The sequence below is a fragment of the Rhodococcus rhodnii NBRC 100604 genome, from assembly GCF_001894925.1.
GTDB classification, from domain to species: Bacteria; Actinomycetota; Actinomycetes; order Mycobacteriales; family Mycobacteriaceae; genus Rhodococcus_F; species Rhodococcus_F rhodnii.
The window spans coordinates 1-40,568 of the sequence record NZ_BCXD01000033.1; the positions used below are offsets into that span (position 1 = coordinate 1).

Below are 40,568 nucleotides of genomic sequence, written 5' to 3' on the forward strand. Positions count from 1 at the left end.
CCGTCAGACTGTGCCCCCGAACCGGATTCCGGTTCGGGGGCACAGTCGTCTCTGTATCCGGAGGTCGAGACCGTGGTTTCCCGGTCGTCCTCGGGTACGAATCGTGCGACTTTTTCGTGCCGATCACCTGCGGAAATCGCGAACTTTCGGAGATCGTTACCCAGCGATGCGTCGCGCGCCACAGTAACGTGACTCTTCGCGGATCCGTCAGGATCGTGCCTGCGAGGTGCGCATCCTCCTGGATCGTCTCGAGATGACGAAGGGGACACGACAGTGACGTCTACGACGATCGGACGAAATAGGGCTGCGAAGGCCGTGGCCGTGATGATGGGGGCGGTGGTGGCGGCGGGCTTCGCTGCCGGCTGTACCCGAACCGACAGCGCGAGCGACGAACCCACGCTCGAGAAGCTCCAGAGCGACGGCAAGGTGACCGTCGGCTTCGCGGGCGAAGCCCCGTACAGCTTCGAGGAGAACGGTGAGCTGACCGGCGCCACCGTGGCACTGCATCGCGAGATCTTCGGGGAACTCGACGTTCCCGAGGTCGAAGGCGTCAACGCGGACTTCGGCGCCCTCATTCCGGGCCTGCAGGCCGGCCGATTCGACGTCGTGAGTGCCGGCATGTCGATCCTCCCCGAGAGGTGCGAGCAGGCACTCTTTTCCGAGCCGGAGTTCAACTACACGACCGCACTCATGGTGCCGACCGGCAATCCGGCGAATCTCTCGGACATGCAGTCGATCCAGGAGTCCGGCGTGCGCATGGCGGCGATGACCGGCGCCATCGAGTCCGACTACGCGCGCGAACTCGGCATCGACACGCTCGAGGTCTCGACGCCGCAGGACGGCATGGACGCCGTCGTCAACGGCCGCGCCGACGTCTTCGCGCTGACCGGCATCTCGTTGAACTGGATGAAACAGAACAATCCCGATGTCCCGGTCGACGTGACGCCGTCGTTCGTCGCCGAGATCGACGGGGTCCCGCAGGTCGGTGCCGGTGGAACGGTCTTCCGCCAGGGTGACGAGGAACTGCGCGACGCCTACAACGAGAAGCTGCGCGAGATCACCTCCGATCCCGAGCGTTACCTCGAGATCGTGGGGCCGTTCGGCTTCACCGAGGCGGAGCTGCCGGATCCGAATCTGACGACGGCGCAGCTCTGCGAAGGCGTTCCGAGCTGATCGGGAGCTGACGCTTGAACGAGAACTTCGAGGCCTTCCTGGATGCGTGGCCGCGCATCCAGGAGGGAATCCTCGTCACCCTCGAGCTCACGCTCGGTGGAGCATTCTTCGCCCTCGTCGTCGCGCTGGTACTCGGCCTCTCGGCGCGTGCACACAACATCGTCGTGCGCGGAGCGGCTCGCGTCGTCATCGAGTTTTTCCGCGGTACTTCGCTTCTGGTGCAGCTGTTCTGGCTGTTCTACGTCGTGCCGCTCATGGGATTCATCATCGACCCGTTGGTGTGCGGAATCGCGGCCCTCGCACTGAACTACGGCGCGTACGGCGCCGAAGTGGTTCGAGGAGCGATCAATTCGGTTCCGCAGCCGCAGTGGGAGGCAGCGACCGCGCTGAACTTCAGTCCGTGGCAGAAGATGCGCCGCGTCGTCTTCCCGCAGGCGTGGGCGGAGATGATCCCGCCGCTGACGAATCTGCTCATCCAGTTGCTCAAGGGCACCGCACTCGCGAGTTACATCCTGTTGCAGGACCTCACCTTCCAGATCGACAACCTCCGAAGGACCACAGGTGACACGCTGTTCGCATTCGGCGTCGGGCTCGTCATCTACTTCGTCATCGGATACGTGCTGACGCTCGTGATGAACCTCGTGGAGGTTCGTGCGAAGAACCGGATCGGTGCAGGACCGACGCTGCGGGAAGTGTTCCGGCTCGCGCCGTCCGATCCACGCGGCAAGGTCGGTGATCCGGCATGAACGTCCAGTGGAGTTGGGAACGGGCGGCCGACGCGCTCCCCGTTCTCCTCGAAGGTTTCCGGATCACGCTCATCGCGACGGTCCTGGGCTTCCTGATCGCGGCCGTGCTCGGTCTCGTGATCGCGATCATCCGTCATTCGTTCCCGAAGTGGATCAGCGCGCCCGTGCGCGCGGTCACCGAGTTCATCCGCCTCACACCGCTCGTCGTGCAGCTGCTGTTCGTGTACTACACGTTCTCGAGTTTCTCGGCGTTGCAGATCGGTGTCGTGGTCATCGGTATCCACTACTCGACGTACATGGCCGAGGTCTATCGCGCCGGTATCGAGGCGGTCCCGCGCGGACAGTGGGAAGCCGCCCGGGCGTTGTCGCTCCCGCCCGCCAGGACGTGGCGCGCGATCATCCTGCCGCAGGCGATTCGCCGCGTCGTCCCCGCACTGGGCAACTACGCGGTCTCGCTGTTCAAGGACACGCCCTTCCTCTTCGCGATCAGCGTCGTGGAGATGGTCACGGCAGCCCAGCAGTTCGGCGCACGCAACTTCCAGTACCTGGAACCGTTGACGCTCGCCGGCATCATCTTCCTGGTGGCGAGCTACCCGACGTCACTGCTCATCAGACGATTGGAGAAGCGTCTTGCCGCCTGAGACACCGATGATCCGGTTCGACAAGGTCGTCAAGCAGTTCGGTGATCACGTCGTTCTCGATCATCTCGACTTCGAGGTCGCGCGGGGTGACCGCGTGACGTTGATCGGGCCGAGTGGGTCGGGGAAGACGACGATTCTGAGACTGCTCATGACGCTCGAAAAGGTGAACGACGGCGTCGTGTGGGTCGAGGGTGAGCCGCTGTCGCACCAGCGCAAGGGTGAGCGGCTCGTTCCCGCTTCGGAGAAGTACCTGCGGACGATGCGCAAGCGCATCGGCATGGTGTTCCAGCAGTTCAATCTGTTTCCGAACATGACCGTCGTGGAGAACATCACCGAGGCGCCGATCCACGTGCTCGGGCAGAGCAAGGAGAGCGCGGTTCGTCGCGCACGCGAGTTGCTCGAGCTCGTGGGCCTCGCCGAGAAGGAGAACGCCCATCCGAATCAGCTGTCGGGTGGCCAGCAGCAGCGCGTCGCGATCGCGCGTGCCCTTGCGATGGACCCGGACATCCTGCTGCTCGACGAGGTGACCTCCGCGCTCGACCCCGAACTCGTCGCCGACGTGCTCGACGTGCTGCGGCAGATCGCGCGCGACACCGACATCACGATGCTCATCGTGACGCACGAGATGAAGTTCGCGAAGGACGTCTCCAATCGCGTCCTGATGTTCGACAAGGGCAAGATCGTCGAGGAGGGAACGCCGGAACAGATCTTCACGGCCCCCGAGCACGAGCGGACCAGCAGGTTCCTCAAGGCGGTCCTCGCGGCCGAATAGAAGACGATCTTCACGGCCACCAGCGGCCCCGAACCACCCGGTTCGGGGCCGCTGCTCGTCGGGCCGGTGTGCCCGGACGACACGGGCGAGCGTATAAATACATCTTGTGTCTATGTTGCATTCCGACCGCGGATCGGCCGCCGAGTAGGTGTACGGCGACGTCAAGGAGCGCATCCTCGTGGGCGACCTGCCGGGCGGCGAACTCATCAGCGAAGGCGAGGTGGCGACCCGAATCGGCGTCAGCCGCACGCCCGTGCGCGAGGCGTTCCTGCGGCTCGAGGCCGAGGGATGGATGCGGCTCTACCCCAAGCGCGGCGCGCTCGTCGTCCCGATCCCGGAGGGCGAGGCCGCGAACATCGTGGACGCGCGCCGGCTCGTCGAGTCGCACGCCGTCACCACGCTCGCCGGCGATCCGCAGCTGCGCGCGCACGTGCTCGCGCAGCTGCACGAGAACTTGGAGCGTCAGCACGAACTCGCCCGTCACGGCGACGTCGCGGCCTTCAGCGCGGCGGACGCCGACTTCCACACCGCCATCGTCGGCGGCTCCAACCCGCTGCTGCGCGCCTTCTACATTGGACTTCGGGAGCGGCAGCGGCGGATGACGGCGCGTTCGCTCGCGCGTGATCCCGAGCAGCTCCCGCGCATCATCGACGATCACACCCGGCTGTTCACGCTGGTCGAGACGGCCGACGCCGACGGTTTCGACGACGCACTGCGGATCCACATGGAGCAGGTGCACGCACTGCGTCCGCCCGCGCGCGGCGTCCAGGACGGGGGTGCGCGATGAGCACGACGACCTCGCGGCAGGGCCCCGATGCACCGGCAGCCCCTGTGGGCACGCGGGCGTGGCTCGCGGTCGCGGCGACGATGTTCGTCGTCGCGTGGGGCGGCAACGAGTTCACGCCGCTGCTCGTGATGTACCGCGAGGACCACGGCTTCTCGCCCGTCGTGGTGGACGTCTTCCTGTTCGCCTACGTCCTCGGCATCGTGCCCGGTCTGCTGCTGGGCGGCCCGCTGTCCGATCGGATCGGGCGCAGGCCCGTCCTGATCCCCGCGCCGTTCCTCACGATCGCCGGATCGATCGTCCTCGCGGCGGGCGCCGATTCGGCCGCGCTCATCGTCGCCGGCCGCATTCTGTGCGGTGTGGCGCTGGGCCTCGGCATGGCGGTGGGCGGCAGCTGGATCGCCGAACTCTCCCGCATGGACCCGACGATCCCGCCGGGCGCCCCGGCCCGCCGGGCCGCGATGAGCCTCACCGCGGGTTTCGCGCTCGGAGCCGGCGTCGCGGGCGTTCTCGCGCAGTGGGCGCCGTGGCCGAGCGGACTCTCGTACAGCGTGCACATCCTGCTGTCGGTCGCGGCGGTCGCCGCTGTCACCCGTGTTCCGGAGACCCGGGCCGCGCGACGCGACCGTGGTCCGCTGCGTGACGACCTGCGCATCCCCGCGGCGGGCCACCGCCGGTTCGTGTTCGTCGTCGCCCCGCTCGCACCGTGGGTGTTCGGGTCGGCCGCTGCGGCGTACGCGGTGCTGCCCGCCGTCATGACGTCGCGCACCGAGCTGCCGCTCGCGTTCTCCGCACTCATGTGCGTCGTCGGGCTCGGTGCGGGCTTCCTCATCCAGTCCCTCGGCCGGCGTATCGACGATCCGCGCAACTCACGCGGTGTGCTCGTCGCGTTGCTCTTCGTGATCGCCGGAATGGTCGCCGCGGCGATCGCGGCGACCGTCCTCACCGTCCCGGTCGCGATCGTGGCGTCGATCGTGCTGGGCTGCGGGTACGGCATGGCGCTCGTGTCGGGACTGCAGGAGGTGCAGCGCATAGCCGGACCGGACGACCTCGCGGGCCTCACCGCCGTCTTCTACTCGCTGACGTACCTCGGCTTCGCGACGCCCGCGATCATGGCGTCGCTGTCGGAGACGTTCGCGCCCGTCACCTACCCGGTGATGTTCGGGTTCGGTGCGATCGCCGCAGCGGTGTGCCTCGTGCTCGTCGTCGTGAAGTGGACGGCGCACCTGCCGCAGCGCGGCGATCAGGCGAAGCGGGTCTCGGGCAGCGGCGCGGCGTAGAGCCACCGGTCGAACAGGCCTCGCAGCGACGCGTCGCCCGCGCGGACCGCGAGGTCGACGAACTGCTCGGTCGTCACGAGGCCGTAGCGGTGCTCGTCGGTCCATCGGCGCAACAGGGCGAAGAACGCGTCGTCGCCGAGTTCGCGGCGCAGTGCGTGCAGTGTGAGCGCCCCACGCTTGTAGACGCGGTCGTCGAACATCGACGCGGGACCGGGGTCGCCGACGACGATCGTGCGCGGTGTGCGTTCGAGTCCTTCGTACGCGCGTTGCGCGTGGATCGCGGCGTCCGCGCGGCCCGAGTTCTCGGACCACAACCACTCGGCGTAGCAGGCGAAACCCTCGTGCAGCCAGATGTCGCGCCAGCGTCGCGCGGTGAGGCTGTTGCCGAACCACTGGTGCGCGAGTTCGTGCGCGACGAGCCGCTCGGACCTGCCGGAACCGTCGCAGTGATTGGCGCCGAAGACCGACAGCGTCTGCGCCTCGACGGGAATCTCGAGGTCGTCGTCCGTCACGACGACGGAGTACAGCGGGAACGGGTAGGGCCCGAAGAGCGTCTCGAACACCTGCATCATCTCGCGCTGGCGCGCGAAGTCGTGCTCGAAGCCCGCGCGCAACCGCGCCGGGACGTACGCGTCGATCGGGACCGGCTTGGTCGCGACACCGATGCGGTCGTAGTAGCCGATCTGCAGCGTCGCGAGATAGGTCGACATCGGTTCGGGCTGGTCGTACACCCACGTCGTGCGGCTCGCGCGCGTCCGTCGCTCGGTGAGGGTGCCGTTCGCGACGGCGGTGTAGGGCGAGTCGGTCGTGATCGCGATCCGGTAGGCGGCCTTCGCGCTCGGGTGGTCGTCGCACGGGAACCACGACGCCGCGCCGTTGGGCTGGCTCGCGACGATCACGCCTTCGGTGAGTTCCTCGAATCCGACCTGCCCCCAATCGGATCGGAGCGGAGCCGGGGATCCGCCGTACCGCACGACGAACACGACGGCGGCGCCGGACGCGAACTCGCGACCGGCGGTGAGGGTGAGCTTGCCGCCGCGGTGGGTGTACTTGACCTTGCCCGCGCCGGCGATCGAGACCTTCGTGACGTCGAGTCGGTCGGCGAGGTCGAGCGAGAAACTGTTGCGCGCCTGCGTCGTCACGGCCGTGACGGTCGCGGTGGCCTCGAGCCGGTTGCTCGACACCTTGTACGTCAGGTCGAGGTCGTAGCGCGAGACGCGGTAGCCGCGGTTGCCGTTCTGCGGCAGGTACGAGTCGATCGGCTCGTCGGCGGTTTTCTTCACGACGCGCCACCCCAGGGAGCGATGGGATTGCCCTGCCATCGGGTCGACGGGGGCACCGCGTCGCCGCGCATCACGAGCGATGCGGGACCCACCGTCGCGCCGTCGCCGAGGCTCGATGCGGGCAGTGCGACGCAGTGCGGCCCGAGGGTCGCACCGGCGCCGACGGTGACGGTGTCCATGGCCATGATCCGATCATGAAACAGGTGGGTCTGCACGACGCATCCGCGTTCGACGGTCGCGCCGTCGCCGAGCGTCACGAGGTCGGCTTCGGGCAGCCAGTACGACTCGCACCACACGCCGCGTCCGATGCGGGCGCCGAGGCAGCGCAGCCACACCGACAGGGCGGGCGTGCCGGCCGCGAACCGGGCGAACCAGGGAGCCGCGACCGTCTCGACGAAGGCGTCGGCGACCTCGTTGCGCCACACGAACGAACTCCACAGCGCGTGTTCCTCGGTACCGATACGGCCGACGAGCAGCCACTTCGCGGCGGCCGACACCGCGGCAGCGACGACCCCCGCGAGCAGCAGCACGACACCGCCAGTGACGACCGCGAACCAGACGCCGACGGCGAGAGCACGCGCGAGCGTCAGGACGACGGCGAGGCCGATGCCGAAGGTCGCGAACGCAGCGAACAGGCGGCACGTCTCGACGGCACCGCGCGCGACCGCGAGCCGGCGCGGCGGCTCGTACGTGCGTGAGACGTCGGCGGATTCGGGGGCGCGCCGCAAGCGCACCGGTGGGCTGCCGAGCCACGACGAGCCCGACTTCGCCTTGGACGGCGCGGCGGAGAGGACGGCGACGAGGCCGTACTTGGGGACGCGGCGGCCCGGCGCCGTCATCCCGGAGTTGCCGAGGAAGGCGCGCTTGCCGACCTTCGCGCGCTCGATCCGCAGCCATCCGCCGCCGAGTTCGTAGCCGGCGATCATCGTGTCGTCGGCGAGGAACGCGCCGTCGGCGACCGTCGTGAACTTCGGCAGCAGTAGCACCGTCGACGCCTCCACACCGCGACCGACCTTCGCGCCGAGCAACCGGAGCCAGACGGGCGTGAGCAGTCCCGCGTACAACGGGAACAGGAAGGTGCGTGCCGAGTCCATGAGACGTTCGGTCGCCCACACCTGCCATCCGACGCGGCTGCGGACGGGGTGGAAGCCCTCGCTCAGCCTGAGCGAGAGTGCGCGTACGCACACGAGTGTCGCGAGCGCGAACACCGCGAGCGCGAGCAGGGAGCCGGGGATCAGTGCCGCGAACGCGCGGCCGAGGGCGGCGGGGAAGGTCTCGGCGCCGCTCATCGCCCAGGCGACCACGGCGAAGCCGCTCGCGAGCGCGAGGACGGGCAGGCCCGCGAGTGCGATCGCGCTCGCCCCGTACACCGCGACCCACCAGCGGGCACGCGGCGGCGGATCGGACGGCCAGGCCCTGCTCGCCTTGCCCACCTTCGCCGCGGGCGAACCGGCCCAGTGCTGCTCCGCCTTGACCTTGCCGAACACCGCCGAGCCCGCCGCGACGTGCGCGCGCTTGCCGATCCGTGCGCCCGGCGCGAGCGTCGATCGCGCACCGACCGTCGCGCCCGCACCGATCCTGATCGGGCCGATGTGCACGACGTCGCCGTCGATCCAGTGCCCGGACAGGTCGACCTCGGGCTCGACGGAGCATCCGCGGCCGAGTTCGAGCATTCCCGTCACGGGCGGGAGGCTGTGCAGGTCGACCCCGCCCTCCACGCGTGCTCCGAGCGCCCGCGCGAAGTAGACCATCCACGGCGCACCCGAGAGATTCGTCGCGCCGCTCGCGTCGACGACGTTCTGCGCGGCCCACAGCCGAAGGTGAACGCTGCCGCCACGCGGGTAGGTCCCGGGTTTCAGGCCACGCAGGAGCGTGCGGGCCGCGAGCGCGGCCACGGCCATGCGCCCGGGTGGTGCCACGAAGACGAGGAAGCCGATCGCCACGATCCACCACGACACCGGCTCGACCCACGGGACGTCGGTGAACCACGAGAGGACACCGACGCCCGCGGCGACCCACGTCGTCCACTGCAGCGCCGCGAGCGTCGCGATGGGGATCCCCGCGAGGAGCTGGACGATCTGTGCGCGGCGCGGGGTCGGCACGACGGTGCGTTCCTCGACCTGCGCCGTGGGTGCGAGGTCGTCGAGGAAACGCGCGAGGGCGCCGAGCCGGGGGTGCTCGTAGAGATCGGCGACCGTGATCTGCGGGTGGCGGGTGCGCAGTGTGGCGACGAGTTGTGCCGCCGCGAGCGAGCCGCCGCCGAGTTCGAAGAAGTCGTCGCGTTCGCCGGTGACCTGCGCGCCGAGGACGTCGGACCATTGCCGCGCAACCCATTCCGCGGTGTCCGACAGACCGAGCTGCTCGACGGACGAGTCGTCGCTACCGGGAAGCGGCCACGGCAGGGCGTCACGATCGACCTTGCCCGACGTGCGCGTCGGGAGTTCCTCGACGACGGCGATCCTCGGGACGAGCGCTGCGGGAAGACGCTCGGCGAGTCGGCGATGCGCGGCGTGCAGGTCGACGGTGCCGTCCGCGCTCACGACGTACCCGACGAGGACACGGCTGCCCGTCGCGGTGCGACGGACGGCGACGGCACCGCCGCTGACTCCCGGCAGGTGCTGGAGCGCGGCGTCGATCTCGCCGAGTTCGATGCGCCTGCCGCCGAGCTTGATCTGGTCGTCCGCACGGCCCTGGAAGATCAGGCCGGTGGTCTCGAGGCGCACGAGGTCGCCGCTGCGGTACGCGCGGTCCCAGCCGAGAGTGGGCATGGGAGCGTACTTCTCGGCATCCTTCGCGGGGTCGAGATACCGCGCGAGACCGACACCGCCGATGACGAGTTCGCCGACCTCGCCGACGGCCACCGGGGTGTCGTCGGGCGCGACGACCGCGAGATCCCAGCCGTCGAGGGGGAGTCCGATCGAGACCGGTGAGACGCCGTCGAGCCGCGCCCCGCACGCGACGACGGTGGCCTCGGTGGGGCCGTACGTGTTCCACACCTCGCGGTCGGGAGTCACGAGCCGCTCGCCGAGCTCGGGCGGGCACGCCTCGCCGCCGAAGATCAGCAGTCGTACGCCGTCCAGCGCGTCGACGGGCCACAGCGACGCGAGCGTCGGGACGGTGGAGACCGCCGTGATGTCGCGGGCGACGAGCCACGGCCCGAGATCGACCCCGCTGCGGACGAGCGACCGCGGCGCGGGGACGAGGCACGCGCCCGAACGCCAGGCGAGCCACATCTCTTCGCACGACGCGTCGAACGCGACGGAGAGGCCGGCGAGGACCCGGTCACCGGGGCCGAGCGGGGCATCGGCGAGAAACATGCGCGCCTCGGCGTCGACGAAGGCTGCGGCGTTGCGATGCGTCACCGCAACACCTTTCGGCAGTCCGGTGGATCCCGACGTGAAGATGATCCACGCGTCGTCGCCGGGTTCGGGTGCCCGCGTGGCGGAACCGGACGCCGTGACGGCGGCAGTGGGTGCGATGCCGTCGGCCGTCGCGATCGCGGCGACGCCGGCCTCGCCGAAGACGGTGCGCGCGCGCTCGTCCGGATCGTCGGCGTCGACGGGAACGTACGCGGCTCCCGCCGAGAGCACCGAGAGGATCGTGACGTAGAGCCGGTACGAGCCGGAGGGCATGCGCACGCCGACACGATCGCCCGCGCCGACGCCTGCGGCTTCGAGCGAGCGCACCCCGAGTTCGATCTCGTCGAGCAGTTCGGAGTAGGTGAGCGTGACGGCGCCGTCGTCGATCGCCGTCGTGTCGGGGAACCGTGCGGCGGTCTCGGCGAGGATGTCGACGAGTGTCCGCGGGGGCGGTGCTGCGCTCGACCGCAGCATCGTCTCGGGAATCGGCGGCGACGGTGATGCCGGGGTGTTCCCCGACGGGGTGTCGTGCGGCTCGTTGTCGACGCTCACGTGCAGTTCTGTCCTTCACTCGGTGTGTCTCCCCGGTCATTGTTCCCCGGCCGGGGCACGGAATCGCGATGGTGTGGCGAATTCGTGGCACGCGTCGTGGGTGTTGACACCGGGCGAGACGTCTGTCAGTCTCGATCGCAGGTCACGAGTACCAGCATCAAGCCCCGGCTCGCTGGTCGGCAACCCTCCTCCGCGGTGGGGTGCTCCGGGTGACGACCTGGCCGTAGTCCGACCGGACACGGCAAGCGCGGACTCCTCACGGAATCCCGGCACCACACGATCGTCGCGTGCGCGTCCCGCCGCGCCCCGGTGGTCCGCTGTTGCCGGGTCCTCCCGGAGTCCCCCGGCTGGAGGGATTCTCCGATGACGACACTGCTCGATCACACCAGGCTCGATGGCGCCGGACTCGATCACACCGCCCATCGCTCGGAATGCGCACGGCACGAGACGATTCCGCCGCTCGCCGAGGTGGTGCGCGCCTGCGCCCCGGTTCCCGGCGGGGAGCGGCCCTACGTCGACTTCGACTGCGCGGCCAGTGCTCCTGCGACGGTCGCGGTCACGCGGCGCATCACCGAACTGCTGCCCACCTACGCGAGCGTCCACCGCGGCGCCGGCCACCCCTCTGCGGTCTCGACCGAGGCGTACGAATCCGCACGGCGGACGGTCGCGGAGTTCGTGGGAGCGAGGCCCGGCGACGTCGTCGTGTTCACCCGCAACACGACGGACGCGCTGAACCTGCTCGCCGGGTGCGTCCCCGGTGAGGTCGTCCTGCTCGACATCGAGCATCACGCGAACCTGCTGGCATGGCGGAACTCTCGCGTCGTGCCGGCGGCGGACACCGTCGACGAGACCGTACGCCGCGTGGTGGCGGAGCTGTGCTCGCGTCCCACGGCGTTGCTCGCGGTGACCGGCGCGTCCAACGTCACGGGCGAGACGGTGCCCATCGAACGACTGGCCGACGTCGCGCACCGGCTCGGCGCTCGGATCGCCGTCGACGCGGCACAACTCGCGCCGCATCGCGCACTCGACATCGCCGCGAGCGGCGTCGACTACGTCGCCTTCTCGGGGCACAAGCTGTACGCGCCGTTCGGTGCGGGTGCGCTCGTCGGGCGGCGGGACTGGCTCGACGCCGCGCCGCCGCATCTCGCCGGCGGGGGAGCGACGCGAGATGTGCAGGTGGACGGCACGTCCGGTGCGCCCTCGATCCGTACGACCTGGCAGCCCTCACCGGCACGCCACGAGGGTGGGACGCCGAACCTGCTGGGCTCGGCCGCACTCGCCGCCGCATGCGAGGAACTGTCCGGCATCGGGTTCGACGCGATCCGCGAGCACGAGACGAGGCTGTGCGAACGGTTGCTCCACGGGCTGCGCCGCATCGACGGCGTCCGGGTGCACCGGCTGTGGCACGACGCCCCCGACACCGTGGGAATCGCGACGTTCACCGTCGACGGCGCGGCCCCGCGCGCTGTCGCGGAACACCTTTCGGAGCAGCACGCGGTGGGGGTGCGCGACGGCCGATTCTGCGCGCACCCGCTGCTCGACCGGCTCGGTCTGCAGGGCGGCGCTGTCCGCGCGAGCCTCGGCCTGGGCACGTCCTCCGACGACGTCGACGCCCTCCTCGACGCGGTGGCCGATTTCGTCGCCACCCGTCGAGGTCGGCGAGGCTAGTATGTCCGGCATGGCGACACCGCACCTCGACGCACGCAGCCGTTGGTACTGGCTGCACGTCGACCTGTGCCGCACCTCCTCGGGGTGCTGTCGGCGCTGACCGCCCGTTCGGTCCCTTCCCCTCACGCGCCCGCTGTCCTGCGCGTGAGTGGCCCCCGTACACCCGAGGAGTCTCCCCATGTCCCCGACATCTCTGCAGCGCCGTACCGCAACGACCGTCCGGCGACGATCGACCGTTCACCTCGCCGTCCACGTGCGCGGCGACGGCCACCATCCCGGTGCGCCGGCGTCGGCCCGGGCCGGCGCACTGGACACGTGGGTCGATCTCACGTCCCCCGCCGACGATCCGCTCGACCCGACCGCACAGCCGCCGCACCTCGTCCGGGTGCGGGCGACCGACCTGCGCGACGCGCGGGAGCAGTACGTGCGGCTGCGATCCGACGGGTCCGCCGCGGCGTTGCTCGACGTCGAGGTGCTGCTGGCGGACGACGCTCGCAGTGCCCGGGCACGACTGGCCGAGCTCGAGGGCATCGTGGCGACGCGGCCGACGACGGTGCGTTACGTCGGGACGCCCCTCGGGCTCGCGGGCCTGATCTCGGACATCGGATCCGCGGGCGTCGCGGACGGCGTGACGCTCCAGCCGCTCGCGGCGGAGGGTTCGCTCACCCGCATCGCACGCGGCACCGTGCCCTGGCTGGCCGCACACGGGCTCGTGGCCGATCACGGCGCCGTGGCGCGCGCCGCCGCGCTCGCCGGCATCGATCCGGCGGTCGCGGCGGTGTGATCCGGCCGGGCTACAGCTCTTCGGGCCGGTGGTAGGCGCCGCGGTGATAGAGCAGCGGCGCGGTGTCGTCGGCGTCCGGCTCGGCGTGGATGCTCAGCACTCGCGCGATCACGAGCGTGTGATCACCGATGTCGATCCGCTGATCGATCCGGACCCGCATCCACGTCGGCGCACCGAGGACGTGCGGCTCGCCCGAGTCGAGCGTCTCCCACATCGCGGTGTCGGCGAACCGTTCGCTCGCGGCCCGCGAGAACCGCGTCGCGACGGCCCGCTGGTGCTCGCCCAGCAGGTGGACGACCATCGTGTCGGCCTGCTGGGCGGCCGCGTAGGACGATGACGTGCGCGCGATGTTGAACGACACGAGCGGCGGATCGAGCGAGAGCGACGCGAACGACGTCGCGGTGAAGCCGACGGGACCGTCCGGCGAGGACATCGTCACGACGGTCACCCCGGCAGGGTGGCGTCCCAATGCGTCCCGGTACTCCGCGGGAGCGACCCCGGGAACGTCCGTGCGCTGCTCACGCGCCGTCACGGCAACCTCCACGTCGATGACGAATAGCTCGACCTCCGACGGTACGTCACCGCCCGGCGCCGTGGCGTGCGCGGTCAGTCGACGTCGATCGCGAGGCCAGCGGTGATCCGCACCAGTTCGCGGAACGACGTGCGGAACACGGTGTCGGGATGCCCTGCGGCGGCCCACAATTCGGGATAGTCGGCGAGTGCGTTGTCGATGTAGGTCGGCAGATCGGTCGGGTGACCGACGGGCGCGACACCCCCCACGGGTTGCGCGGTGACCTCACGCACGAGGTCGAGTGGCGCGCGGGTGAGCGAGCCCCGCAGCCGAGTGCCGGTGTGCTCGAGTTCGACCTGGTGGCGGCCCGACACGAGCAGGATCACGGGATCGTCGTCGAGCAGGAAGACGAGCGACTTCGTGATCGCGCCCACATCGACGCCGAGCGCCTCCGCCGCCTGCGCGGCGGTGCGGGTCGACTCGGACTGCGTGACGATCACGCCGTGGTGGCCGCGCGAGATGAGCGTCGCCGCCACGTGGGCGGCGTTGCGGTGCAGGTGCCGAGTCATGCGAACAGGGTAGAAGGCTACTGCCGGGTACGCCCGCGAGGCGTGCGGCGTGACGCACCGCACGCGAATTGTCCTGGGGTGCGCCGCTGAAATACCGTGGTCGGCGTGACCAGTTCGGTGCAGCCCGACCCGGCGGGCCGGGTTCCGCGCCCACCGCGAGACGAGGTCCGTCGTCGACTGCTCGACGCGTCCGCCGACGAATTCGCCGCCCGCGGCTTCCGCGGTGCGCGACTCACCGAGGTCGCGGCACGGGCGGGTTTCACGAAGGGCGCCGTCTACTCGAACTTCGAGTCGAAGCACGTGCTGTTCGGCGAACTCGTCGCGCGACGCTCGCTCGATCTCGCCGAGCACGTCCTCGCGGAGATCGCGGGAATGCGGCCCCGTGCCGCGGCGCAGCGCGCGGGCCACCTCGTCGCGACGGCCGTCACCGGCGACGACGGCTGGCCGCTGCTCGTCGTGGAGTTCGCCGTGCTCGCGGCGCGCGACGAGGCCGTCGCCGCGGAGTATCGGCGGCAGCGTCGCGACATACGGTCGCGGCTGGTCGATCTCGTCGCGGATCGAGCGCGCGAATGGGGTGTCGGCGACGACATCGACGCCGCCGCAACGGTGCTCTCGCTCACCGCGCTCGTGTCGGGGCTCGTCGTCGAGCATGCGACCGATCCCGAACGGATCGACCGCGACGCGGTCGCGGCCTCGGTGACGGAGTTCGTCACCGGTGCCGTCGCGGGTGCAGCGTCACGCGAGAAGCGCTGACTCCGAGTCGATCTCGGCGAGGAAGGCGTCGATCTCCGCGTAGGTCGTCGCCGCGGAGGTGCCACCCGCGACGATGCCGAGGTGGCTGCCCGGGACGTCCACGTAGCGCACGTCCGCTCCCGTCAGCACGTCGCACGCGCGCCGTGCCGAAGCAGCAGGTGCGATGACGTCGGTCTCGCTGCCCACCACGAGGACGCGCGTCGTCACGTCGGCGAGTGAGACGGTGCCCGAGCCGAGCTCGAATTCTCCTCGTGCCAGGCGATTCTCGAGGATCAGCTGCCGGCACATCTGCTCGAACACCCGCGCCGGATAGCCCGGCATCGCGGCCATGAACCGGTCGATCGTCTCCATGTGCGAGAGGCTGTGTTCGTCGTGGAGGTTGCGCAGGACGAACCACGGCCGGGTGAGTTCACGGCGCAGCGCCGTGAAGCGGTAGCTCGCCTGGACGAGCGGGGCGGGGAAGCGGCCCACCGCGTTGGTTGCCGTCGTGAGCGGGCGCTCGGTGGTCACACGCCCGACGAGGCGCAGTGGCGCGATCGTCGGGATCTCGCGGTAGTCGATCGGTGTGCCCAGCGCCGCGATCGACGAGATCGGGAGATCGGGGTGGGCAGCGGCGGTGAGCAGGGAGAGGGTGCCGCCGAGGCTCCAGCCGAGGACGTCCACCTCGGCGTCCCCGGACAGCGCGGAGACGGTCTCGATCGCGTCGGGGACGATGTCGTTCACCCAGTGCTCGAACCCCAGATCGCGGTCACGAGAAGTGATCTCGCCGAAGTCGAGCGCATGGACGCGATGCCCGGCCGCGACGAGATGCTCCGCGAGCGACTGACCGGGACGGAGGTCGTAGCATGTCGCAGGAACGGCGAACGGCGGGACGAGCAGGATCGTGCGGCCGCTCTCGCCGTCGCCGAAGCGATACAGATCGCGGTGCTCGCCGGGCCGGACGAGAGTCGACGGAGTCCGTGCCGGTTCCCCCATGCCACCGCCGAGCGACAGCCGCCATGCGTTGTGCGCCATCGCCGCCAGCCGCACTCCCACCCCGTTCACACGCGACCTCCGTCGTCTCGGTATTCGGCGAACATGTGTTACCGGAATATACAGACACCGTGTTGCGCCCCCGCCACGTGATCGCGCGGCACCGGAAGTTCACCTGTTCTTCCCCGTACGCGTCCGCGGGGTCGGCGCACCCTCATTACGCTCCGGCGTGTGCTCGAACTCGAACTGCGGGTCTTCGGCGGAGCGTGCGGCATCGCCGTCGTCGCCGCGCTGGTGGCCGCGCTCGCCACCGGCGAGCCGAGATACGCCGGGCTCGCGGTCGCTGCCGCCGTCGCGGGCGGGCTCGCCGCGTGGGTCTCGGGCGGATCGGGCCGGGCGAGCAGAACGGGCGCCGGCGGACTCGGGCTGCTGATGGCAGGAGCGATCGTCGCGTTCACGCCGCTCCTCGGGTGGAGCCTCGGGCCGGGAGTCGCCATGATGATGGTGGGGGCCGTCGTGTTCCTCGCCGGTCTCGACCGGGTCACCCGTCCGGCGGGGTGAACGGTCGCAGCGCAGCCGCGGTGGTTACGCTCGGAGGATGACCGACAACCAGGCGACGGCCGACCAGCAGTGGCAGGCGTTCACCGTCGAACGCGCCGACGGTGTGGCACGCGTGACGCTCACCGGCCCCGGCAAGGGCAATGCCATGGGCCCCGACTTCTGGGACGAGCTCCCGCGGGTGTTCGCCGAGCTCGACGCCGATCCCGAGGTGCGTGCGGTGGTCCTGGCCGGTTCGGGACGCAACTTCTCCTACGGCCTCGACCTGCCCGCGATGAGCGGCGGCTTCGGTCCCGTGCTCGCCGACAAGGCGCAGGCCGGGCCGCGCACCGATTTCCATGCGCTCATCAAGCGCATGCAGTCGGGCGTCAACGCCGTCGCGGACTGCAGCAAGCCCGTCGTCGCCGCGATCCAGGGCTGGTGCATCGGCGGCGGCGTCGACCTGATCTCCGCCGCGGACGTGCGCTACGCGAGTGCCGACGCGAAGTTCTCGATCCGTGAGGTGAAGGTCGCGATCGTCGCCGACATGGGCAGCTTCGCGCGGCTCCCCGCGATCATCGGCGACGGTCACCTGCGGGAGCTCGCACTCACCGGCAAGGACATCGACGCCGCCCGCGCCGAGAAGATCGGCCTCGTGAACGACGTGTTCGAGGACGCGGACGCCGTCCTCGCCGCGGCGCACGAGACGGCGACGCAGATCGCGCAGAACCCGCCGCTCGTCGTCCAGGGCATCAAGGACGTGCTCGATCACTCGCGCTCGGCCGCCGTGAACGACAGCCTGCGCTACGTCGCCGCGTGGAACTCGGCCTTCCTCCCGTCGGAGGATCTCACCGAGGCGATCACCGCGGTCTTCCAGAAGCGTCCCCCGGAGTTCAAGGGCCGCTGACGCCACGTCGGCCACGTGAGCCGCGGCCGACGTCAGATCCGCCGCATCACCGACACGACCTTGCCGAGCACCACGGCCTCGTCGCCGTCGATGACGTCGTAGGCGGGGTTACGGGGTTCGAGGTACACGTGGCCGCCTCGCCGGCGCAGCACCTTCACGGTCGCCTCGCCGTCGATCATGGCGGCCACGATCTCGCCGGAATGAGCCTCGTGCTGACGCCGCACCACGACGGTGTCGCCGTCGCAGATCGCCGCGTCGACCATCGAATCGCCGCGAACCCGCAGCGCGAAGACGGTGCCGGAGCCGACGAGTTCACGTGGCAACGAGAGCATCTCGTCCGCGTGCTCCTCGGCGAGGATCGGTGCGCCGGCGGCGATGTCGCCGACGACCGGAACCGTCACCGTGTTCGCCGCCGCACGCCCCGGCGCCGCGCCGGCGAGGAACGGCCGGACGTCGAGCTGTCGCGTCATCGCAGTGCCACGGCGCAGAAATCCCTTGTCCTCGAGCATCTTCAGATGCTTCGACACGGACGACGTCGAGCGCAGGCCCACGGCGTCGGCGATCTCGCGCGTGCTGGGCGGGCAGCCCCGCGAGTCCGCCCAGTCGCGGATCGTCACCAGGATCCGCTGCTGGCGGGGCGGCAGGGTGGAGGCGTCGAGGCCACCGAACATGTCGAGATCGTCGTCACCGGTCACGCGGCGCATCGTATCGGGGTCGGCCGACCGCACCTGACGGCCCGGAACCCCCGAACACGGCGACGGCCTCCGATCATGTGATCGAAGGCCGTCGCCGAAGCAGGTGGTGTCAGTCGCCCTCGACCGACGTCTCGTGACGCGCGACCGCCTCGGAGATGGTGCGCTCGGCATCGGCGCGGCCGACCCAGTCGGAGCCGTCGACGTGCTTGTTCGGCTCGAGGTCCTTGTAGTGGACGAAGAAGTGCTCGATCGCGTCCAGGTCGAACTTCGAGACGTCGCCGATGTCCTGCACCGAATCCCAGCGCGGATCGCCCGCGGGAACGCACAGCACCTTGTCGTCGCCGCCGGCCTCGTCGGTCATCTTGAACATGCCGACCGGGCGTGCCTCGACGATGACGCCGGGGAAGACCGACTCGGGGAGGAGCACCATCGCGTCCAGCGGATCGCCGTCCTCGCCGAGGGTGCCCTCGATGTAGCCGTAGTCGGCGGGGTAGCCGAACGCCGTGTACAGGTAGCGGTCGAGCTTGACGCGGCCGGTCACGTGATCGACCTCGTACTTGTTCCGCTGACCCTTCGGGATCTCGATGGTGACCTCGAACTCCACGTCGTTTCCTCGCTCCGTGCTGCAGGGGGTGATGATTCGACAGAAGGATATCCGTTCGCCGCTAGTGTTGTGGTCACCCGGTGCGGCGCAGCCGCCGACCAATGGGTGCGCAGGTAGTCGGGGAAGGGTGGGCGAACGTGTCGGGCGAGTCGGGCAAGAAGAGCGGCAACCTGGCCGCGCGGCGGCATCGTTCGACAGTGATCGGCCTCTCGGCCGCCGTCGTCATCGTCCTGGTGTGCGCGGTCGTGGCGGCGGTCATCGTCGTGCGATCCGGCCCCGGCGACCCGATCGTCGCGGCTCCGCCCGCGGCCGTGACGGCGGACCCGGGTGTGCAGCCGGTGCCCGAGGACACCGCGCCGCCGTCGCGTGAGGCGCTCGCCGCCGCTCTCGCCCCCGTGGTCGCGAACCCCGCGCTCGGGACGCTGACCGGCGTCGTGAGCGATGCCGAGACCGGCGAGATCCTCTGGAGCCAGGGCGAATCGCAGCCGATGATTCCCGCGTCGACGACCAAACTGCTCACCGCCGCCGCGGCGCTGCTCACCCTCGAACTCGACTCCCGCGTCGAGACGACCGTGGTCGCCGGTGCGGAGCCCGGGTCGATCGTCCTCGTCGGTACGGGTGATCCCACCATCACGTCGCTCCCACCGGACCGGGACGGCTACTACCCCGGTGCGGCGCACCTGACGGACGTGGTCGAGCAGATCCGCGCGTCCGGCACGGAGGTGACGTCGGTCGCCGTGGACACCAGCCGCTACACCGGATCGCCGATGGCGCAGGGCTGGCTGCCGGAGGACGTCGGCGCCGGGTTCATCACACCGACCGAACCGGTCATGATCGACGGCGGCCGCGCCGACCCCGCCGTCGACGCCTCGCCACGCAGCCCGGCACCGGCGCTCGACGCCGCGAAGGCCCTGGCGAGCGCCCTCGGCGTCCCGCCCGAGTCGGTGGGGACCGGGACCGCTCCCGACGGTGCCCAGGTGCTCGCGACGGTGCAGTCCGCGCCGTTGCGCGACCGGCTGCTGCAGATGATGGAACACTCGGACAACGTGCTCGCAGAGTCCATCGGACGGGAGGTCGCGATGCACACGGGACGACCCGCGTCGTTCGACGGCGCCACCGACGCCGTGCTGGGCGCGCTCGCCGATGCCGGCCTCGACACCGGCGGTGCCGTTCTCCACGACACGAGCGGGCTCTCCGTCGACAACCGGCTCTCGGCCGGGCTGCTCGACGCCGTGCTCACCGAGGCCGTGGGCGACGACCTGCCCGCATTGCGCCCGATGCTCGACTACCTGCCCGTCGCGGGTGCCACGGGCAGCCTCTCGGAGCGGTACGCGACCGACGGCCGCGTCGGAGCCGGGTGGGTGCGCGCCAAGACGGGCACGCTGTCGGAGGCGAGCGGGCTCGCCGGCTACGTCGTCGACAGCAGCACACGCGTCCTCGCGTTCGCGCTGATGTCGAACGGCACCTCGCCCGACGTGAGCAGGCCCGCACTCGACGCCGTCGCGGCGACACTGCGCACGTGTGGCTGCGAGTAGCGGCACGAAGGAGGCGGACAGCGCATGACCGAAGGCGCCGAAACGGCGATCGACAGCGCCACGCGTGGCGAGAACGCCCTGGCGGGCGCCGTCGACTGGGGGCTCGCGGACCGTGTCGGGCGACGGCTCGCCCGGCCGGGACCTGCGATGTCGCAGTACACGCGCGACGCCGTGCACCGCGAACTCGCGACGGCGGCCGAACGCGCCGAAGGCCCCGTCCGCGACGTGACCGCACTCGCCGACGACCGCCCAGTCCCTGCCGCGCGCGTGCTCGAGCGCGCGGACTGGATCGGAGAGGCGACGCAGTCGATGTCCCGGCTCACGGGCGGCGGCGACACGTCCGGCCTGGTCGCGGGCAAGCCCGCGGGCCTGCAGATGGGTGCCGCACTCGCGTATCTGTCCTCGGCGATACTCGGCCAGTACGACCCGTTCTCGGGTGACGACGGCACGCTGCTGCTCATCGCGCCGAACGTCGTCTCCGTCGAGCGTGCGTTGCGGGTGCGGCCGAGCGACTTCCGGATGTGGGTGTGCCTGCACGAGGTGACCCACCGGGTGCAGTTCTCGTCCGCACCGTGGCTCGCCGGCTACATGCAGGAGAGCGTCGACCTCCTCGCGGGCGAGGACGAGGAGTCGATCACGGACGCCGCGTCGCGGATCGTGACGGCGGTGCGCTCCAGGGGCGAGACGAGCGAGGAAGGGGCGCCCGGCGGCGTCCTGGGGGTGCTGCGTGCTACGCAGCCACCCGCGCAGCGCGCTGCGCTCGATCGCCTGCTCGTCCTCGGCACTCTTCTGGAAGGGCACGCCGATCACGTCATGGACGCCGTCGGCCCGGCCGTCGTCCCCACCGTCGCGACGATCCGCGGTGCGTTCGATCGCCGCCGCGCCCGCCGCGGCGACCCGCTCCAGCGCCTCGTGCGCGCCCTGCTCGGCCTCGACGCGAAGATGGCGCAGTACGTGCGCGGCAAGGCCTTCGTCGACGCCGTCGTCGGCAGGGTCGGGATGGCCGAGTTCAACACGATCTGGACCGACGCCGACACGCTGCCGACTCTCGCCGAGATCGAGCGGCCCGAGGCGTGGATCGCCCGCGTGCTCGCGTGACGGTCTCGCGCGGGCCGCTACCCGAGACCGCCGCGATCCTCGAGCTCCGGCGCGCCGTACGGGGGTGGCTCGCGGAGCGAGGTGCGGACGAGGTGGCCGTCGCGCTGTCGGGTGGTGCCGACTCGCTCGCCCTGTGTGTGGCGGCCGTCGCGGAGGCCGGCGCGGTGCGCGCGATCGTCGTCGATCACCGGCTGCAGCCGGGCTCGGACGAGGTCGCCGAGGCCGCGGCCGGCGCCGCACGCACGCTCGGCGTCGCGGACGCCGTGGTCGTGGCCGTCGACGCGCGCAGCGGCACCGGCGGTCCCGAGGCGGCGGCGCGCGCGGCGCGGTATCGCGCGCTCGACGAACACCGCGGCAACGCCCCGGTCCTGCTCGCGCACACCCTCGACGACCAGGCCGAGACGATGCTGCTCGGACTCGCGCGCGGCTCCGGCGGCCGGTCGATCCAGGGGATGCGCGCGTGGGACGCGCCGTGGGGCAGGCCGCTGCTCGGCGTCCGGCGCGCGACGACTCGCGCGGCGTGCACCGATCTCGGACTGTCCCCGCACGAGGACCCTCACAACAGCGATCCCGCGTTCACGCGCGTCCGGGTCCGGCGCGACGTGCTGCCGGTGCTCGAGGCCGCGCTCGGGACGCACGTCCCGATCGCACTCGCGAGGACGGCGGCCCAACTCCAGGACGACGGCGATGCACTCGACGCCGTCGCGGCCGCGACGGCCGACCGGGTGCTCGGGCACGAGGACCTCGACGCCACCCTGCTGGCGCCCGAGCCCGCGGCGATACGCCGCCGCGTCCTGCGGACGTGGCTCGTGCGCGAAGGCGCGACGGCGCCCACCGACACCCAGCTGCGGGCGGTCGACGCCCTCGTCGCCGACTGGCGCGGGCAGGGCCCCGTCGCCGTCGGCGGTGGCCGCCCGGACGCGAGGTTGGTCGTGATCCGCCGCCGTGGGAAGCTGATGATCGGACAGGACGACCGACGAAGGGTTTGACGGCGTGTACGAGGCCGACATCGCATCCGTGCTCATCTCGGAAGACGACATCCGTCGCCGAACCTCGGAGCTGGCGGAGGAGGTCGCCGCACGCTATCCCGAGGGCGGCCCCGACGGAGACCTGCTGCTGATCGGCGTCCTCAAGGGCGCGATCTTCTTCATGACGGACTTCGCGCGGGCACTGCCCATTCCGGCGCAGATGGAGTTCATGGCCGTCAGCTCGTACGGCTCGTCCACGTCGTCGTCGGGAGTCGTGCGGATCCTCAAGGACCTCGACAAGGACATCGAGGGCCGTCACGTCCTCATCGTCGAGGACATCATCGACTCGGGCCTGACCCTGTCGTGGCTCATCCGCAACCTCGAGACCCGCAACCCGGCGTCGCTCGACGTCGTGACGCTGCTGCGCAAGCCCGAGGCGACGAAGGTCGAGATCGACGTCGAGTACATCGGCTTCGACATTCCCAACGAGTTCGTCGTCGGTTACGGCCTCGACTACGCCGAGCGCTATCGCGACCTGCCGTACATCGGCACGCTCGATCCGTCCGTCTACGGCGGCTGATCGCCCGCGGGGCGGGGCCGGCTCCACTACCGTGAGTTGATGCTGATCCTCGGATCGATCGTGCTCGGCGCCGCTGACGTTCCGCGCGCGACCCGGTTCTGGTGCGACGCGCTCGGGCTCGAGCCCACCGAGCCGCTCTCCGGCAACGAGTTCACCGGCCTGCGGGACGCGGACGGCAGAACCGTCCTGTCGATCCAGCACAGCGACACGGAGCCGGAGCCGGAACCGCGCCTGCACCTCGACCTCTTCGCACGCGACAGCGCTGATCAGGCCGCCGAGGTCGAGCGCCTCGTCGGGATCGGTGCGCATCGCGTCGACTGGCCCCGCTATCCGGCCGACGCGGATTTCGTCGTCCTCGCCGACACCGAGGGAAACCTGTTCTGCGTCGTCGACGACGCGCGTGCGTCCGAGCCGTTCCGTTTGTTCCGTGAGCGGGATGCGGAAAAGGGCTGACCTGGGCGCCGGAGGGCGGCGGCCGACGGGGTGAGCCGTCACACGTGTGAGCGAGGGAACCAGCGGCCCCGGCTCGTGCGTTGACCACGTGACGCAGTGGGGTCCGGTGGCGACCTCGCGGCGGCCGGAGCCGCGTTTCACGCATCGCGGTAACCTGGATTGTCCGATTGTCGCGGCGCCGTCGCGGTCGTCGGCCGAACCGAACGCGCACGGCCACCCGCCACCGGCACCCACGAACGAACTCGCGAAAGGACCGGCCACCTCGGTCGACCTGTATGAACCGAAAGACTGTGTTCCGAAACCTGGCGATCATCTTCGCCGTTCTCCTGGGGTTCTACGCCTTCTCGTATTTCGGAAACGACACCCGGAACTTCTCTCAGGTCGACACCTCGGTCGCGCTCGCGCAGCTCGACGACGGCAACGTCGACCGGGCGCAGATCGACGATCGCGAGCAGCAGCTGCGGCTGTGGCTGAACGAGGGCAACGACGCGACAGAGGGCAACACGCAGATCATCGCGCAGTACCCGGCGTCTGCGTCCGAGCAGCTGTTCCAGGAGGTTCGCGAGAAGAACCTCGAACGGTTCGACACGACCGTGACCCAGGAGAGCTGGCTCACGTCGATGCTGATGTTCATCCTGCCGATGATCATCCTGCTCGGCCTGTTCTTCTTCATCATGAGCCGCATGCAGGGCGGCGGCCGTGGCGTCATGGGCTTCGGCAAGTCGAAGGCGAAGCAGCTCACCAAGGACATGCCCAAGACGACCTTCCAGGACGTCGCGGGCGCCGACGAGGCCGTCGAAGAGCTGTACGAGATCAAGGACTTCCTGCAGCATCCCGCGCGCTACCAGGCACTCGGCGCGAAGATCCCCAAGGGCGTCCTGCTCTACGGCCCGCCCGGCACGGGCAAGACGCTGCTCGCGCGTGCCGTCGCCGGTGAGGCCGGAGTTCCGTTCTTCTCCATCTCGGGTTCCGACTTCGTCGAGATGTTCGTCGGCGTCGGCGCGAGCCGCGTCCGCGACCTGTTCGAGCAGGCCAAGCAGAACAGCCCCTGCATCATCTTCGTCGACGAGATCGACGCCGTCGGACGTCAACGCGGCGCCGGGCTCGGTGGCGGTCATGACGAGCGCGAGCAGACCCTCAACCAGCTGCTCGTCGAGATGGACGGGTTCGGCGACCGGCAGGGGATCATCCTCATCGCCGCGACGAACCGCCCCGACATCCTCGACCCCGCGCTCCTGCGGCCCGGCCGCTTCGACCGGCAGATCCCCGTCGGTGCACCCGACCTCGCCGGACGCCGGGCGATCCTCAAGGTTCATTCGGCGGGCAAGCCGATCGACCCGAACCTCGACATGGACGGGCTCGCCAAGCGCACCGTCGGCATGTCGGGCGCCGACCTCGCGAACGTCGTCAACGAGGCCGCGCTGCTCACCGCACGCGAGAACGGCAACGTCATCACCGAGGCAGCCCTCGAGGAGTCGGTCGACCGCGTCGTCGGCGGCCCGCGACGCAAGAGCCGCATCATCTCCGAGGAGGAGAAGAAAATCACCGCCTACCACGAGGGTGGTCACACCCTCGCGGCATGGGCGATGCCCGACATCGAACCCGTCTACAAGGTGACGATCCTCGCGCGTGGCCGCACGGGCGGACACGCGATGACGGTCCCCGAGGACGACAAGGGGCTCATGACGCGCTCCGAGATGATCGCGCGTCTCGTCATGGCGATGGGTGGCCGCGCCGCCGAGGAGCTGGTCTTTCGCGAGCCGACGACGGGCGCGTCGTCGGACATCGACATGGCGACCAAGCTGGCCCGCGCGATGGTCACCGAGTACGGCATGAGCGCGAAGCTCGGTGCAGTCCGCTACGGCCAGGAGGGCGGCGACCCGTTCCTCGGCCGTTCGATGGGGCAGCAGTCCGACTACTCGCACGAGGTCGCACGCGAGATCGACGAGGAGGTGCGCAACCTCATCGAGGCCGCGCACACCGAGGCGTGGTCGATCCTCGACGAGTACCGCGACGTTCTCGACACGCTCGCGCGCGAGCTGCTCGAACACGAGACGCTCACCCGCAAGGATCTCGAACGGATCTTCACGACCGTCGAGAAGCGGCCGCGGATCACCGCGTTCAACGATTTCGGTGAGCGCACGCCGTCGGACAAGCCGCCGATCAAGACCCCGCGCGAGCTCGCGATGGAACGCGGCGAGCCGTGGCCTCCCCAGCCGGAGAAGCCCAAGGAGCCCGCGTACGCGAACCCCGTCGGTGACGGCGGCGCGCCCGCCAACGGCAACGGGCACAGCGGCAACAGCCAGAACGGTCAGAACGGCCAGGGCGGACAGAACGGCAACGGCCGACCGGATCAGGGACAGGCGCCCCAGTATCCGAACCCGCAGTATCCGCAGCCCCAGTACCCGAACCCCCAGTATCCGAACCCCCAGTACCCCGGTTCGCAGTACCCGCAGCCGCAGCCGCAGTACCCGGGCTCGGGTTCGGGTTCGGGTTCGGGTGGACGGTACGAGCCGCCGGCCGGTGGCGAGAACCGTCCCGACTACGGTGCCCCCGCGGGATGGTCGGCACCCGGTTGGCCGCCGCGCGACTCCGGTCACCAGCAGCAGGCTCCGGGCGGATGGACGCGCCCCGACGAGGGCGGGGAGTCCGGCAACGGGAACTCCGCAGGTGAGGGCCCCCGGGACGAGACTCCGCCGACGCGGCCGTGGGAGGGCCCGAACGACCGGGGGTGACGGTGCGACCGGCGTGTGATGGGCGACAGGGCCGATCACTAGGCTGTACAACCGTCCCGGGCCGCGTACCGCGTCGGGTGGCACGTGGCAGCGTCCGGCGGCGTGTGCAGCGAGAAACACGAGGAGTATCGGGTTGTCGGTAGGCGATATGAGCGACCCCGCGGCGTTCGCAGACGCCGTCGCGATCGCGACGGGCCGTACGTTCGATCAGGCACGGGCCGAGGCCGCGGTACGCGAACTGCTGCTCGCCGTCGGCGAGGATCCCGATCGTCCCGGCCTGCGCGACACTCCGGCGCGCGTCGCCCGGTCGTACCGAGAGATCTTCTCGGGCCTCTACACCGACCCCGGCGACGTGCTCGGGACGACGTTCGACGAAGAGCATCGCGAGCTCATCGTCGTCCGCGACATCCCGATGTACTCGACGTGCGAGCACCATCTCGTGTCGTTCCACGGCGTCGCCCACGTCGGGTACATCCCGGGCCGTGAGGGCAGGGTGACCGGCCTGTCGAAGCTCGCGCGCGTCGTCGATCTGTACGCCAAGCGCCCGCAGGTCCAGGAGCGGCTGACGAGTCAGGTCGCCGATGCCCTCGTCCGCAAGCTCGAACCGACCGGCGTCATCGTCGTGATCGAGGCGGAGCATCTCTGCATGGCGATGCGCGGCATCCGCAAGCCGGGTGCCCGCACCACGACGTCCGCGGTTCGTGGTTCGCTGCAATCGAATTCGGCGTCGCGAGCCGAGGCACTCGACCTCATTCTCCGGGCACGATGACCGCCCCCGTCCCGATCCCCACGCCCGGCCGGACCCTCGTGATGGGCATTCTCAACGTCACGAGCGATTCGTTCTCCGACGGCGGCCGGTATCTGGACCGCGACGCCGCACTCGCGCACGGCCTCGCGCTGCGCGACGCCGGTGTGGACATCGTCGACGTCGGCGGCGAGTCGACGAGGCCCGGCGCCGATCGCGTCGATCCCGCAGTCGAGGCCGAACGTGTCGCGCCGACGATCCGCGATCTGGTGGCGGAGGGGATCTGCGTCAGCGTCGACACGATGCGGGCGTCGGTCGCGCAGGCCGCCCTCGAGGCCGGCGCGACGATCGTCAACGACGTCTCCGGTGGCCGTGCGGACACCGACATGGTGCGGGTCGTCGCCGACGCCCGCGCACCGTGGATCCTCATGCACTGGCGGTCGGCCGCCGATCACATCCATCGCGGTACCGCCGAGCACTACGACGACGTCGTCGCCGACGTGTCGAACGAACTGCTCGCGCAGGTCGACCTCGCGACGGCGGGGGGCGTCGACCCGGCGTCGATCATCCTCGACCCCGGCCTCGGGTTCGCGAAGAACGCCCAGCACAACTGGGAGCTGCTCGCCGCGCTCCCGCACTTCGTCGATCTCGGCTTCCCCGTCCTCATCGGCGCGTCGCGTAAGCGGTTCCTCGGCAGCCTGCTCGGCGGCGAGACCCCGCCGCCGCCCACCGATCGCGACGTCGCGACGGCTTCGGTGTCCGCGCTCGCCGCGGCGAAGGGGGCGTGGGGCGTGCGCGTCCACAACGCCCCTGCGACGCTCGACGCGATCGCCGTCGCGCACGCGTGGCGCGACGCGGAGACCCGACGCGGAGCCCGCGATGTCGACACCTGACCGCATCGACTCCGGCGACCGCATCGAGCTGCGTGGCCTGACGGTCCGCGGCCGTCACGGGGTGTTCGACTTCGAGAAGCGCGACGGCCAGGATTTCGTCGTCGACCTCGTCGTTCGGCTCGACCTCGCGCCTGCTGCGGCATCGGATGCGCTCACCGACACCGTCCACTACGGCGAACTCGCGGACGTCGCGGCGACCATAGTCGCCGGACCGCCGCACGACCTGATCGAGACGGTCGCGGGCCGGATCGCCGACGCCGTCCTCGCCTACGACGCGCGCATCACCGCAGTCGAGGTGACGGTGCACAAGCCGTCCGCGCCGATCCCACTGACCTTCGCGGACGTCGCGGTCGTCGTGGTTCGAGAACGCTCGTGACTCGCGCCGTCCTGTCGATCGGCTCGAACATCGGTGACGCCGCCGCGCATCTGCAGTCGGCCGTCGACGGGCTCGCCCCGCACGTCGTTGCCGTGTCGCACGTGTACCGCACGGCGCCGTGGGGTGGCGTCGAGCAGGCCGACTTCCTCAACGCCGTTCTCGTCGTCGACGACGACGCGGCGTCGTGCCGCGACTGGCTCACGCGTGCGCAGGCACTCGAGGCCGCAGCGGATCGGGTACGCGACGTGCGGTGGGGGCCGCGGACGCTCGACGTCGACGTCGTCAGCTGCACCGACGGCGATCGGGACGTGATCAGTGCCGATCCGGAACTGACGTTGCCGCATCCGCGGGCGCACGAGCGCGCGTTCGTGCTGCTGCCGTGGCTCGACGTCGAGCCGGACGCCGTACTCGCCGTCGACGGCCGTGAGGTTCCGATCGCCCGGCTCGCCGCCGAGGTACCCGACAGGGACGGCGTCGTCCGTGCCGACCGGGAACTCGCGTGGGGGGAGCGACGATGAAGCCGACCCGCGTCTGGGATCTCGTCATGGTCGCGGTCACGGCCGCGATCGCGGCGTGGCTGCTCGCGCGCGGTTTCTACGGCTCGTTTCCGCCGATCGCCTGGTTCGCGGGCGCGTCGCTGTATCCCGTCGTCGCGATCGAGGTCGTGCTCGCGTTCATGATCCGCTCGCGGATCGAGAAGCACCGCATCGGTGACATGCCCGGACAGATCCACCCGATCACCGCGGCGCGAGCCGCAGCGCTCGCGAAGGCCTCGGCCCTCGTGGGAGCCGCCGTGGGTGGTGTGTGGGCCGGTTTCCTCGTCCACGTCGTTCCCCGCGGCAACGACGTGCAGGCCGCGGCCGCCGACGTACCCGGCGCCTGGGTGGGACTCGGGGCGGCGGTGGCACTGCTCGCCGCGGGCCTGTGGCTCGAACACTGCTGCCGCGCACCCCACGATCAGGACGACTCGCCGTCCTGACGAGACGTGTTCGCGCGCACTCTTCAGGGCTGGTCTCGCCAAGTACCCTGGTGGTATGACGAACCCTGGTCGGCCCAAGCCGTCGCGGCGCCGGTCCTCGGGGCAGCTCGTCGTCGCGGGCCTCATCGGTCTCGCCGTCGTGGCGTCGTTGTTCGTGGTGTTCAGCGACAGCGTCGTCCTCCTGCGTGTGGGTGTCGTGATCGGAGCGTGGGCCGCCGTCCTCGGCGCGATCGCGCTCACGAAGTACCAGCGCGAATCGGCGCTCGACAAGGCGAAGACGAAGGACCTCCAGACCGTCTACGAGCTGCAGCTCGATCGGGAGATCGCGGCGCGCCGCGAGTACGAGCTCACCGTCGAACAGCGGGTCCGGCGCGAGGTGGGTGCCGACGCCTCGGAGATGGCGGCACTGCGCGCCGAACTCGCCGCGCTGCGCAAGAGCCTCGAGACCCTGTACGAGGGTGCGCTGCCGACCGAACGGATCGCGCTGCGCGCCGATTCGACCCGGATCCAGGAGATCGGCTCGCGGTACGAGCACGCCCAATCCGGTCTGTTCGTGCCCGGCTCTGCTCAGCGCCCGCAGGACGACGCCGCGACGAACGGCGAGGTCGACGACGAGGACGCGCCGCTGACGGCCGAGACGACCGAGGTTCCCGAGGTCGCACCCCGTCCTGCTCCCGCACCGCCGCCCGCTCCCGCGCCGCAGGCCCCTGCACCACCGCCCGCGCCGCGCCGCGAGCCCGCGGCCTGGACCGCGCACCGCGCACCCGAGCCCGAACCGGAGCCCGTCGCCGAGCCGGAGTCACAGCCGGAACCCGCCGTCGCCGAGACCGCCGAACCGGACGAGCAGCCGCGTCGCCGGCGCCGTCGCGCCCTCGAAGACGACTCCGGTGCCCACACGGGAGGGCTCTCGGTCGCCGAGATCATCGCCAACATGCAGGCGTCCGACGACTCGGGTGGCGGCCGTCGACGCCGCGCGGACTGACAGCACCTCGACACGGCGCGCTATCCTCGCCCCTGAACGTCCGGTACCCGCGATGCGTGGACTGGAACGAACGAGAGGGAAGACCGTGACCTCATTCGGGATCACACCTGGGCCCGCACCTGCGCGGCTGACCATGGGAATCGTCTCCGCGGGTCGTGTCGGCACCGCACTCGGCGCAGCGCTCGAGCGCGTCGGCCACGTCGTCGGCGCCGTGTCGGCGGTGTCCGATGCCTCGCTTCACCGGGCCGCGACGCGACTGCCCGAGAGCGTCGTCGCTTCGCCACCCGACGTCGCCGCGAGGTCGGAACTGCTGATTCTCGCCGTCCCCGACACCGAACTCGACGGCCTCGTGCGCGGCCTCGTCGCGACGGGAGCCGTCCGGCCGGGGACGATCGTGGTCCACACGTCCGGGGCGCACGGGATCGGGATTCTCGCGCCGCTCACCGAGACGGGAGCCGTGCCGCTCGCGATCCATCCCGCCATGACCTTCTCGGGCCACGACGAGGACACCGCCAGGCTGTCGTCGGCGTGCTTCGGCGTCACTGCCGCCGACGAGACCGGGTACGCCGTCGCGCAGTCGCTCGTGCTGGAGATCGGCGGCGAGCCCGTCCGCGTCCGCGAAGAGATGCGCACGCTCTATCACGCCGCACTCGCGCACGGCAGCAATCACCTCGTCACGCTGGTCGCCGACGCCGCTGCTGCATTGCGCGCCGCACTCGCGGGCGACGAGCTGCTGGGCCAGCAGCTCGTCGACGACCAACCGAACGGGCTCGCGGAGCGTGTGCTCGCGCCGTTGCTGTCGGCCGCGCTGGACAACGCACTGCGACGCGGGCGCGGCGCGCTGACCGGGCCCGTCGCGCGAGGCGACGTCGAGGCCGTCGCTGCGCATCGCCGCGCGCTGGACGGAGTCGACCCGGACCTCGCCGAGAGCTATCGCGCCCTGGCGCTGCACACCGCGCAGGCGGCGCGATCGACCGACACCATGATCGAGATGCTGGAGCGACGAGCGTGAGCGACGAGCGCGGATACACCGCGGGAGAACTGACCGTGCACCACGACCCGGCCGGCGTGCGCCGAGTGTCCAAGGCGCTGCGCGGCGTCGGCAGACGGGTCGCCCTGGTCCCGACGATGGGTGCACTGCACGCGGGTCACCTCGAACTCGTCCGCGCGGCACAGAGCACGGGTGCCGTCGTGATCGTCTCGATCTTCGTCAACCCGCTGCAGTTCGGGCCGAACGAGGACCTCGACGCGTACCCCCGCACCCTCGACGACGACCTCGCTCTGCTCCGCTCGGCCGGCGTCGAGCTCGCGTTCGCCCCGACGGCGGCCGCGATGTATCCGTCCGGTCCGCGGACGACGGTCCACCCGGGTCCGCTCGGCGCCCAGCTCGAGGGCGCGAGCCGTCCCACGCACTTCGCGGGGATGCTCACCGTGGTCGCGAAGCTGCTGCAGATCACCGCACCGCACGAGGCGTTCTTCGGCGAGAAGGACTACCAGCAGCTCGTGCTCATCGATCAGATGGTCACCGATCTCGACTTCGACGTTCGGATCGTCGGGGTGCCCACGGTGCGCGAACACGACGGGCTCGCACTTTCGTCGCGCAATCGGTATCTCGACCCCGAGCAGCGGGCCGCCGCGACGACGCTCTCGGCGGCGTTGACTGCGGGCGCGCACGCCGCTGCCGGGGGACCGGACGCGATCATCTCGACCGCACGCGCAGTGCTCGCGACGAGCCCCGAGATCGAGGTCGACTATCTCGAACTCCGCGGGCCCGGACTCGGGCCCGTCCCGGACGAGGGCGACGGGCGTCTGCTCGTCGCCGCGCGAGTCGGCAGCACCCGGCTCATCGACAACGTCGGCGTCGCAGTCGGCACCGGCTTCGCGGCGCGCGGCGCCGACGATCTCCACGAACTCTCCTGAACCGCAATCGCTTCCACTGCACGACCGCGAAGGGCCACAGCATGTTTCGTACGATGATGAAATCCAAGATCCACCGCGCGACCGTGACGCACGCCGACCTCCACTACGTCGGGTCGGTCACTGTCGATCAGGACCTCATGGAGGCCGCCGATCTGCTCGAAGGCGAGCAGGTCGCGATCGTGGACATCGACAACGGTGCCCGCCTCGAGACCTACGTCATCGCCGGTGAGCGCGGCAGTGGTGTCATCGGGATCAACGGTGCGGCAGCGCATCTGGTTCACCCTGGCGATCTCGTCATCCTCATCGCCTACGGCGTCATGAGCGAGGAGGAGGTGCGCGACTACGATCCGCGCGTCGTCTTCGTCGATGCGGACAACAAGCAGGTCGAGGTCGGCAGCGACCCCGCACACGCCCCCGAAGGGTCCGGGCTCGTGACGCCGCGCATGCTCGCCGACGGGGCCGTGTGCACTCCCGACGGCGTGTGCTCGCCGGCGGTGTGACGTCGTGCTCCTCGCCGTCGACATCCGGAACACGAACTCCGTCATCGGGCTGTTCTCCGGGTCGGGCGATCACGCGAAGCTCGTGGCGGACTGGCGGATTCGTACCGAACCGGGAGTGACCGCCGACGAGTTGGCGCTGTCCTTCCGGGGTCTGCTCGGCGACGCCGCCGACTCGATCACGGGCGTCTCGGCCCTGTCGACGGTCCCGTCGGTGCTGCGGGAGTTGCGGGTCATGCTCTCGCGGTACTGGTCGCACGTCCCGCACGTCGTCGTGGAGCCGGGAGTGCGCACGGGGGTTCCGCTGCTCGTCGACAATCCGAAAGAGGTCGGCGCTGATCGCATCGTCAACGCGCTCGCGGCGTTCCATCGATTCGACTGTGCCGCGATCGTCGTCGACTTCGGGACGTCGACGGTCGTCGACGTCGTCTCCGAGAAGGGTGAATTCCTCGGGGGTGCACTGGCTCCCGGCGTGGAGATCGCGTCCGATGCGCTGGCGTCGCAGAGCGCGGCGCTCCGGCGATTCGAACTCGTGCGGCCCCGATCGGTGCTGGGCAAGAACACGATCGAGGCGATGCAGGCGGGTGCCGTCTTCGGCTTCGCCGGTCTCGTCGACGGCCTGGTCGGACGGGTCCGCGACGAGGTCGTCGGCTTCGGCGACGACGCGGGTGCGCGACGGGCGACTGTCGTCGCGACAGGTGTGACGGGCGGGCTGATCGTTCCCGAGTCGCGCACGATCGAGCACTACGAGCCGAACCTCACCCTCGAGGGGTTGCGGCTCGTGTACGAGCGAAATCAGGCTCGGCGAGCGCGCCGAACCTAGTGCACCGGTTCGGATCGCGTGTCGTCGATCGCCGCTCCGACCAGTTTGTGGATGTGATTGCCGAGCGACTCGTCGGGTCCCGGCAGCAGCGATACGGTTCGTGAATTCGAGATCACGAGGTAGCGGCCGTCGTCCGCGAGATCGACCCAGCGGACTTCCCGTGCGGGGCCGGTCGCGCGCTCGGAGATCGTGGCGCCCGAGTAGACCTCGATTCGGCCCGCGCTCGTGCGCGGCAGACCGAGGATCCTCTCGAATCGCTGTGCAGGAGTGGCGCGGGCGTCGGGAGCGCGTAGCCAGGAGGCATCGGCGTCGAACTCGTCGCGACGGTCGAGGTCCCGCAGTTCGGCGTCGATGCGTGGTCGCCGTCCCGGCGCCGCCGGAGGCAGTGCTCGCACCGCACTCGCACCGCAGTCCGCGAAGGAGATGCCGGCCAGGTGAACTGCGCCCCCGGAGTGGTGGTCCGGCCCGGGATCCTGGCGCATCACGACGGCGCGAGGCCCCCGGACCGCGATGTAGGAGCGGATCTTCTCCGCGTCACCCGCTCCCGAGAAACCGCAGATGTACACGCGCGCTTCGGGGTCGAGCATCGTCGCGAACGCCCAGTACAGATCGTCGTCCAGCCGTGAGCGAAAACCGGTCGCCGCCTGCAGGCATTCGCGTTCGTACTCGTCCGTGGTCTCGGACGTCGACCGGTACTGGAACGGGTAGTGCGGCCGATCGACGCCGAACGCACGCCACGCCACTTGATAGGTGAGTGGATCGAAGGCCCAGGATGTCATCGCTGCGAACGACTTTCGTCGTCCGTCGTCCGCCACGGCGTCTCGCCGCCGAGGACGGGCGTGACGGCTCGAACGGCGCCGTCGTGGATCCAGTCCTGCAATTCGTCGCCCTTGAGGTAGTCGGGCGTCTTGTGCTCGTCGTCCTTGTCTCCGTTGCCGCCGCGCGCTCCTCCCATCGGAGCCATGCCCATCCCCGCCCCGGCTGCACCGGGCCGGCCGGGCATCGCAGCGGCCGTCGGGCGTCCACCGGCGGCGCCGCCAGGGCCTGCGACGACGCTGCCTGCAGCCGATGGCGGAACCGACCCGCCGCCGATGCCGCCGACACCTCCGGCCGAGCCGCCACCGCCCGATCCGACGCCGCCGGACCCGAGTCCACCCGCGCCTCCTGGAGTGCCCCCGAGCCCCGAGATTCCGCCCGGCTGCGCACTGGCAGCCACCGTCTGCGACCCTGCCTCGGGTGCGTCCGGAGGCGTCCACGAGTCCTCGCCTCCGAGCGCTGCGTCGGCTGCGGCAGCGGGATCTGTGGTGGGGGCCCCGTCGGACCCGGCGGGGCCGACGGCCTCGCCATCGAGTGGCACTCCCGACTGCGTCGGCGCACCTCCCGTGGGTCCCGCGCCGCCGGGAGCCGACCAGGGCGATCCCGAGGATCCGCCACTGCCGGGGCCGTACCCGCCCGGGGTCGCGGCACCTCCGTCGATCGGTGACTGCACAGCGGGGAAACTGGGGAGACCGCTTGCAGTGGGGGAGATTCCGTTGCCGTAGTAGACGGAGTTGAGGACCTGGACTGCCTGCTGCTTCGCGGCTTCACGCCGTTCGTCGTCCCAGCCGTCTGCGCCGAAGAAGCCTGCGACCTTCCCCGGGAAGGTCGCAGCGGGCTCGGGAGGCAGATTCGACTTGGTCTGGCTCAGCGAGTCGGAGAGCATTCCGATCTGGCGCGCAAGAAGATTCGATGCGTCTGCCAGTCGTGCGGAGTCGTGGGCGTACCCGACGATGGCTGTCGATGCACCCTCGCCGGACGCGCCCTGCCACTTCTCCGATATCGCGTTACCGATCGTGACAGCGAAGGTTTCGAATGCGTCCGCGACGGTGTTCGCGGCGCTCGCCCATTCCTGCCGGAATGCTTCGAGTGCTTCCGCCTGGATCGGTTCGACATTCGCGACCAACTGGACGTGCTCGAATGCGTCGAAGTTGGTGCAGGCGACGCTTCGTGACTGGATCTCGAGATCGGCGTACTGCGGAAGAGATGCCAGCCCGGGCGCAGGGCTACCGGCGGGCCCGATGAACTGTTCTGCCCGACCGGAGATCATCGGCAGGTGCTGCAGGTTCGCGACCACCTCGTCGATGCCGGGGATATGAGGTTGAGCAGGAGATGTCACCGGATCACGCGCCGATCGTGCCGGTGACGCGCGCCAATGCCTGCGATGTCTCGTCGTCGGTCGTCAGTGTCTCGGCGACCTGGGCACCCACCATGTCGTGAATCGCCCTCAGGCACGCGATGTGCTCGTCGAGTCGATCGATGAACTGCTGAGTGGTTTCGGAGAGGATTGCGTCGAGTTCATGGGCGCAGCCGAAATTGCCCAGCCATCCTTCGAACGTCCACCGCTGGTTCATTTGCCGCTTGACGTTCTGCAGTTTTTCGATCGCCTCGGTTGCCGCTCGCGCGCAGTCGCTTGCGACTGTCGGGTCGAGAACAAGCTCACCTGCCTTCGCCTGCGCGACGTACACCAGCAGAGTGTCCAACCCGGTGACGGCGTCCGTCATCGTTCCCCCCCAAGGAAAGGTCGCGGTAATGCTGACCGCGTCCAAACGGTAGTCGTCAGGCGGGCATCTCGGCAACAAGGGCATCGCCGACCTTCAGCGCCCAGTCACACATCGGCGTCGTGTCTTTGGTGAGCGCGGATCTCCCGACCTGCATCAACGCGAGTCCACCACTGTCGAAAGGTACGGCCATGTGGCAGAAGGTGCCGGGCTCGTCGCTGGCCTGCCGAAAGACCACCACGTGCCGACCTGCGACCTCGAGATCCCGGAAGTCGACGTTGTCCGGGCTGTTGTGGAATCGTTCGGTACTCCCTGTTGACGACGCGGTGATGATCAGTCCGATGTCATCGTTCTCCCACCCGCAACTGCTCTCGCCAGCCTTGCGCGAGTTCAAACCGGGGCCTTCGGTTGCTGGGTCGAGAGTGGCTCGGACGAGCGCTTCGTCGGAGAGGGTGCAGGGATCCCATGCATCCGGAACCGCTGACGTCGTGGGTGCGCCTGACGTTTCGCCGGTGCCACAGCCTGCAACGCTCAATGCGAGCGCTGCGAGCACAGCGGCAGACAGCACGCTCGTTCTCGACGTCATCGTTGCCCCCTCGGCGGTCCTGTAAGCGCACAAAGTATTGCACCTGCTCGATTCCTCACTTGGTGAGGCCGACGATCGCGGCCGCGCGCATCTATGCCGAGGGTGTGGTCGGTGTCACGTACCTGCGTCGAAGCCTTCCCTGCGGCCCGATGCTGTGCCACAATCGCTGACGTGATCGCGACCATGAGTGCTCAGGAGTGTTGTCGGGGCTGAACGCTGCCCTGAATCCACCCCACTCCTGGAGTCGTCTCTCATGCCTTCCGGCACTTCTTCTGTCGTTTCCCCTACCCGTTTTCGGCCGTCCGACCTGCGTCAACTGACCGATCGGTACGCGCTCGACGTCATCGACGGCCGCTACGACCACGTGATCCCGGAGTCGTTGCCCACCGACGAGCGCTGGGCCATCCGCATCCACGAGAGTGACGACGTCGATGTCTGGCTGATCAGCTGGGTTCCCGACAAGTCCACCGAATTGCACGACCACGCAGGCTCTTTGGGCGCGCTGACCGTCGTCACCGGGTCGCTGTCCGAGTTCCGGTGGTCGGGTGACCGGCTCGAGCACCGCGTCATCCCCGCCGGCGCCGGCGCCGGGTTTCCCTTCGGCTGGGTTCACGACGTGACGCTCGCACCGCAACCTCCCACCGACGATCCTGTGGCGCCCACGCTGAGCGTCCATGCCTACTCGCCGCCGTTGACGGCGATGTCGTACTACGAGGTGACTCCGCGAGGAACGTTGCGGCGCACCAGATCCGAACTCACGAGCGTTCCCGAGCACGCGACCGCTCCGGCGCAGGGGGCCTGAACCGTGATCACCATCGACCGCATGCTCGAGCAGGCTCGCTCCACCTACACCCGAATGCCGGCGCAGGACCTCCCGGCCGCCGTCGCGCGCGGCGCGATCGTCGTGGACATCCGTCCGCAGGCGCAGCGCGACCGCGAGGGGACGCTCCCTGGCGCCCTCGCGATCGAGCGCAACGTCCTCGAATGGCGCTGCGATCCGCTCGGCGAGGCGCGGCTCGCGGTCGCCGTCGATCACGACGTCGAATGGATCGTCGTGTGCTCCGAGGGCTACACGTCGAGCCTCGCCGCGGCCTCCCTGCAGCAGCTCGGGCTGCACCGCGCGACCGACCTCGTCGGTGGATATCAGGCGTTGCGCGCCGCAGGGCTGCTCGGAGTCGTCGTCGGGGCTCGGCACTGCACACGTGAACTCGCGACGGTCGCGTCGCACTGAGGCCGGCAGCGGCCGGGCAGGTGGTTCGGTCGTGGCGCTGCAGTCGATTACCCTGGTGATCCGTGAGTGATGCACAGCGGACACACGAGGACGACACGCCCGAACAGATTCGGATTCGCCACGAGAAGCGGGCTCGCCTGCTCGACGAGGGCAAGCAGGCCTACCCGGTGTCCGTCCCGCGCACGCATTCGCTCGCCGAGGTCCGCGCCGCGCATCCCGACCTGGAGCCCGACACCGCGACGGGCGAGCGCGTCGGCATCGTCGGCCGCGTCATCTTCCTCCGCAACACGGGCAAGCTCTGTTTCGCGACGCTGCAGGAGGGCGACGGCACGCAGCTCCAGGCGATGATCAGCCTCGCGAACGTCGGCGAGGACGAACTGGCTGCCTGGAAGTCGGACGTCGACCTCGGCGATTTCGTGTTCGTCGGCGGCGAGGTCATCAGCTCGCGACGCGGTGAGCTCAGTGTGATGGCGGATTCCTGGCAGATGGCCTCGAAGTCGCTGCGTCCGCTGCCCGTCGCGCACAAGGAGATGAGCGAAGAGGCGCGCGTCCGCCAGCGCTACATCGACCTCGTGATGCGCCCCGAGGCACGGGACATGGCCCGCAAGCGCCCGCTCGTCGTCCGCGAGTTGCGCAACGCGCTCGAGAACCGTGGTTTCGTCGAGGTCGAGACGCCGATGCTGCAGACGTTGCACGGTGGCGCTGCGGCACGTCCGTTCGTGACGCATTCGAATGCGCTCGACATCGACCTGTTCCTGCGGATCGCGCCGGAGTTGTTCCTCAAGCGCGCGATCGTCGGCGGGATCGACAAGGTCTTCGAGATCAACCGCAACTTCCGCAACGAGGGCGTCGACTCGACGCATTCGCCCGAATTCGCGATGCTCGAAACGTACGAGGCGTACGGCACGTACGACGACTCGGCCCGCATGATTCGCGAACTCGTGCAGGAGGTCGCGATCGGTGCGTTCGGAACGACCGCAGTCACGCTCGCCGACGGCACCGAATACGACTTCGGTGGCGAGTGGAAGACGCTCGAGATGTATCCGTCGCTGTCCGCGGCGATCGGCACCGAAGTGACGCCGGACACAACCGTCGAGGAATTGACGGCGCTCGCGGAGCGCGTCGGGCTCGAGATTCCCGAAGGGAAGGGCTACGGCCACGGCAAGCTCGTCGAGGAATTGTGGGAACACCAGTGCGGCGATCAGCTGTACGAGCCCACGTTCGTGCGCGATTTCCCCGTCGAGACCTCGCCCCTCACCCGTGATCACCGCAGCAAGGCCGGCGTCACGGAGAAGTGGGATCTGTACGTTCGCGGATTCGAGCTCGCGACCGGCTATTCGGAGTTGATCGACCCGGTCGTTCAGCGCGAACGCTTCGCCGATCAGGCACGGCTCGCTGCGCGTGGTGACGACGAAGCAATGCTGCTGGACGAGGACTTCCTCGCGGCGATGGAGCAGGGCATGCCCCCGACCACCGGCACGGGTATGGGAATCGACCGCCTGCTCATGGCGCTCACGGGTCTCGGCATTCGTGAGACCGTGCTCTTCCCGTTGGTCAAGCCGCAGGGGCACTGACACCGGGCCGCTCAACTCGGGCGGATCGAGGCGATCACACCCTCCACGACCTCGGCACCCTGCGCGCCGGGCACATTCTGGTGCAGTTCGATGATCAGAACCATCACTTCGGCGGTGGCGAAGCCGGGAGTGGCAACTACGTCGAACCGTGCGGAGCCGGGATCGTACTCGGTGTCGGGTGAGATGTCGGTGACGTGAGCCGTGTAGTGCACGGCAGGGCGCCCGTCGATGTCGAACTCGTGCGCATCCGAGTATTCGACTGTCGGGAGCTTTCCTGTGCGATCGGAGAAGATCCGCTCAGCTTCCTCGACTTCCTGTCTGGCGGCGGTGTCCAGGTCGATCCCGTTGCGTCCCGCGGCACCCGTCATGCCCAACGGTCCAGCCGACCCGTCACGACAGTGATCGGTTGCGGCTCACCCGGTTCGACGGGGACTTCGGGCGGCGGGAACATCATCGACGGAAACCCGTCCGGAAGCGGTGGTGGCGGGGTGGCGTCGGCGCGGCTGGGTGGAGCGAGTGCCTCACGGAGTTGTGCCATGTCGGAATCGTCCGGAGCGGTCGGGCCCAGGCTTGCCAGGTGCGGAATCGCGAAGACGACCCCGTATCCGGCCGCGATCGTGACCCCGAGTCGGATCAGGCTCTTGCGCAACGTCACGAGTCTCCTCGAAGTCTCAACTGACACGAAGTGAAGAAATGATCCGGTCTGCAACACTCGGGCCGCGCGAACCGGGGATTCCCTGGTCGAGTTGCACGATGAGCACCATCACCTCGGCCGTCGAGAAGCCCTTGGTCGCTACGACGTCGAACTGAGCAGATGGCGGGTCGCAAGTGGATTGTCTGGGAATGTTCGTCACCTGGGCGGTGTATCGAACAGCGGGCTGACCATCGACAACCATCTCGATGCGGTCGGAGTACTCGATCGTCGAGACGCGGCCGTCCTCTGCCGCGAAAAACTGCTCCGCACGGCGAATCTCATCCCTTGCCGCAGAGTCGAGGTCTATTCCGTTTCTGCCCGTTGCCCCGGTCAATCCCAGTCTCGATGCCGATTCGTCATGGCAGTGTCCCGCGCCGATGCGGGCGATACTGCTGTAGGCGATGTCGTCCCAGCCCGCGATCGCGCCGTGGCGCCGTTCCCAGTCCGGCGGAACGTCGTATGTGAGGCCGAATTTCGTCGCAATCGGTTGTGGTAGACCCGGCTCGACGGGGACTTCGGGCGGCGGGACCGACACCGACGGGAATCCGTCAGGCAGCGGTGGCGGTGGCGTGGTCTGGGTGTGGCTGGGTGGAGCGAGTGCCTCCCGTAGTCGTGCCATGTCGGAATCGTCCGGAGCTCTCGGGCCCAGGCTTGCCAGGTGCGGAATCGCGAAGATCACTCCGTATCCGGCAGCGACGGTGATCCCCAATCGGGCAAGGCTCTTGCGCAGCGTCATTCATCCCCCAGAAGAGCAACCAGTCGAAACGATACC

General features: G+C 69.8%; 44 protein-coding genes and 1 riboswitch. Of the genes, 30 read left to right on the plus strand and 14 right to left on the minus strand.

From position 1 onward, the window contains the following. Positions 1-324: 324 nt before the first annotated feature. The 6 genes from ehuB to RR1_RS18980 all read left to right on the plus strand — a co-directional run bounded on the left by ehuB (position 325) and on the right by RR1_RS18980 (position 5,396). Positions 325-1,173, plus strand: a complete 849-nt coding sequence (gene ehuB, locus RR1_RS18955) for an ectoine/hydroxyectoine ABC transporter substrate-binding protein EhuB (RefSeq protein ID WP_051111002.1) — start codon at positions 325-327, stop codon at positions 1,171-1,173. Between the two features lie 14 nt (positions 1,174-1,187). After that, positions 1,188-1,919, plus strand: a complete 732-nt coding sequence (ehuC, locus tag RR1_RS18960) for an ectoine/hydroxyectoine ABC transporter permease subunit EhuC (protein ID WP_010836454.1) — start codon at positions 1,188-1,190, stop codon at positions 1,917-1,919. Beyond that, on the plus strand, positions 1,916-2,560 hold the full coding sequence (gene ehuD, locus RR1_RS18965) for an ectoine/hydroxyectoine ABC transporter permease subunit EhuD (RefSeq protein WP_010836453.1): 645 nt from the start codon (positions 1,916-1,918) through the stop codon (positions 2,558-2,560). Before ehuC ends, ehuD begins: the two co-directional genes overlap by 4 nt. A 7-nt stretch (positions 2,561-2,567) precedes the next feature. Beyond that, positions 2,568-3,332, plus strand: coding sequence for an ectoine/hydroxyectoine ABC transporter ATP-binding protein EhuA (gene ehuA / locus RR1_RS18970; RefSeq protein ID WP_010836452.1), 765 nt, complete (start codon positions 2,568-2,570; stop codon positions 3,330-3,332). 148 nt (positions 3,333-3,480) lie between these two features. After that, positions 3,481-4,119 carry a GntR family transcriptional regulator gene (locus RR1_RS18975; protein WP_010836451.1) on the plus strand — a complete coding sequence of 213 codons (639 nt, stop codon included), beginning with the start codon at positions 3,481-3,483 and terminating at the stop codon, positions 4,117-4,119. Continuing rightward, complete coding sequence (locus RR1_RS18980) at positions 4,116-5,396, plus strand: MFS transporter (protein ID WP_051110999.1); 1,281 nt, start codon at positions 4,116-4,118, stop codon at positions 5,394-5,396. The genes RR1_RS18975 and RR1_RS18980 overlap by 4 nt, the downstream gene beginning before the upstream one ends. Here the strand turns inward: RR1_RS18980 and RR1_RS18985 are convergent. Continuing rightward, positions 5,360-6,718 (minus strand): M1 family metallopeptidase, encoded by a 1,359-nt coding sequence (locus RR1_RS18985; RefSeq protein ID WP_051110998.1) that lies wholly within the window; start codon positions 6,716-6,718, stop codon positions 5,360-5,362. The two genes, RR1_RS18980 and RR1_RS18985, sit on opposite strands and share 37 nt — an antisense overlap. Beyond that, entirely contained in the window at positions 6,676-10,512 is a 3,837-nt protein-coding gene (locus tag RR1_RS18990) for a Pls/PosA family non-ribosomal peptide synthetase (RefSeq protein ID WP_051111001.1), read from the minus strand. Before RR1_RS18990 ends, RR1_RS18985 begins: the two co-directional genes overlap by 43 nt. Positions 10,513-10,730: 218 nt before the next feature. Further along, a riboswitch (SAM riboswitch) is annotated at positions 10,731-10,844 on the plus strand. A 109-nt stretch (positions 10,845-10,953) separates the two neighbouring features. Here RR1_RS18990 and RR1_RS18995 point away from each other — a divergent pair. Both RR1_RS18995 and RR1_RS19000 read left to right on the plus strand, forming a co-directional pair. Then, positions 10,954-12,258, plus strand: coding sequence for an aminotransferase class V-fold PLP-dependent enzyme (locus RR1_RS18995; RefSeq protein ID WP_010836447.1), 1,305 nt, complete (start codon positions 10,954-10,956; stop codon positions 12,256-12,258). A 178-nt stretch (positions 12,259-12,436) separates the two neighbouring features. Continuing rightward, positions 12,437-13,042, plus strand: a complete 606-nt coding sequence (locus RR1_RS19000; protein WP_010836445.1) for a hypothetical protein — start codon at positions 12,437-12,439, stop codon at positions 13,040-13,042. Positions 13,043-13,052: 10 nt separating this feature from the next. Here RR1_RS19000 and RR1_RS19005 read toward each other — a convergent pair whose 3' ends face one another. Both RR1_RS19005 and RR1_RS19010 read right to left on the minus strand, forming a co-directional pair. After that, entirely contained in the window at positions 13,053-13,586 is a 534-nt protein-coding gene (locus RR1_RS19005; protein WP_010836444.1) for a flavin reductase family protein, read from the minus strand. A 62-nt stretch (positions 13,587-13,648) separates the two neighbouring features. After that, complete coding sequence (locus tag RR1_RS19010; protein ID WP_010836443.1) at positions 13,649-14,122, minus strand: YbaK/EbsC family protein; 474 nt, start codon at positions 14,120-14,122, stop codon at positions 13,649-13,651. A 105-nt stretch (positions 14,123-14,227) separates the two neighbouring features. On the opposite strand from RR1_RS19010, the gene RR1_RS19015 reads away from it, so the two are divergent. Continuing rightward, entirely contained in the window at positions 14,228-14,875 is a 648-nt protein-coding gene (locus RR1_RS19015; RefSeq protein WP_040772093.1) for a TetR/AcrR family transcriptional regulator, read from the plus strand. Here the strand turns inward: RR1_RS19015 and RR1_RS19020 are convergent. Further along, positions 14,858-15,919 carry an alpha/beta fold hydrolase gene (locus tag RR1_RS19020; RefSeq protein ID WP_010836441.1) on the minus strand — a complete coding sequence of 354 codons (1,062 nt, stop codon included), beginning with the start codon at positions 15,917-15,919 and terminating at the stop codon, positions 14,858-14,860. The two genes, RR1_RS19015 and RR1_RS19020, sit on opposite strands and share 18 nt — an antisense overlap. Positions 15,920-16,078: 159 nt before the next feature. Here RR1_RS19020 and RR1_RS22405 point away from each other — a divergent pair, with 159 nt between their 5' ends. Both RR1_RS22405 and RR1_RS19030 read left to right on the plus strand, forming a co-directional pair. Beyond that, positions 16,079-16,408 carry a hypothetical protein gene (locus RR1_RS22405; RefSeq protein ID WP_010836440.1) on the plus strand — a complete coding sequence of 110 codons (330 nt, stop codon included), beginning with the start codon at positions 16,079-16,081 and terminating at the stop codon, positions 16,406-16,408. A gap of 37 nt (positions 16,409-16,445) precedes the next feature. Beyond that, positions 16,446-17,291: a crotonase/enoyl-CoA hydratase family protein gene (locus RR1_RS19030; protein WP_010836439.1), complete on the plus strand. Its 846-nt coding sequence runs from the start codon at positions 16,446-16,448 to the stop codon at positions 17,289-17,291. Positions 17,292-17,323: 32 nt separating this feature from the next. Here RR1_RS19030 and lexA read toward each other — a convergent pair whose 3' ends face one another. Both lexA and RR1_RS19040 read right to left on the minus strand, forming a co-directional pair. Further along, positions 17,324-17,995, minus strand: coding sequence for a transcriptional repressor LexA (gene lexA / locus RR1_RS19035; RefSeq protein ID WP_238558901.1), 672 nt, complete (start codon positions 17,993-17,995; stop codon positions 17,324-17,326). A gap of 100 nt (positions 17,996-18,095) precedes the next feature. Next, positions 18,096-18,590 carry an inorganic diphosphatase gene (locus RR1_RS19040; RefSeq protein WP_010836437.1) on the minus strand — a complete coding sequence of 165 codons (495 nt, stop codon included), beginning with the start codon at positions 18,588-18,590 and terminating at the stop codon, positions 18,096-18,098. Between the two features lie 101 nt (positions 18,591-18,691). Between RR1_RS19040 and dacB the strand changes: the two genes are divergently transcribed. The 16 genes from dacB to RR1_RS19120 all read left to right on the plus strand — a co-directional run bounded on the left by dacB (position 18,692) and on the right by RR1_RS19120 (position 33,174). Continuing rightward, positions 18,692-20,125, plus strand: a complete 1,434-nt coding sequence (gene dacB / locus RR1_RS19045) for a D-alanyl-D-alanine carboxypeptidase/D-alanyl-D-alanine endopeptidase (protein ID WP_010836436.1) — start codon at positions 18,692-18,694, stop codon at positions 20,123-20,125. Between the two features lie 24 nt (positions 20,126-20,149). Continuing rightward, positions 20,150-21,223, plus strand: coding sequence for an Rv3626c family coenzyme F420 biosynthesis-associated protein (locus RR1_RS19050; RefSeq protein WP_010836435.1), 1,074 nt, complete (start codon positions 20,150-20,152; stop codon positions 21,221-21,223). Further along, positions 21,220-22,212, plus strand: a complete 993-nt coding sequence (gene tilS / locus RR1_RS19055) for a tRNA lysidine(34) synthetase TilS (protein WP_010836434.1) — start codon at positions 21,220-21,222, stop codon at positions 22,210-22,212. Before RR1_RS19050 ends, tilS begins: the two co-directional genes overlap by 4 nt. Positions 22,213-22,216: 4 nt before the next feature. After that, positions 22,217-22,771 carry a hypoxanthine phosphoribosyltransferase gene (hpt, locus tag RR1_RS19060; RefSeq protein ID WP_010836433.1) on the plus strand — a complete coding sequence of 185 codons (555 nt, stop codon included), beginning with the start codon at positions 22,217-22,219 and terminating at the stop codon, positions 22,769-22,771. A 39-nt stretch (positions 22,772-22,810) separates the two neighbouring features. Then, positions 22,811-23,224: a VOC family protein gene (locus RR1_RS19065; protein WP_010836432.1), complete on the plus strand. Its 414-nt coding sequence runs from the start codon at positions 22,811-22,813 to the stop codon at positions 23,222-23,224. Between the two features lie 275 nt (positions 23,225-23,499). Beyond that, a complete protein-coding gene (gene ftsH, locus RR1_RS19070; protein ID WP_010836430.1) occupies positions 23,500-25,959 on the plus strand; it encodes an ATP-dependent zinc metalloprotease FtsH in 2,460 nt (819 codons plus the stop codon). 148 nt (positions 25,960-26,107) lie between these two features. Continuing rightward, a complete protein-coding gene (gene folE, locus RR1_RS19075) occupies positions 26,108-26,728 on the plus strand; it encodes a GTP cyclohydrolase I FolE (RefSeq protein WP_010836429.1) in 621 nt (206 codons plus the stop codon). Continuing rightward, positions 26,725-27,597, plus strand: coding sequence for a dihydropteroate synthase (folP, locus tag RR1_RS19080; protein WP_010836428.1), 873 nt, complete (start codon positions 26,725-26,727; stop codon positions 27,595-27,597). The genes folE and folP overlap by 4 nt, the downstream gene beginning before the upstream one ends. Then, positions 27,584-27,973: a dihydroneopterin aldolase gene (gene folB, locus RR1_RS19085; protein WP_010836427.1), complete on the plus strand. Its 390-nt coding sequence runs from the start codon at positions 27,584-27,586 to the stop codon at positions 27,971-27,973. Before folP ends, folB begins: the two co-directional genes overlap by 14 nt. After that, positions 27,970-28,491, plus strand: coding sequence for a 2-amino-4-hydroxy-6-hydroxymethyldihydropteridine diphosphokinase (folK, locus tag RR1_RS19090; protein WP_010836426.1), 522 nt, complete (start codon positions 27,970-27,972; stop codon positions 28,489-28,491). Before folB ends, folK begins: the two co-directional genes overlap by 4 nt. Further along, a complete protein-coding gene (locus RR1_RS19095; RefSeq protein ID WP_010836425.1) occupies positions 28,488-28,952 on the plus strand; it encodes a DUF3180 domain-containing protein in 465 nt (154 codons plus the stop codon). Before folK ends, RR1_RS19095 begins: the two co-directional genes overlap by 4 nt. A 55-nt stretch (positions 28,953-29,007) precedes the next feature. Further along, positions 29,008-29,934 (plus strand): DUF6779 domain-containing protein, encoded by a 927-nt coding sequence (locus tag RR1_RS19100; protein WP_010836424.1) that lies wholly within the window; start codon positions 29,008-29,010, stop codon positions 29,932-29,934. An 85-nt stretch (positions 29,935-30,019) separates the two neighbouring features. Next, positions 30,020-30,946 (plus strand): Rossmann-like and DUF2520 domain-containing protein, encoded by a 927-nt coding sequence (locus tag RR1_RS19105; protein WP_040772084.1) that lies wholly within the window; start codon positions 30,020-30,022, stop codon positions 30,944-30,946. Next, complete coding sequence (gene panC, locus RR1_RS19110) at positions 30,943-31,854, plus strand: pantoate--beta-alanine ligase (protein ID WP_010836422.1); 912 nt, start codon at positions 30,943-30,945, stop codon at positions 31,852-31,854. Before RR1_RS19105 ends, panC begins: the two co-directional genes overlap by 4 nt. 41 nt (positions 31,855-31,895) lie before the next feature. Next, positions 31,896-32,354 (plus strand): aspartate 1-decarboxylase, encoded by a 459-nt coding sequence (gene panD, locus RR1_RS19115; protein ID WP_040772083.1) that lies wholly within the window; start codon positions 31,896-31,898, stop codon positions 32,352-32,354. Positions 32,355-32,358: 4 nt separating this feature from the next. After that, the gene (locus tag RR1_RS19120; protein WP_010836420.1) at positions 32,359-33,174 is read left to right on the plus strand and encodes a type III pantothenate kinase; all 816 of its coding nucleotides are present in this window, start codon (positions 32,359-32,361) and stop codon (positions 33,172-33,174) included. On the opposite strand, the gene RR1_RS19125 is transcribed toward RR1_RS19120, so the two are convergent. From RR1_RS19125 to RR1_RS19140, 4 genes are read right to left on the minus strand one after another with little or no spacing between them, the layout of a single operon-like run. After that, entirely contained in the window at positions 33,171-33,953 is a 783-nt protein-coding gene (locus RR1_RS19125; protein WP_010836419.1) for an ESX secretion-associated protein EspG, read from the minus strand. The two genes, RR1_RS19120 and RR1_RS19125, sit on opposite strands and share 4 nt — an antisense overlap. Then, the gene (locus RR1_RS19130) at positions 33,950-35,329 is read right to left on the minus strand and encodes a hypothetical protein (protein ID WP_010836418.1); all 1,380 of its coding nucleotides are present in this window, start codon (positions 35,327-35,329) and stop codon (positions 33,950-33,952) included. The genes RR1_RS19125 and RR1_RS19130 overlap by 4 nt, the downstream gene beginning before the upstream one ends. A gap of 4 nt (positions 35,330-35,333) precedes the next feature. Further along, the gene (locus RR1_RS19135) at positions 35,334-35,714 is read right to left on the minus strand and encodes a hypothetical protein (RefSeq protein ID WP_010836417.1); all 381 of its coding nucleotides are present in this window, start codon (positions 35,712-35,714) and stop codon (positions 35,334-35,336) included. Positions 35,715-35,769: 55 nt separating this feature from the next. Next, positions 35,770-36,297: a DUF3558 family protein gene (locus tag RR1_RS19140; protein WP_010836416.1), complete on the minus strand. Its 528-nt coding sequence runs from the start codon at positions 36,295-36,297 to the stop codon at positions 35,770-35,772. A gap of 253 nt (positions 36,298-36,550) precedes the next feature. Between RR1_RS19140 and RR1_RS19145 the strand changes: the two genes are divergently transcribed. From RR1_RS19145 to lysS, 3 genes are all read left to right on the plus strand, one after another. Further along, positions 36,551-37,099, plus strand: a complete 549-nt coding sequence (locus RR1_RS19145; protein ID WP_010836414.1) for a cysteine dioxygenase — start codon at positions 36,551-36,553, stop codon at positions 37,097-37,099. A 6-nt stretch (positions 37,100-37,105) separates the two neighbouring features. After that, positions 37,106-37,528, plus strand: coding sequence for a rhodanese-like domain-containing protein (locus RR1_RS19150; RefSeq protein ID WP_040772089.1), 423 nt, complete (start codon positions 37,106-37,108; stop codon positions 37,526-37,528). A 62-nt stretch (positions 37,529-37,590) separates the two neighbouring features. Next, on the plus strand, positions 37,591-39,102 hold the full coding sequence (lysS, locus tag RR1_RS19155) for a lysine--tRNA ligase (RefSeq protein WP_010836412.1): 1,512 nt from the start codon (positions 37,591-37,593) through the stop codon (positions 39,100-39,102). 11 nt (positions 39,103-39,113) lie between these two features. Here lysS and RR1_RS19160 read toward each other — a convergent pair whose 3' ends face one another. Genes RR1_RS19160 through RR1_RS22090 form a run of 3 tightly spaced genes read right to left on the minus strand, consistent with a single transcriptional unit; the run spans position 39,114 to position 40,532 of the window. Further along, entirely contained in the window at positions 39,114-39,470 is a 357-nt protein-coding gene (locus RR1_RS19160; protein WP_051110995.1) for a DUF8017 domain-containing protein, read from the minus strand. After that, the gene (locus RR1_RS19165; RefSeq protein ID WP_010836410.1) at positions 39,467-39,757 is read right to left on the minus strand and encodes a hypothetical protein; all 291 of its coding nucleotides are present in this window, start codon (positions 39,755-39,757) and stop codon (positions 39,467-39,469) included. The genes RR1_RS19160 and RR1_RS19165 overlap by 4 nt, the downstream gene beginning before the upstream one ends. A gap of 16 nt (positions 39,758-39,773) precedes the next feature. Beyond that, entirely contained in the window at positions 39,774-40,532 is a 759-nt protein-coding gene (locus tag RR1_RS22090) for a DUF8017 domain-containing protein (protein ID WP_010836409.1), read from the minus strand. Between the last annotated feature and the right edge of the window lie 36 nt (positions 40,533-40,568).

Excerpts from the sequence above, each read along its gene's own strand:
- ehuB (WP_051111002.1), top strand. The coding sequence starts at position 325 with ATGATGGGGGCGGTGGTGGCGGCGGGCTTCGCTGCCGGCTGTACCCGA.
- ehuD (WP_010836453.1), top strand. The coding sequence starts at position 1,916 with ATGAACGTCCAGTGGAGTTGGGAACGGGCGGCCGACGCGCTCCCCGTT.
- ehuA (WP_010836452.1), top strand. The coding sequence starts at position 2,568 with ATGATCCGGTTCGACAAGGTCGTCAAGCAGTTCGGTGATCACGTCGTT.
- RR1_RS18980 (WP_051110999.1), top strand. The coding sequence starts at position 4,116 with ATGAGCACGACGACCTCGCGGCAGGGCCCCGATGCACCGGCAGCCCCT.
- RR1_RS18985 (WP_051110998.1), bottom strand. The coding sequence starts at position 6,718 with ATGGCAGGGCAATCCCATCGCTCCCTGGGGTGGCGCGTCGTGAAGAAA.
- RR1_RS18990 (WP_051111001.1), bottom strand. The coding sequence starts at position 10,512 with ATGCTGCGGTCGAGCGCAGCACCGCCCCCGCGGACACTCGTCGACATC.
- RR1_RS18995 (WP_010836447.1), top strand. The coding sequence starts at position 10,954 with ATGACGACACTGCTCGATCACACCAGGCTCGATGGCGCCGGACTCGAT.
- RR1_RS19000 (WP_010836445.1), top strand. The coding sequence starts at position 12,437 with ATGTCCCCGACATCTCTGCAGCGCCGTACCGCAACGACCGTCCGGCGA.
- RR1_RS19010 (WP_010836443.1), bottom strand. The coding sequence starts at position 14,122 with ATGACTCGGCACCTGCACCGCAACGCCGCCCACGTGGCGGCGACGCTC.
- RR1_RS19030 (WP_010836439.1), top strand. The coding sequence starts at position 16,446 with ATGACCGACAACCAGGCGACGGCCGACCAGCAGTGGCAGGCGTTCACC.
- lexA (WP_238558901.1), bottom strand. The coding sequence starts at position 17,995 with ATGCGCCGCGTGACCGGTGACGACGATCTCGACATGTTCGGTGGCCTC.
- dacB (WP_010836436.1), top strand. The coding sequence starts at position 18,692 with ATGGGTGCGCAGGTAGTCGGGGAAGGGTGGGCGAACGTGTCGGGCGAG.
- RR1_RS19050 (WP_010836435.1), top strand. The coding sequence starts at position 20,150 with ATGACCGAAGGCGCCGAAACGGCGATCGACAGCGCCACGCGTGGCGAG.
- RR1_RS19065 (WP_010836432.1), top strand. The coding sequence starts at position 22,811 with ATGCTGATCCTCGGATCGATCGTGCTCGGCGCCGCTGACGTTCCGCGC.
- ftsH (WP_010836430.1), top strand. The coding sequence starts at position 23,500 with ATGAACCGAAAGACTGTGTTCCGAAACCTGGCGATCATCTTCGCCGTT.
- folE (WP_010836429.1), top strand. The coding sequence starts at position 26,108 with ATGAGCGACCCCGCGGCGTTCGCAGACGCCGTCGCGATCGCGACGGGC.
- folP (WP_010836428.1), top strand. The coding sequence starts at position 26,725 with ATGACCGCCCCCGTCCCGATCCCCACGCCCGGCCGGACCCTCGTGATG.
- folB (WP_010836427.1), top strand. The coding sequence starts at position 27,584 with ATGTCGACACCTGACCGCATCGACTCCGGCGACCGCATCGAGCTGCGT.
- RR1_RS19095 (WP_010836425.1), top strand. The coding sequence starts at position 28,488 with ATGAAGCCGACCCGCGTCTGGGATCTCGTCATGGTCGCGGTCACGGCC.
- RR1_RS19100 (WP_010836424.1), top strand. The coding sequence starts at position 29,008 with ATGACGAACCCTGGTCGGCCCAAGCCGTCGCGGCGCCGGTCCTCGGGG.
- panD (WP_040772083.1), top strand. The coding sequence starts at position 31,896 with ATGTTTCGTACGATGATGAAATCCAAGATCCACCGCGCGACCGTGACG.
- RR1_RS19125 (WP_010836419.1), bottom strand. The coding sequence starts at position 33,953 with ATGACATCCTGGGCCTTCGATCCACTCACCTATCAAGTGGCGTGGCGT.
- RR1_RS19135 (WP_010836417.1), bottom strand. The coding sequence starts at position 35,714 with ATGACGGACGCCGTCACCGGGTTGGACACTCTGCTGGTGTACGTCGCG.
- RR1_RS19140 (WP_010836416.1), bottom strand. The coding sequence starts at position 36,297 with ATGACGTCGAGAACGAGCGTGCTGTCTGCCGCTGTGCTCGCAGCGCTC.
- RR1_RS19145 (WP_010836414.1), top strand. The coding sequence starts at position 36,551 with ATGCCTTCCGGCACTTCTTCTGTCGTTTCCCCTACCCGTTTTCGGCCG.
- RR1_RS19160 (WP_051110995.1), bottom strand. The coding sequence starts at position 39,470 with ATGACGGGTGCCGCGGGACGCAACGGGATCGACCTGGACACCGCCGCC.
- RR1_RS22090 (WP_010836409.1), bottom strand. The coding sequence starts at position 40,532 with ATGACGCTGCGCAAGAGCCTTGCCCGATTGGGGATCACCGTCGCTGCC.